The following is a 56,920-nucleotide window of genomic DNA, read 5'->3' as shown; positions in this document are numbered from 1 at the left end:
GCCCTCTGCCGTGCTCTCGAACACCGTGGCCGCCTGTTGCAGTTTTTCCTGCATGAACTGGCGCTCGGTAATGTCCCGGGCGATGGTCAGCATGCAGTCTTCATCGCCGATGGGCAGCGGGCGGCTGGACAGCTCGCACAGGCGAATCATGCCGTCGGCGCGACGGATATGGCAGACGAAATCCTGGACAAAGCCGTCGCGCTGCATCAGTTTCAGCAAGTGCTTGCGTTCGTTGAGGTCGACCCAAATGCCCAGGTCCAGAGTCGACTGATCGAGGGACGCTGCGCTGGTGAAACCGGTCAGGCGGCCGAACCCCTCGTTTACTTCAATCAATAGTCCATCGCGCTGGCGGCTCAACAGCAGGCCATCGGGAGAGGCGTGAAAGGCCTTGGCGAACTTCTCTTCGGAGGTTTGCAGCAGTTGCTGGGTTTCCTTGAGTTGAGTGATATCGCGCACAACCACCACCAGGGCTTCGGTGGTATCGAGTTGAAACGGCTCGGCGGAGATCAGCCCGGTAAAGGCTTGGCCATTGCTGCGCAGAAACGGCATCTCCAGGTTGCGGATGCTGGTGGTCTGCAACTGGTGCAGCAGGTCGGGGCCGACGCCCTGAACGCCCCAGATATTCAATTCGGTGGCCGTTTTGCCGACCACGTCCTCGGCGGTCAGGCCAATCTGGTCTTCAAAGGCTTTGTTGACCTCAAGCAAACAGCCATCGGACATCCGCGCGATCACCAGGATGTCCGGGCATTGCTGGAACACCGAGGCAAACTTCTGCTCGGACAGTTGCAGCGCTTCTTCGGTGCGCTTGGCTTCGCTGATGTCGATCATCAAACCGCGCAGCACCGGTTCATGGCCGTGCTCGATCAGGCTGACAATGTCGCGCACCCACAAACAGCGGCCGTCGGCAGTGATCACTCGGTAATCGAGGCTGTGGTCGCGGTTGGCGCGGGTTTCCCGGTAGCAGTAGGCCTCGGCGCGGGTCAGGTCGGCCGGGTGGATGATGTTGCGCCAGAAGCCCGGGATCAGCCAATGGGCGCGAGGGTAGCCGAGCAAATCCTCGGCATGCGGCGACACGTAGCTGTAAGTGAAGTCGGTGACGTTGGCTTCCCAGGCGATGGCGGACAGGCTCTCCACCAGGCCGCGGTAGTGGTATTCGCTGCTGCGCAGTTCTTGTTCGAGGGCGACGCGGCGGGAAATTTCCGAACTGAGCCGACGATTGATCCGAATGACGATGGCGAGCACGGTGCTCAGCAACAGCACAGCCGGCAGGCCGTACATCAACAAGTCGGCCCAGAACGTGCGGTGGTCGGTGAAGCTGCCAACCCAGTGTTGCTGGATGGCGTCGGTTTCGTCTGAGCTGAGGTCGGCGAGAACCTTGTCCAGAATGCCCATCAGGATTTTTTCATCGCGGGGTACGCCCATCGCCAATTGATAGCGGTAGGGTGTTTCGCCGCTGACGTACAAACCGTCGAGTTTGAGCTGGCGCAGGCTCCAGACGCTGGAAGCCAGGTCGCCGACGACGGCGTCCACTTCGTCCGTGGCCAAGGCTTGCAGGGTTGAGCTGACGTTGGGCATCGCCACCAGATTGAGGTCGGGGTGGTGAGTGCGCAGTAATTCGTGGGGCGCGTAGTTTTCCACCACGGCGATCTTCAGCCCGTAGAGGTCCTTGAGGTTGCGCGGTTTCGCGCCACCTTCATGGGCCAGGATGACGATGGGGAAGTCGAGGTACGGGCGCGTGAAGGCCAGGTAGTTCTGGCGCTCCGGGGTCGACATGATGCCGGGCAGCAGGTCGAGCTGGTTGTTTTTTGCCTGTTCAAGCACGGCGGTCCAGTTGACTGGCTCGATCAGCTTGACCCTCACGCCCAGGCGGTCCTGGATCAGGCGTACATAATCAGCGGCCAGACCTTGGTATCGGCCATCTTCATCACGGTATTCAAAGGGCGGCCAGGAAGCGTCCACCCCCAGCCGCAGCTCCTGATGGTCCGCCAGCCAGCCACGCTCATCATCAGTGAGAGTCAACGCGCCAGCCGTTGCGGTCCAGGTCAGCAGCGACAGCAATAATACGGTCGGCAGTCTGGGCATAACGGTCTCGTTATGGCACGGGGAATGTTTCGAGTGTAGACGGGCATTGCGGGGGAGGGGTGCTGCGCAGAATTTTATCTTGGGAAAGCAAAACCCCCGGCCTGGGCCGGGGGTTCTGGTATCACTCGTCGAGGAAGGAGCGCAGGTGCTCGCTTCGCGTCGGGTGGCGCAACTTGCGCAGCGCCTTGGCTTCGATCTGACGAATCCGCTCACGCGTTACGTCAAACTGCTTACCGACTTCCTCAAGGGTGTGGTCGGTATTCATGTCGATGCCGAAACGCATGCGCAGTACCTTGGCTTCACGGGCAGTGAGGCCGGACAGTACGTCGCGAGTCGCTTCTTTAAGGCTCTCAACAGTGGCGACATCGATTGGCGACTGCATGGTCGAGTCTTCGATGAAGTCACCCAGATGGGAGTCTTCGTCATCACCAATCGGCGTTTCCATGGAGATCGGCTCTTTAGCGATCTTCAATACCTTGCGGATTTTATCCTCAGGCATTTCCATGCGTTCGCCCAGCTCTTCCGGGGTCGGTTCGCGACCCATTTCCTGCAACATCTGCCGGGAAATACGGTTGAGCTTGTTGATCGTCTCGATCATGTGCACCGGAATACGGATGGTGCGGGCCTGGTCGGCGATCGAGCGAGTGATCGCCTGACGGATCCACCAGGTGGCATAAGTCGAGAACTTGTAACCGCGACGGTATTCGAACTTGTCCACAGCCTTCATCAAGCCGATGTTGCCTTCCTGGATCAGATCGAGGAATTGCAGGCCACGGTTGGTGTACTTCTTGGCGATGGAGATCACCAGACGCAAGTTCGCTTCAACCATCTCTTTCTTCGCGCGGCGGGCCTTGGCCTCACCGATCGACATGCGACGGTTGATGTCCTTGATCTCGGCAATCGTCAAACCGGTTTCGGTTTGCAGCGCGATCAGCTTTTGCTGGCAACGAATGATGTCCGGCTGCAGGCGACCAATGGCTTCGGCGTATTTGCCTTTGCCCTTGGCGAGGCTGTCGGACCAGCTTTCGTCTACTTCGTTGCCCGGGAACTGGCGCAGGAAGTCGGCGCGCGGCATGCGTGCATCACGCACACACAGCTGCATGATTGCGCGTTCTTGTGCACGCAGACGCTCAAGGGCACTGCGAACACGCTCAACCAGGCCTTCGAATTGCTTCGGCACCAGCTTGATCGGCATGAACAGCTCAGCCAGGGCAACCAGCTCGGCAATGACCAGCTTGTTGGCGCGACCGTGCTTTTTCAGAGCCTTGCGGGTGATTTCCATTTGATCGGAAACCGCACCGAAACGCTGGGCTGCGATGATCGGGTCCGGGCCGCTTTCAACTTCATCTTCGTCGTCGCTGCTGGCTTCAGCATCGTCGTCTTCGGAGTCGTCGTCAGCTTTCACGGCCTTCGGGTCAACAGGCGGTGGCACTTCGGCGGCAGGCGGCGCAATGCCGTCGTCCGGGTCGATGTAACCGCTCAGAACGTCGGACAGGCGACCACCTTCGGTGGTAACGCGGGTGTACTCGGAGAGAATGTGATCAACCGTGCCAGGGAAGTGCGCAATTGCGCCCATCACTTCACGGATGCCCTCTTCGATACGCTTGGCGATTTCGATTTCGCCTTCGCGTGTCAGCAGCTCGACGGTACCCATTTCACGCATATACATGCGCACAGGGTCGGTGGTACGACCGATATCGGTCTCCACAGCAGCCAGCGCGGCAGCAGCTTCTTCAGCGGCAGCCTCGTCGGTATCGGCGTCCGCCAGCATAAGGGAATCCTTATCTGGCGCAGCTTCGAATACGTTGATCCCCATGTCGTTAATCATGCGGATGATGTCTTCCACCTGCTCTGGATCTGAAATATCCTCAGGCAGGTGGTCGTTGACCTCCGCGTAAGTCAGGTAACCCTGCTCACGACCGAGAACGATCAACTCTTTGATACGAGACTGCTGTTGCGCTTTTCCGGACATAACACCCTATCCACTGAAGGTCTTGGCGGGCAAAAAACAAGCCGAGGATTATACCCGAGCTATGACCTCACACGCCAGCTGAGGTCGGGTTTGATACGCAAACGTTCTGTTTTAAGAGGTCGCGCATCTGTTTTGCTATCTGAATTTGTTCTTCAGCCGACAATCCCGGCTGTCTTGCTCTCTTTATGAGCTCGTCGAGGGTCTGCGTATGCTGGCCCGCGGATAACCTAGTAATGGTGTCTAAAAACTGTTGTTCAAGGTTATCGCCGTCAATTAGCCACTCCTTTTCCGCGAGTGCTTTCAATAGCCGGCCCTGTTCGGTGCCATGCCAGCGCGCCATCAACTGAATTGAGTTTAGCTTAGGATTTTTCTGAACCGCCTCGATCAAGGCGATCAGTACCTGGGCATATGTGTTGCTCGCGTTGGAAAAATGGTCGGCACTCTCAACCTTGCTCGCCAGTTGCGGGTGGTGGATGAGCGTACGCAACGCAATAAGGGTTGGAGCTTCCACGGCGACGGGAGTTCGCGGGGCATACGCCTCATCACGATCGCCACGCTTGCCGTCCTTGCTCCAGGGTTTCTTGTCCCATTTCTTGCCGCCGGCGCCGGGTTTCTTCGGTGTCCACTCCTGCTGGGGCGTGTAGGCGTCCTGCGGTTGGTGGAAGTCGGCGTAATCCGGCATGGCGTCGTAATCCATGCCCGGGTCGTAGGCGGGCGGCGCCCCTTGGGGTGCGCTGTGCACCAGCTGGCTGACCGCTTCGCCGCTCAATCCGGTGATTTCCAGCAGACGCTGACGCATCAGGGTGCGCAGGTTGGCGCCCGGGACCTTGTCGATCAGTGGCGCTGCGAGGGTGGCCATGTGGGCCTTGCCTTCGAGGGAGCGCGGGTCGGCTTCTTCGGTCAGTTGCTGAAAGAAATAATCTGCCAGCGGCTGTGCGTGTTGATTGATGCGCGCTCGGAACGCGTCGGTGCCTTCGGAGCGCACCAGGGTGTCCGGGTCTTCACCTTCCGGCAAAAACAGGAAGCGTGCGCGACGCCCGTCCTGCAGGCTCGACAGCGTAGCTTCGAGCGCACGCCAGGCCGCGTTGCGGCCCGCCTGGTCGCCGTCGAAACAGAACAGCACGCTGGGTACCACGCGAAACAGGCGCTTCAAATGCTCTTCGCTGGTGGCCGTGCCGAGGGTCGCGACCGCATTGCGCAAGCCTTGTTGCGCGAGGGCGATCACGTCCATATAGCCTTCAACCACGATGATTTCGTCGAGGTTGCGGTTGTTTTTGCGTGCTTCGAACAGGCCGTAGAGTTCCTGGCCTTTGTGGAACACTGCTGTTTCCGGGGAGTTCAGGTACTTGGGCTTGTCGTCCCCCAGCACCCGGCCGCCGAACGCAATGATGCGGCCACGGCTGTCGCGGATCGGGAACATCACGCGGTCACGGAAGCGGTCGTAGCGTTTACCGGTTTCGGCGTTCTCCACCAGCAGGCCGGCGTCGATCATGGCTTTTTGCTGGAGCGTGTCGCTGCTCAAATGCTTGTATAGATTGTCCCAGCCCGGCGGGGCAAAGCCGAGGCCGAAGTCGCGGGCGATTTCGCCGGTAAGGCCGCGGCCCTTCAAGTACTCGACGGCTGCCTTGCGCTGCGGATGGCTTTTAAGCGCCTGACGATAAAAGTCAGCAGCGGCCGTCAGCAGTGGGTACAGCGGCGAATCAGTGGGCTGGCGCGGTTTGTGCGGGCGGCCACTTTCTTCGCGGGGGATTTCCATGCCGGCGGCTTTTGCCAGGTCCTCGATTGCCTGGGGGAAATCCAGGTTGTCGTGGTCCATGAGAAAGCCGAGGGCGTTGCCGCCTGCGCCGCAGCCGAAGCAGTAATAGAACTGTTTGTCGGGGCTGACGCTGAACGACGGGGTTTTCTCTTTGTGAAACGGGCAGCAGGCGGTGTAGTTCTTGCCGGCTTTTTTCAGTTGCACGCGGGAGCTGACAACATCGACGATGTCGGTGCGGTTCAGAAGGTCGTCAATAAAGCTCTGGGGAATAAGCCCGGCCATGGCGTTCTCGTCATCACTGCGTGTAAATGAGGGCCCGTGAAGTGTTCAAGCGCACGTGTCGAGTGCTTGAGCATCTAGCGTCTGCATGGGTTGTTCAGGAAGTGTATCTGCCGAACGTTCGCTGACGTTAACTCAAGGTCAGTTTTCGACGTGGAAATGTTGCCCCAGGCGTCCGGTCTTGACCAGTGGTGGCCTCGGAAGCTCATCGGTGGGCACAGTCGACCTGTTGATCGCCTGTTTGAAGAATAAGTGTGCTCGTCAGTAGCCTTGTTAGGCTCGTCAGAAGAGACGTGCACCGCTGGCAAAAGAGCCAGTCCTGACGTGTGAAGCAGTTGTTTTCGTCGCGTGTGCGGCGTCAACAGTGAAGCATCAAGCGATTTCCGCAAATGCCAACAGCCCGGCTGAGGGCCGGGCTTGGCAGAAGCTTGCTACGAACGTCTGTGTATTAGTACAGACGAACGGCGCGGCGCTGCTCGCGCTGAACTTTCTTGGCGTGACGCTTAACAGCGGCTGCTGCTTTACGCTTACGCTCAGAAGTTGGCTTCTCGTAAAATTCGCGGCTACGAACTTCAGCCAGTACACCGGCTTTTTCGCAGGAGCGCTTGAAACGACGCAGAGCTACGTCGAAGGGTTCGTTCTCTTTAACTTTGACGGCTGGCATCCAGAGCTACCTTCTTTCATTACCGGGATCAACGTTCTCGTCGCAAAAAATTCGCGGCTGAGGTCGTCGGTTTTTAAGGGTTGCGGATGTTAACCCCTCATTGCCCGGAATGCAAAGCCTCTGATCGAAAACCGCTAGTCGGGAGGGGGAGGGGCGACTATTATGCGCGCCTTCGAATTCAGCCTCTACAAGGCGCAAACCCATGTTAGTACTGGGACTTGAAACCTCCTGCGACGAAACCGGTGTCGCACTTTACGACAGTGAACGCGGGCTTTTGGCCGATGCACTGTTCAGTCAGATCGACCTGCATCGCGCCTACGGCGGCGTCGTGCCGGAGCTGGCTAGCCGTGATCACGTCAAACGCATGCTGCCACTGATTCGCCAGGTGCTGGACGAGGCCGGTTGTGCGCCGACCGAGATCGATGCCATCGCCTACACCGCAGGGCCAGGATTGGTCGGGGCCCTGCTGGTTGGGGCCTCTTGCGCCCAGGCGCTGGCATTTGCCTGGGGTATCCCGGCCCTCGGTGTGCACCACATGGAAGGCCATTTACTGGCGCCCATGCTCGAAAAAACGCCGCCAGAGTTCCCGTTCGTCGCTTTGTTGGTTTCGGGCGGCCATACACAGCTGGTTCAGGTCGATGGCATCGGCCAATACACCCTGTTGGGTGAGTCTCTGGACGACGCCGCCGGCGAAGCCTTCGACAAGACCGCGAAGATGATGGGGCTCAATTATCCAGGCGGACCGGAAATCGCGCGCCTCGCCGAAAAGGGCGTTGCGGGCCGATACACCTTCCCGCGCCCGATGTGCGATCGCCCGGGCCTGATGTTCAGCTTCAGCGGTTTGAAAACCTCGGCGCTGAACACCTGGCAGCAGAGCGTCAGCGCCGGGGACGACAGTGAGCAAGCCCGTTGCGACATCGCACTGGCGTTCCAGCAGGCCGTGGTGGAGACTTTGACCATCAAGTGCAAGCGCGCCCTGAAACAGGCCGGCATGAAGCGTCTGGTGATCGCAGGCGGCGTCAGCGCCAACAAGGCGTTGCGCGTTTCGCTGGAAAAAATGCTCGGCGACATGAAGGGCGATGTGTTCTACGCGCGCCCTGAGTTCTGCACTGACAACGGCGCGATGATCGCCTATGCCGGCTGCCAGCGTTTGCAAGCGGGGCAGCACGAAAGCCTGGCGATCAGCGTGCAGGCGCGGTGGCCGATGGAGCAGTTGTCGCCGTTGTAAACCGAGCGGATTGACGGTATTTAAAAATGCCGTTCGCGCCCGGCAAACAGGTCGCGTAAATTGCCGCGGTGGCGCCAGACGATCAGCAGCGTCAGCACGCTCATCGGCAACAGCGCCGCCGGCTCCTGCCAGGCCAGCAATGGCAGGGTCAACGGGGTGGCGATGAGGGCGGCCAATGAGCTGGTGCGAGTCAGGTAGAACGTCAGCGCCCAGGCCAGCACGGCCAGCAGTGCGGCCGGTGGGTAAATCCCCAGCAACATGCCGGCGGCCGTGGCGACACCTTTACCGCCGCGAAAGCGGAAGTACAGTGGAAACAGATGGCCGAGGACGGCGCACACGCCCACCCAGGCCTGCTGTTGCAGGGAGAGGCCGACGAGGTTGGCGATCAGCACGGGCAACAGGCCCTTGCAAACATCGCCGAGCAAGGTCAATACGGCAAGTTTCTTGCCGGCCAGACGCAACATATTGGTGGCGCCGGCATTGCCTGAACCACTCATTCGCGGGTCGGGATTTCCCGTCAGGCGGCTGAGCAAAATGGCGAAGGACAGCGAGCCGAGCAGGTAGGCGAAAATCGCCAGTGACCAAAACATGCTAACTATTCCGGGCGAGGACGCCCTGATTCTAACGGGGCATCGCGCCCTTGTCGTGCTGCGGAGAAGAGTGCTTGGACAGAGTGTTTATCGAAGGCCTGGAAGTCGACACCGTGATCGGGGCCTACGACTGGGAGCGCGGCATCAAGCAATGCCTGCGCCTGGACCTGAGCTTCGCCTGGGATAACCGCCCGGCTGCGGCCGGTGACGACCTGACCCTGGCGCTGGATTACGCGAGCGTGTCCACACGTATTCAGGCCTTTGCCGAGCAGTCCCAGTACCAACTGGTGGAAACTTTCGCCGAGCGCCTGGCCGAAGTCCTTATGAGCGAGTTCCAGATTCCCTGGCTGCACCTCAAATTGACCAAGCCTGGGGCCGTGCCGGCCGCGAAAGGCGTGGGTGTGGAGATCGAGCGCGGATGCCGCTAACTCAGGTTTACCTTGGCCTTGGCAGCAATATCGAGCGCGAGACCCACTTGCGCGCCGGCCTGGATGCGCTGGCGAGCTTTTTGACTGATGTGCGCTGCTCGGCGGTGTTTGAAAGCCAGCCAGTGGGCATCAAGAGCGGGCCATTCTTCAACCTGGTGGTGTCGGCTTACACAGATCTGCCGTTGATGGAGCTGGATCGCCGTTTGAAATTCATTGAGGCCGACAACGGCCGCTACGCCCCGGACCGCAAAGGCTTGCCACTGGATATCGACGTGCTGCTGTATGGCGAGCTGGTGGGGAATTTCGACGGGTTGATCCTGCCGCGTGCTGAAATCCTGAAAAACGCGTTTGTGTTGTGGCCGCTGTCGCTGATGGCGCCGGACCGCGTGCATCCTGAAGCAGGCAAGACCCTGGCTGAGCTGTGGCGCGATGCGCAGATCGATCAAGTGCTGGCGCCTGTCGGCTTCGAGTGGCAGGGCCAGCAACTTACTCCAGATACACTCCTGTAAACACCAACCTTCCTGTGGCGAGCGGGCTTGCCCCGCGTTGGGCCGCGCAGCAGCCCCAGTAAAAACACTGAGGTTTTCCTGATAAACCTTAGCGTCTGTTTCAGGGCTGCTTCGCAACCCAACGCGGGGCAAGCCCGCTCGCCACAGAGTCTGTGCTCGCAGGGTTATTTCTTGTGTGAGCTGTTTTCCTTGTAAGCTTTCAGTGCCTTCAGCCGTTCGCGCTTGAGCGCTTCGCCCAGTTCCGGGCCTTTGAAACCCTTCTCCAGCAATGGCGCCACCGCCACTTCGCGCGCCACCGTGGCCGCTCCACGCAAATAATCCGCCTGTGGATAACTTCGCTGTTCAAAACCCTTGCGGCCCCGGGCGTCCATTTCGCACGCCACCACAAACTCCTCAAAGCGCTGCGGTCGACGGTACACATCAAAACTTTGCAGCAACTCCAGCAACGTCGACGCTTTCAGCTCCAGCGCGCGGTGGCCGTGGGTGTGATATTGGCCCACCAGCAGCGCCAGTTCCTGGCAGTCCTTCGGTACTTTGAAGCGTTCATTGACCGCCTTGATCAGCTTGAGCCCGGTGTGTTCGTGAGCGATATGCTGTGGCCACTTATCCACAGGCGTCAGGCCTTTGCCCAGATCATGCAGCAGGCAGGCCCAGCGCACGGTCAGCGGTTGTTGATGCAACGCCGCCTGCTCGAGCACGCTGAGGGTGTGCACGCCGGTGTCGATTTCCGGGTGGTGAGCCTCGGGTTGCGGCACGCCGAACAGCGCATTCACTTCCGGCATCAAGGTTTTCAGCGCGTCGCAGTCGCGCAGCACCTGGATAAAGACCTGGGGCTGATCTTCCATCAGCGCCCGGGAGATTTCTTTCCAGCTGCGCTCAGGGGTCAAGGCTTCCAGTTCGCCGGACTCGCTCAACTGGCGCATCAGTTCCAGGGTTTCGGGCGCGACGGTAAAACCGAGACCGGCATAACGCGCGGCAAAACGCGCAACGCGGAGTACCCGCAGGGGATCTTCGGCGAACGCGGGGGAAACATGGCGAAGAATGCGCGCATCAAGATCGCGCTGGCCGTGGTAAGGGTCGGTCAGAATGCCGTCATCGTCTTCCGCCATCGCGTTGATGGTCAGGTCACGCCGAATCAGGTCTTCTTCCAGTGTCACCTCGGGGCTGGCGTGAAACACAAAACCGCCATAGCCCCGGCCGCTCTTGCGTTCGGTGCGAGCGAGGGCGTATTCATCGCCGTTTTTCGGGTCCAGAAATACCGGAAAGTCAGAACCTACAGGCTTGTAGCCCCCGGCCAGCATTTCTTCGGCAGTCGCACCGACGACGACACGGTCGACATCGGTGACATCGATGCCCAGCAAGCGGTCACGCACCGCGCCACCGACTTTGTAGATTTTCATGAAAAAGCCTCCATTAGCGGCACAGGATACCGCCTGCGCCTGGCCAGTGGAGGCTTTGCTGTTTCAGAGATGCACGACGGCCAGGTCCAGGCGGCCGTAATCGTTGTCGTTGTGGTCGGTACGTGGCGGTACATGGTGAGTCTTCATCACCTGATCGCCTTGCAGGGTTTCCAGGTGAATATCAAAGCCCCACAGCCTATGCAGGTGCTTGAGCACTTCCTCGGTGGATTCACCCAGCGGTTTGCGGTCATGTTGCTGATGGCGCAAGGTCAGGGAGCGATCGCCGCGCACATCAATGCTGTAAATCTGCACGTTGGGCTCGCGGTTGCCCAGGTTGTACTGCGCTGCGAGGGTTTCGCGGATGGTGCGGTAACCGGGCTCATCGTGAATGGCCGGCACCACCAGATCGTCCTTGAGGTCGTCATCCATGATGCTGAACAGCTTGAGGTCGCGAATCACCTGGGGGGACAGGTACTGCAGGATGAAGCTCTCGTCCTTGAAACTGCTCATGGCGAACTTGATGGTCGACAGCCAATCGCTGCCGGCGATTTCCGGGAACCAGCGGCGGTCCTCTTCGGTGGGGTGTTCGCACATGCGCCGGATGTCGCGGTACATGGCAAAACCCAGGGCGTAGGGGTTGATACCGCTGTAATACGGGCTATCGAAGCCGGGCTGGAATACCACGCTGGTGTGGGACGTGAGGAATTCCATCATGAAGCCGTCGGTGACCAGGCCTTCGTCATACAGGTCATTCATCAAGGTGTAATGCCAGAACGTGGCCCAGCCTTCGTTCATCACCTGGGTCTGGCGCTGTGGATAAAAGTATTGGGCGATCTTGCGCACGATGCGCACGATTTCCCGCTGCCACGGCTCCAGCAGCGGCGCGTGTTTTTCCAGGAAATACAGGATGTTTTCCTGAGGTTCGGCGGGGAAGCGCGCATTGTCCTTGTCGCTGTTTTTGCCGGCTTTTTTCGGAATGGTGCGCCACAGGTCGTTGATCTGTTTCTGCAGGTGCTCCTCGCGTTCCTTTTGGCGCAGGCGTTCTTCCTCGGCGGAAATAGGATAGGGGCGTTTGTAGCGATCGACCCCGTAGTTCATCAATGCATGACAGGAGTCGAGCAAGTCCTCCACCGCGTCGATGCCGTGGCGCTCCTCGCATTGCATGATGTACTGCTTGGCGAACACCAGGTAATCGATGATCGAACTGGCATCGGTCCAGGTGCGGAACAGGTAATTACCCTTGAAGAAGCTGTTGTGCCCGTAGCACGCGTGCGCCACCACCAGCGCCTGCATGCAGATGGTGTTTTCTTCCATCAGGTAGGCGATGCACGGGTCGGAGTTGATGACGATCTCGTAGGCCAGGCCCATCTGGCCACGGGTGTAGGACTTCTCGGTGCTGAGGAAGTGTTTGCCGTAGGACCAATGGTGGTAGCCCAAGGGCATGCCGACCGAGGCGTAGGCGTCCATCATCTGCTCGGCGGTGATCACTTCGATCTGATTGGGGTAGGTGTCCAGGGCATAACCCGCCGCAATGCGGCTAATTTCCCGGTCATAGGCCTGGATCAGTTCGAAGGTCCATTCGGACCCGGTGGAAATGGGTTGGCGCTTATGCTCTTTTTTGGCGGTCATGACACTAACCTGCGCTGGAAGAGTTCACGGAAGACCGGGTAGATATCGCCGGCCGAGACCAGTTGCTGCTGGGCGAAGGTGTCGGCGAAGGCTTCGCCGATGCGCTCGTATTCAAACCACAGGGCCTGGTGCTCACGAGGGGTAATTTCGACGTAGGTGTAGTACTGCACAAACGGCATGATCTGGTTGATCAGGATGTCGCGGCAGATCGGCGAGTCGTCATTCCAGTTGTCGCCGTCAGAGGCTTGCGCTGCGTAGATGTTCCACTCGTTGGCCGGGTAGCGCTCGGCCATGATCTCCTGCATCAGCTTCAAGGCGCTGGAGACGATGGTGCCGCCGGTTTCCCGCGAATAGAAGAATTCCTCCTCGTCGACTTCCCGGGCACTGGTGTGATGGCGGATGAACACCACGTCGATCTTGTCGTAGTTCCGCTTCAGGAACAGGTACAGCAGGATGAAGAATCGCTTGGCAATGTCCTTGGTGGCCTGGGTCATTGAGCCGGACACGTCCATCAGGCAGAACATCACCGCCTTGGAGCTCGGGTTGGGCTGTTTGACCAGCAGGTTGTATTTCAGGTCGAAGGTGTCGAGGAACGGCACGCGGTGAATGCGTGCGCTGAGTTTCTCGATTTCGGCTTCGATTTCCTGGATATCACCGAAGTTGTCCGGCTCTTCGCGTTTCAAGCGCGCCAGTTCTTCCTTGGCGTCTCTGAGTTTGGCGCGGCTGCTGCCCGATAGGGCGATACGCCGGGCGTGGGCCGAGCGCAGGGTGCGGATGATGTTGATGCGCGACGGGTTGCCTTCGTTGCTGATCCCCGCGCGTACGGTCTTGAAGGTATCGGTGCCGGTCAGGTTGCGTTTGACCAGGTTGGGCAGTTCCAGGTCTTCGAACATGAATTCGAGGAATTCTTCCTGAGTGATCTGGAACACGAACTCATCCATGCCTTCGCCGGAATTGCCCGCCTTGCCTGGGCCCTTGCCGCCGCCACCGCCTTGGGGGCGCTGGATATGCTCGCCGGTGGTGAATTCCTTGTTGCCGGGGTGCACGACGGTCTGCTTGCCGCCCCGGCCGTGGTGCAGCACCGGTTCGTCAATGTCCCGTCCGGGAATGCTGATTTGCTCGCCATGTTCCATGTCGGTGATGGAACGGCGGCTGACGGCCTCTTCGACGGCCTTTTTGATGTGGTCACGGTAACGCCGCAGGAAACGCTGACGGTTTACCGTGCTCTTGTTCTTGCCATTGAGGCGTCGGTCGATCACATAGCTCATGGGGAGCCCTCCGGGCAGCTTCACGTTACAAGCTTCAAGCCGCGAGCTGGAAGCTTAGAGACAAGCGGTCAGCTGCCAGGCCCGGGGCCCGGCAGCTCACGCTTGCCGCTGCCTTACTGTGATTTACGAACCCGCAGGTACCACTCGGACAGCAGCCGTACCTGTTTGTCGGTGTAGCCACGCTCGACCATTCGTGTGACGAAGTCGTTGTGTTTTTGCTGGTCCTCCTTGCTGGCCTTGGCGTTGAAGCTGATAACCGGCAGCAGATCCTCGGTGTTGGAGAACATTTTCTTCTCGATGACCACCCGCAGCTTCTCGTAGCTGAGCCAGGTCGGGTTCTTGCCGTTGTTGTTGGCCCGGGCGCGCAGCACGAAGTTGACAATTTCGTTGCGGAAGTCCTTCGGATTGCTGATGCCGGCGGGTTTTTCGATCTTCTCCAGCTCCTCGTTGAGGGCCACGCGGTTGAGGATTTCGCCGGTTTCCGGGTCGCGGTATTCCTGGTCCTGAATCCAGAAGTCGGCGTACAACACGTAGCGGTCGAAGATGTTCTGGCCGTACTCGCTGTAGGACTCCAGGTACGCGGTCTGGATTTCCTTGCCGATAAACTCGATGTAGCGCGGTGCCAGGTATTCCTTGAGGAAACGCAGGTAGCGCTCGCGGGTTTCGGCCTGGAATTGCTCCTGTTCTATCTGCTGTTCCAGCACATACAGCAGGTGCACCGGGTTGGCGGCAATTTCGTGGGGGTCGAAGTTGAAGACTTTGGACAGAATCTTGAACGCAAACCGTGTCGACAGGCCGTTCATGCCCTCGTCCACACCCGCGGTGTCACGGTACTCCTGGATCGACTTGGCTTTCGGGTCGGTGTCCTTGAGGTTTTCGCCGTCGTACACGCGCATCTTCGAATAAATGTTCGAGTTTTCCGGCTCCTTGAGGCGCGACAGCACGGTGAACTGCGCCAGCATTTTCAGGGTGTCGGGTGCGCAATGTGCTTTGGCCAGCGAGCTGTTGAACAGCAGCTTGTCGTAAATCTTGATCTCATCGCTGACCCGCAGGCAGTACGGCACTTTGACGATATAGATCCGGTCGATGAAGGCTTCGTTATTCTTGTTGTTGCGGAAGGTGTGCCATTCCGATTCGTTGGAGTGGGCCAACAGGATCCCGGTGAACGGAATTGCGCCCAGACCTTCGGTACTGTTGTAGTTGCCTTCCTGGGTGGCAGTGAGCAGTGGGTGCAGCACCTTGATCGGCGCCTTGAACATCTCCACGAACTCCATCAGGCCCTGGTTGGCCCGGCACAGTGCGCCCGAGTAGCTGTAGGCGTCGGCGTCGTTCTGTGGGTATTCCTCCAGCTTGCGGATATCGACCTTGCCGACCAGCGCCGAAATATCCTGGTTGTTCTCGTCGCCGGGCTCGGTTTTGGCCACGCCGATCTGGTTGAGGATCGACGGGTAGAGTTTCACCACGCGGAACTGGCTGATGTCGCCGCCAAACTCGGACAGACGCTTGGTCGCCCAGGGCGACATGATGGTGTTGAGGTAGCGCCGTGGGATGCCGAAGTCTTCTTCGAGGATCGCGCCATCTTCCGTGGCGTTGAACAGGCCCAAGGGCGACTCGAAGACCGGCGAGCCCTTGATGGCGTAGAAGGGCACCTTCTCGATCAGCTGTTTGAGTTTTTCAGCCAGGGACGACTTGCCGCCGCCTACCGGGCCGAGCAGGTAGAGAATTTGTTTCTTCTCTTCCAGGCCCTGTGCGGCATGGCGGAAGTAGGAAACGATCTGGTCGATGCATTCTTCCATGCCATGGAAGTCTTCAAAGGCCGGGTAGCGCCGGATCACCTTGTTGGAGAATATTCGCGACAGGCGCGAGTTGTTCGAGGTGTCTACCAGCTCCGGCTCGCCGATGGCCAACAGCAGGCGCTCGGCGGCAGACGCGTAGGTGCTGCGGTCCTTTTTGCACAGGTCGAGATACTCTTGCAGCGTGAGTTCTTCCTGCTGGGTGGACTCGAAGCGGTTTTGGAAGTGGCTAAAGATACTCATGACGTCGTCACCTCGCTCGATACGTGGAGCCGACGCCGGATCAATCAGTCGATGCTGGCAGCCATGGGTGATTGCCCATGGCTGTTTTCCCCCCAGAACACCCTGAAACGCTACCGATGACCCGCACGCCGGTGTACCGGCTCTCCCCTGATTCGGATGGCCTGCGCTTAAGGATAGTTCGGAATCGGGGAGGTCAAGGCGGGATATGTAATTAGTTTGGCTGCGCCGTTCGTCAGAAACGGCGCGAGCCCAAGCGTCACGCGGGGTAGCGGGGTGTGAAAAAAATTATTGCGAATCGCCGGAGGCAATTTCCGCAGGATAGGTCGTACGCCACAGCTCAAAGCCGCCGTCCAGGCTGTAGACGTCGGAGAACCCTTGGCTGATCAGATAGGCCGCCGCGCTCTGGCTGGAATTGCCGTGGTAGCAGGCCACGATTACCGGCGCGTCGAGGTCGGCGGCGCGGATGAAATCGGCGATGTTGACGTTGTCCAGATGCTGGGCGCCGGTGATGTGGCCAGCCACATAGGTCGGTTGGTCCCGGATGTCGACAACCACGGCACCCTTCTCGCGCAGGGCTTGGGCTTGTTCGGGAGGGATACGTTTGAATTCGCTCATGGGAGGCTCCTAGGGCTTGGCGGCGGCCGGCAGTGTTACGGAAAGGGGCGATTCACACTGGCAGCTCAAGCGCTCGCCGGTGTCGATGTTCATCAAGGTCATGCTGCCCCCCCACACGCAACCGGTGTCGAGGGCGAACACGCCAGGTTCGTCGCATTTGCCTTCCAGGGCCGCCCAGTGGCCGAAGATGATCTTCGTGTCACGGGTCTTGCGCTCCTTATGGGCAAACCACGGCTTGTAGCCGGGCAGCGCGGTGTCGGCGCCTTCTTTGCTCTTGAGGTCCAGCTTGCCCTCGGCGGTGCAAAAGCGCATCCGCGTAAAGTAGTTGGTGATCACGCGCAAACGGGTCACGCCGCTGAGGTCGTTATCCCACTTCACCGGCTCGTTGCCGTACATGCCATCGAGGTAGGCGGTGTAGAGGTTATCGTCGGCCAGTGCGCTTTCGACTTCGGCGGCGCACTTGAGGGCTTTCTTGATAGTCCACTGGGGCGGGATGCCGGCATGCACCAAGGCCATGTTGCGGCCTTCGTCGTAATGCATGAGCTTTTGCCTACGCAGCCAGTCGAGCAGTGGGGCGCGGTCGGGCGCCTCAAGGATTTCGCGCAGGGTGTCGCCTTTCTTCAGGCGCTCAATATTATTGCCGGCCGCCAGCAAGTGCAGGTCATGGTTGCCCAGCACGCACACCAGGGAATCGCGCAAGCTATATAAGTAGCGCAGGGTTTCCAGGGACTCGGGGCCACGGTTGACCAGATCGCCGACCAACCACAGGCGATCTTTCGCCGGGTCGAAGGCCACGCGGTCCAGCAAGCACTTGAGGGGTTCCAGACAGCCTTGCAGGTCACCGACCGCATACGTCGCCATCAGTGCAGGGCTCCCGGCACTGCAAGGCGGAAGGGCGCGATGATGGCGTCGAACAGTTTCCCGTCGGTCGCCTTCATCTGATACGAGCCTTGCATGGTACCGACCTTGGAGGTCATGACCGTGCCGCTGCTGTAAGTGTGGCTGGCGCCGATGTCGATCAACGGTTGCTGACCCACCACGCCTGCGCCGCGTACTTCCTCGACCTGGCCGTCACCGTCGGTGATCACCCAGTGGCGCGACAGCAGCTTGGCCGGCACCTGGCCGTTGTTCTTCACCGTGATGGTGTAGGCAAAGGCAAAGCGGTTCTGGTCAGGTTGCGATTGGTCCGCGAGGAAGCGGGTGACGACGCTGACGTCGATCTGATAGCGAGGATCGGACATGCAAGAGGCCTTAAAAGCAAAGCGGAGGACAGCAGATGCGGATCAGTCTAGGCCATGAGCAGGGCACTAGGCCAGACATGCTGTCTGGCTCTTGGGCGCAATGGCCTAGCGAGCGCTTTCAGTATGACGCAGGACAAATGTGGGAGCGGGCTTGCCCGCGATGGCGGTGGGTCAGTCAATGGTATGTCGACTGATAGTCCGCTATCGCGGGCAAGCCCGCTCCCACATGGGTATCGAGTTGCCGTTTATTCGGCTGCTGGGGCAGGCTGGATGGCAAGCTGGTCAGCCAGTCGCACAAACGCGGCCAGGTCCAGTTGCTCGGGACGCAGGCTGCCATCGACGCCGGCGGCTTCGATTTCCGCGTTGCTCAGCAGGGCTTTGAGCGTGTTGCGCAGGGTCTTGCGGCGTTGGTTGAACGCTTCGCGTACCACGCGCTCCAGCAACTTGTGGTCCTTGGCCGGGTGCGGCAGCACCGCGTGCGGTACCAGGCGCACGATGGCCGAGTCGACCTTCGGCGGCGGGTTGAACGCGCCAGGGCCGACGTTGAACAGGTGTTCCACGCGGCAATGGTACTGAACCATGATCGACAGGCGACCCCAATCACCACCGCCAGGGCCCGCCGCCAAACGCTCAACCACTTCTTTTTGCAGCATGAAGTGCATGTCGCGGATGATCCCGGCGTTGTTCAGCAGGTGGAAAATCAGCGGCGTGGAGATGTTGTACGGCAGGTTGCCGACAACGCGCAGGCTGTTCGGCGCGGCATTCAGGCTGTTGAAGTCGAACTTCAGTGCATCGCCCTGGTGCAGATTGAAGTTGGGCTGGCCGGCGAACTGCTGGTTGAGGATCGGGATCAGGTCCTTGTCCAGTTCAACCACGTCCAGCTGGCCGCCACTGTTGAGCAGGCCCTTGGTCAGCGCGCCTTGGCCCGGGCCGATTTCCAGCAAGCGGTCTTCCGGCTTGGCGTGGATGGAGCGCAGGATGCGGTCGATTACGCCAGCGTCGTGCAGGAAGTTTTGCCCGAAGCGCTTGCGCGCTCGGTGTTGGTAATGCTCAGTCATATACGGGTCTCGGCCATCTGATAGGCGGTTTCCAGGGCCACGTGCAGGCTGCCGGTATCGATCTTGCCGCTACCTGCCAGGTCCAGGGCAGTGCCATGGTCGACGGAGGTGCGGATGATCGGCAGGCCCAGTGTCACGTTGACGGCGGCGCCGAAGCCTTTGTACTTCAGCACGGGCAGCCCCTGGTCATGGTACATCGCCAGCACTGCGTCGCAGTGCTCCAGATATTTGGGGGTAAACAGAGTGTCCGCAGGCAATGGGCCACGCAGGTCCATGCCTTCTTGGCGCAAACGCTCCAAGGTCGGTTCAATGATGTCGATTTCTTCACGGCCCAGGTGGCCGCCTTCACCGGCGTGCGGGTTGAGCCCGCAGACCAGGATGCGCGGTTGGGCGATGCCGAATTTCTGTTGCAGGTCGGCGTGCAGGATGCGCGTGACACGTTCCACACGTTCGGCGGTGATGGCGTCGGCGATATCACGCAGCGGCAGATGCGTTGTCACCAGGGCCACGCGCAGGCCGCGCGTCGCGAGCATCATCACTACTTGAGCGGTGTGGGTCAGTTCGGCAAGGAATTCGGTGTGGCCGGAAAAGGCGATCCCGGATTCGTTGATCACGCCCTTGTGCACCGGGGCAGTGATCATGCCGGCAAAATCGCCGTCGATACAGCCACGCCCTGCGCGGGTCAGGGTTTCCAGCACGAAAGCCGCATTGGCCTTGTCCAGCCTCCCGGCCACCACGTTGGCCGCAAGTGGGGTGTCCCACACATACAGGCTGCCTGCGGGTGCGGGAACATCGGGCCAGTTGCCCGGCGCCACATCCAGCAAGTTGACAGCCACACCCAGCTGCGCGGCCCGCTCAATGAGCAAGTCGCGGCTGGTAATGGCGATCAGGGGGTGTGGCTGAGGTTGCGAGGCGAGTAGCAGGCACAGGTCTGGACCAATGCCGGCCGGCTCGCCGGGTGTTACCGCGAAACGCTGGGGTTTCACTGAGTGGCCTGATCCGCGCCTGTTTGCTCGGCGGCGGGCAGCTTGTTTTCCACGTAGGCTTCGTCACGGATCTGACGCAACCAGGTTTGCAGCTCTTCGTCGTATTTGCGGTTACGCAATACGGTCAGTGCTTGTTGCTCGCGGGCTTGCGTGGTGTTGTCGGTGGCGCGACGGCCAAGGACTTCCAGCACATGCCAGCCGTATTGGGTCTTGAACGGCTTGGACAGAACGCCTTGCGGGGTCTTGGCCATGACGTCCTGGAACTCCGGCACCAACGCCTTCGGGTCGATCCAGTTCAGGTCGCCACCGTTGAGGGCAGAACCCGGGTCTTCCGAGAAGCTCTTGGCCAAGGTGGCGAAATCTTCACCGCCTTCGATACGGTCATAGATCTTCTGGGCCAATTCCTTGGTTTGCGCTTCAGTGCGGATTTCGCTTGGTTTGACCAGGATGTGACGAACATGAACTTCGTCTTTCAGCGAGGTCTCGCCGCCACGTTTGCCCAGCAACTTGAGGATGATGAAACCACCTGGAGTGCGGGCCGGCTGAGTAATACCGCCCACTTCCATGGCGCTCAACTCGCGGTCAAACGGAGGAGGCAGTTGAGCGGCTTTACGCCAGCCCATATCACCACCGTCGAGGGCGTTGTCACTGCCGGACACGGCAATGGCGGTCTGGGAGAAGTCGGCGCCGGCTTTCAGGCGGTCATAAACAGCCTGAGTTTTTGCGGCGGCGGCATTGAGCTGCTCGGCGTTGGCGCTGTCCGGAGTAGGGATCAGGATGTTGGCCAGGTGCAGTTCTTCAGAAAGCTGCTGCTTGCCAAGGTCCGACGCGAGGAAGTTCTTCACTTCCTGCTCCGACACCTGAACCCGCTCGGCCACACGGCGCTGACGCACACGGCTGATGATCATTTCACGCTTGATCTGGTCACGCGCGTCCTCATAGGACAGGCCGTCGTGAGCCAGAGCGGCGCGGAACTGGTCAATGCTCATGTTGTTACGCTGAGCGATGGTGCCAACGGCCTGGTTCAGTTCTTCGTCCGAAATACGGATGCCCGAGCGATCGCCGATCTGCAGTTGCAGGTTTTCGACGATCAGGCGTTCCAGCACCTGCGGCTCCAGCACGCTGGTAGGCGGCACGCCACCACCGCGCTTGGCGATGGATTGCTGAACTTCCTTGACCCGTTGGTCCAGTTGGCTCTGCATGATCACGTCGTTATCGACGATGGCGGCCACTTTATCCAGTTGCTGAACCGCAGCGTGTGCCGAAGCGGTCCCCAGGAACAGCGCGCCCAGTACGAGCGGGCGCAGACAATCAGAAAGCTTGATCTTCACGTTCACGATAACCTTCAATGCCTTTGTCGAGGAAGCTCTCTACCTTGGCGCCAGTCAGGCCGCCGAGTCCTTTAAGGACGATCTGGAAGAAGAGCCCGTGGTCACCCTTTTCGTTAAGGGGGGCGATCTGGGTATATTCGTCGTTGGAAACCCAGTAGCGGTTGATGACGCGCAATTTCCAGCAGCAGTTGTCGTACTCGAAGCCACCGAAGGCTTCCAGGGTACGGTTGCGGGCATAGTCATACTGCCAGCGGGTGATCAGGTTCCACTGCGGAACGATCGGCCACATCATCGAGAAGTCGTGTTGCTGGATTTTGTAGTAATCCTTGATGAAGGTGGACGGATCGGATGCGCTGCCATAGTCGCCGCCGAATTGCCATTTGCCGGTCAATTGGTTGTAAACAACCTGGTCGTTGCGATAGCGATAACCGAGGTTGATAACCTTGTTCGGGTTGTCTTCCGGCTGGTAGTGGAACATCGCACTGCCAGAGCGTGGGCTGTGGCTGGTAGGGTCCCAGTTGTAGTCCGCAGTGGCGCGCCAGTCACGGTTAAACCGGAACGAGTAGTCCAGAGCAATCGGCGAGACATCTTCGTGTGCGTCGTCGCGGGTTGCCGCGTCAATACCCGGCAGCTGTACTTCGCGATCCTTGAAGTACACCGCTTGACCGATGCTGACACGTTGGCGCTCGAAACCGTTGTCTTGAATCCAGCGGCTGGTCAGGCCCAGCGACAGTTTGTTTTCGTCACCAATACGGTCACCACCACTGAAGCGGTTATCGCGGAACAACGAATCGAAGCTGAACGGGGTCTCGCTGGTGTCGAAGACTGGAATGTCTTTCTGATCTTTATTTGGTACGTAGAGATAGAACAGACGTGGTTCCAGTGTTTGACGGTAATTGCTGCCGAACCAGTCAGTGTTGCGGTCGAAGTACAGGCCGCTGTCGATACTGGCAATTGGTACGGCGCGGTCTTGGGAGCTGTTGAACGACTCACCCAGCGCAGAGGCGCCGAATCGATTAATCAACAGGTCATTCTTGCCGGTATTGTCCAAATCAAGATCGTACTTGGTATAGACATATTTAAGCTTTGGCGTGATGAACCCGTAGGTCCAGTTCAACGGCAGAGATACGCTTGGTGCTGCAGTCAAGCGCGTGCCATTGGCGCGGTTCAAGCCCAAAACGTTGTTATCGAGACGCGAGGTCACATTCCCGTCTTCGTCGGTAAAATCACCTTTCTCAAGGTCTCGATCAAACCGCACTGCTTCGGTTTGATAGTCGAAGTTCAGCCCGCCCGGATGATAAGGCAGTGCACCGTTGAAGGTGATCTGCGGCAAACGGTCGTATGGAGTGATCTGCGAAACGGTCGCCAGTTGATACGCCTGGAGGTTCAAGCGCGCCTGATACGAGTCGCCGCTATAGGTCACGGAACCTTGCTGGTTCACGTAATCCTGGGATTTAACACCTTCTTCGAACGTCTTCAGATCCTGGAAAAAGTAAGGATCGCTGATGTTGGTGTAGTCAACCTGCGTCGTCAGCCGCGAATCCAGCCCGCCTTTATGCTGCCAATTGATCATGTAGCGGGTTTTTTCGTAATCGGTCTGGTTCTTCCGCTCGTCGTTATCGTCATTCAGGTACGCGCCGCCGAACTGACCTTCGCTGGATTTGGTGAGGTAGCGGAATTCGCCCTCAACCATCATGCCGCGCTTGGTCATGTACTGCGGATACAACGTGGCGTCGTAGTTCGGTGCCAGGTTGAAGTAGTACGGCGTAACCAGTGTGAAGCCGGTTTCGCTGCCAGTGCTGAAGCTTGGCGGCAGGAAGCCGGACTGACGACGGTCGTCGATCGGGAAATAGATATACGGGGTGTACAGGATCGGAATGTTCTTGATCCGCAACGTCGCGTTGGTCGCCGTACCGAAACCGGTGGCCGGGTTCAACGTGATGTTGTTGCCTTTGAGCTGCCAGGCGTTGCTGTCCGGCTCACAGGTGGTGTACGTACCGTCCTTGAGACGGATGATCGCGTTCTCGGCACGCTTGGCGTACAGCGCGTTACCGCGGACACGCGATTTGTGCAGCACGTATTCGGCATTGTCGATCTGGGCCGCGCCGGTATCGAGCTGAACCTGGGCGTGGTCGCCGACGATCAGGGCGCCGTTGTCGCGCAGACGGACATCACCGTTCAGCTCGCCACGGTTTTCGGCCTGATACAGGCTGGCTTCCTGAGCCTCCAGCTGCATGCTGCCCTGGCGCATGACGACGTCACCGGCCAGGGTCGCGACTTGTTGTTCCTGCTCGTAACGAGAGACCTTGGCACCGATGAAGGTCGGCGCATCGCTCTTGTTCGTCTTGTCGTTCATGCCAGGACGCATCGGCTCGATGTACGCGCCGGAGCAATAAGGGCCGGTTTCAGCCAGTTGGGCTGCGGTCAGCTTATCGCGGGGCACCCAGTCCAGGTGGCTGTAGTCGGCACTGCGCGAACGCAGGCCACGGCCCTTGGCTTCGGTAACGAGCGCGGTCTTCGGCTCGGCCGCGGCAGTGCCGCCAGCGGCGGCCTGGGCCGTGTCGCCGGCAGCACTGACGGCTGCACCGTCATGCACCGGGCGCGGTGGTAATGGGGCTGCGGCGGTTTTCGGCGCGCAATCCCAGGCACCCGAAGCAGAGACTGAGCAGTCATACTGTTCCGCGGCGACCACGAATGAGGTGGCGAAAGGTTGCATGGCCAGCAGACTGCCGGTTACCAGCAACGGAAATTTTCTACGAAACGCGGGGGATTTCAATGCCATCTTATTAGTCCGGGCTTCCTGCGTGCCATCTGCCCGCGGTGTGGGCCGCACGCCTCTCGATGGTCTGAAAAAGATGCGTGATAATAAAGCATGACCCGCTTGACGGCTAGCGCCGTCGGAGACCCTTGTAATGCCCGAGCAAGATCTACGTTTACAACAGCTGGAAGTCTGGCTGGAAGAGCAGTTGCCGATCCTTTTCAACGCTCAAGACTGGGGTGCCGTACCCCCGGCCACATTGACCGCGGCCAGCAGCGACGCGAGTTTCAGGCGTTACTTCCGGTGGGAGGGTGGCGATCATTCTTTCGTCGTCATGGACGCGCCACCCCCCCAGGAAAACTGCAAACCTTTCGTCGATATCGCTGATTTACTCGCGAAATCCGGAATTAATGTGCCAAAAATTTATGCAGAAGATTTGCCGCGCGGCTTTCTTTTGCTGAATGACCTGGGCAGAAAGACCTATCTGGACGTCATTGACGAGCAAAATGCCGATCAATTGTTCGCCGATGCCATCGATGCACTGCTGGCATTTCAGCAATTGCCGATGGACGCGCCATTGCCCAGCTATGACGTCGCCTTGTTGCGCCGTGAGCTGGAATTGTTTCCGGAGTGGTACGTGCGCCGGCACTTGGGTATCGACTTCGATACCCGGCAGCAGGCCCTCTGGCAGCGCGTCAGCGATCACCTGATCGACAGCGCCCTGGCTCAGCCCAAAGTGCTGGTGCATCGCGACTATATGCCGCGCAACCTGATGATCAGCGAACCGAACCCCGGCGTGCTGGATTTCCAGGACGCGGTCTACGGCCCGGTGACCTATGACATCACCTGCCTGTTCAAGGATGCGTTTCTCAGCTGGCCCCAGGCCCGTGTGCGCGAGTGGCAGCGCGGTTATTGGGAACGTGCCGGCAAGCTGGGCATTCCGGTGCAGGCAGATTTCGACGAGTTCCTGCGGGCCAGCGACCTGATGGGCGTGCAGCGTCACCTGAAGGTGATCGGCATTTTTGCGCGCATCTGCCACCGCGACGGCAAGCCCCGCTACCTGGCGGACGTGCCGCGCTTCTTTGCTTATATAGAAGCAGTACTGGCCGACCGGCCTGAGTTGAATGAATTGGGCGAGCTGCTGGCCAGCCTGCGCCAGCCTGCCGAGGCGATCCGATGAAAGCGATGATCCTGGCGGCCGGAAAAGGCGAGCGCATGCGCCCGCTGACCTTGCACACGCCCAAGCCGCTGGTGCAGGCCGGCGGCAAGCGGTTGATCGAGTATCACCTGGAAGCGCTGGCCAGGGCTGGCTTCAACGATATCGTGATCAACCATGCCTGGCTCGGTCAGCAGATTGAAAGTTACCTGGGTGACGGCGCGCAGTTTGGCTTGCGCATCCAGTATTCCGCCGAAGGGGAGCCGCTGGAAACCGGTGGCGGGATTTTCAAGGCATTGCCGCTGCTGGGTGACGAACCCTTCCTGCTGGTCAATGGCGACATCTGGACCGATTACGACTTCGCCCAACTGCGCCAGCCGCTTCAGGGGCTGGCGCACCTGGTCATGGTCGATAACCCGGCGCATCACCCTTCCGGCGGGGATTTCTACCTCGATCAGGGTTTGCTTCATGATGCCGCGCCCTGTGCCGATAACCTGACCTTCAGTGGCATTTCAGTGCTCGACCCGCAATTGTTCGCGGGTTGCAGTGCCGGTGCCTTCAAGCTGGCGCCGCTGCTGCGCGCGGCGATGGCCAAAGGTCTGGTAACGGGGGAGCACATGACGGGACGCTGGGTTGACGTAGGCACGCTGGAACGCCTGGCGCAGGTTGAAACCCTGCTGACTGCGGGGCAATAGGATGTTGTGGCCAGGGACGCTGATCGGCGCCGGGGCTGGCTTTGCCGTTGCCAGTATTCCGGGGGCTTTGTTGGGTGCACTGCTGGGGCAGGCGCTGGACCGCCGCCTGCAATTGCAAAGCTGGGCGCAGTTGCGCGAGCGTTTGGGCGGTCGCCCGGCGTTGCGCAATGACGAATTACTGTTTGTGCTGTTGGGGCGCCTGGCCAAAAGTAATGGCCGGGTCGTGGATGGGCATATCCAGCAGGCGCGCCTGGAGATGCGCTCGCTGGACATGACCGAGCCGGCCCGGCGTCGGGCTATTTCGGCATTTAATCGCGGCAAGTCTGGCTCGGATCGGGTGCGCACTTATTTGCGCGTACTCAAGGCCCAGCCCCATGCCGCCGAAGGGGTGCTGCGCGCGTGCTGGCGCATGGCCTGGGCGGATGGCCGGGCAGATGACGCCGAGCGCGACTTGATCGAGCTGTGGGGCAAATGGCTGGGCTGGACACCGCAACAGCTCAAGGCGTTGGCGTCTGACTATGTTCAGGAGCGCAAGCCGCTGGCTAACCGTGCCGGGGCTTATCAGGACGCGTTGCGAATGCTGGGGGTGACGTCCACCACCGAGCCATCAGTGATCAAGCGGGCGTATCGCCGCCTGCTCAGCCGTCACCATCCGGACAAAATTGCCGGCAGTGGTGCCAGCCCTGCGCAGGTGCACGAGGCGACCGAACGGACGCGTGAATTGCATAACGCCTATACGTTGATTCGCGAGCGGCGGGATTTTCGGTAGTTACCTCGGTTCGACCTGATAACCCAATACCCTGTGGGAGCTGGCTTGCCTGCGATGCAAGCACCTCGGTGTGTCAGTTGCACCGCAGTGATGCTATCGCAGGCAAGCCAGCTCCCACAGTTGATCGGGTTATCACCTTTAAATCAGTCGGCAGCAGCCTGCGGACTCAACCACCCACGAACCCGCCGATACAACTGTTCCTGCTCGGCCGAACTGTCGCCGGGCACGGCCTTGAGTGACACCTGTTTATAGCCCGTATTCTTCGCACGCTTGGCCGCCTGAACCCGCGCCAATGCATTTTTGCGATCCTGCTCGCCATCCTGATAAAACACATCCGCCGTCGGTACTTTCAGCGCCGGGGCCAGTTGTTGCAGATCCGGCTGACGGCCCGCAGGCGTTTTACCCGCCACCATCACCAGCTTTTGCACCTGGGCCGGTTGCTTCTCGCTCAAGTAACGCGCGGCCCACCAGGCACCGGTGCCATGGCCGAGCAACACTACGCTGCGCGCGCTCTGGGTCTGGGCGAAGGCCACGGCGGCATCGATGCGGTCGAAAATGCGCTTGGCGTCGGTGTTGTCTTGCTCATCGGCGCCCGGCACCACGGCCGGGTCAGTGCCTTCAGCTTCAGCGCTGGCGGCTTGCTCGATAGGTTTGGCGGCGGTGCTGCCGTCTTTGCTGCTGGTATCGACGGCAGCCTTGGGAGGTTCCATGACCCGTGGCGGGAGGGTGTCCATGTTCACATCCGGTAACGAAAGACTGAGGGTGCCCCAGCTGGCGTCCGGCAATTTGTTGCGCAGTGGCGCGATTGCTTGCGGCCAGTCAGCACTTTCGCCTGCGCCCGGCACGATAATCACCACACCTTCGGGCTCGGCGCTGTTGGCCGGTTTCCACAGGGCGAGGAATGAGTCACTGCCCGCCTGCAATTGTTGCTGCTCGTGTTGCGGGATCTGCCGCTCGAGGGCGCTGGCTTCTTGCGCGCTACGGTCGGGCAGGGGCTGGCGCTCAGCCGGTTTTTCAGCGGCGGGCGCAGGTGCGTCGGCGGCCTGAACAGAAAAGGCGCTGGTAAATAGCAGCGACAGGCACAATGCTGGCAGTGCCGAACGGTGGAAAAAGGGCATCGTTAATTCCCGGCCAGAAGTGATTCCAGCAGCCTAATGGGTTGGTCAGTATTTGTCAGTGATGTGAGACGTGGATCATGGGTTTTCGCTGTCTGCTGGTTATCGGCTGCATGTGCTTTGCCTTGATGGCAACGGCTGCGCCTGCGCCTGCCGCACCCCAGGCGCAATTGAGTGCGCAGCAGCGTGAATGGCTGGCGCAGCGCCCGGAGCTGCGGGTGGGCGTGGTGCTGCAGGCGCCGTACGCGCAATACGACCGACGCCTGCAGCGGTTATCCGGCGCGAATGTGGAATTGATACAGATGTTGGCCAAGGCGCTGAACATCGAGCTGTTGTGGCGCAATTTCCCGACCCAGGAACAACTGGAAGCCGCCGTGCGTGACGGCGAGGTGGACATCGCCCCCGGCCTGCAGCAAACCCCGGCCGGCTTGCGCCTGTGGTTATTTACCGATCCCTATATGCGCGTGCCTCAGCACATCATTGGCATTCGCGACGGCGGCGGCGCGGTGGAGCTGGAAAAGCTCGACGAGCAATCCCGTGTTGCCGTACGCATGCCCAGCGCCGTGGCCGATTACCTGCGCAGCACCTACCCCAATCTGAACCTGCAAGGCGTGCCCATGGAGCGCCAGGCCTTGCAATTACTGGTCAGCCAGCAGGCGCGCTACGCCGTGGTCGACGAGGCGCAATTGAGCCGGCTGTCGGGCGAGGCGGAATTCGCCGGGCTGGCCGTGGTGGGCGACATCGGCCTGCCTCAACTACTGCGGGTGGCCACGCGCCGCGAGTGGCCGGAACTGGCGACCATCATGCAAAGCGCCTTGCGCGCGATACCGGCCCGCGACCTCGACCAATTGCACAGCCGCTGGCTGCAACCCAAATACCCTCGCCTGACCGAGTCCCCCGGCCTGTGGCAAAACCTTTGCCTGCTATTAAGCCTGTTCCTGCTCGCCAGCCTGGCGGTGGTGGTCTGGCAGCGTCGCCAGCAACGTGTGCTCGAACACAGCCTGCTGGCGGCCCGCGAAGAAAGTGCCGCGCGCGCCGCCGGGGCTGAAGCGCTACGACTGACGCAATTTTCCATCGACCAAAGCACCGTTGGCATTCTCTGGGTCAATTGGGACAGCCACGTGCGCTACGCCAATCGCGCCGCCGAAAGCATGCTGGGTTACTCGCCCGGCGCCTTGATCGAGCGGCCGCTGATCGATTTCGACCCGACGCTGAACATGGACCGCTGGCTCAACCTGTGGAAGCGCGCCCGCGCCAGCGAAGAGGGTCCGCAAAACTTCGCCACCGATTGCCTGCGCGCCGACGGCAGCATCCTGCCCGCCGATGTGTCGCTGAGCTTTCTGCGTTTCGCCGACGGGGAATACCTGGTGGTCTACCTCAATGACGTCACCGAGCGGCGTCGCTACGTGGCCGCGTTGCTGCAAAGCGAGGCGCAGCTGCGTGAGTTGTCGGCCCACCTGGAAACCGTGCGCGAGGAAGAAAAAGCGCGTATCGCCCGTGAAGTCCACGACGAGCTGGGGCAAATGCTCACGGTGCTGAAGCTGGAAACCTCGATGTGCGAGCTGGCCTACGCGCAACTCGATCCCGGCCTCAACGAACGGCTGAACAGCATGAAGCGCCTGATCGCCCAATTGTTCCAGCTGGTGCGCGATGTGGCGACGGCACTGCGCCCGCCGATTCTCGATGCCGGCATCTCCTCGGCCATCGAATGGCAAGCCCGGCGTTTCGAAGCCCGCACGCAACTGCCGTGTCTGGTGCAGGTACCGGACAACCTGCCGGCCCTGAGCGACGCCAAGGCCATCGGCCTGTTCCGGATCTTGCAGGAGGCGCTGACCAATGTGATGCGCCATGCCCAGGCGCATACTGTCGAGCTGACCTTGAGCGTGGAAGGCCAGGACCTGCGGATGACCATCAGCGATGACGGCGTCGGTTTTGTCCAGGGCCAAGGGCGGCCGGTATCGTTCGGTGTGGTCGGCATGCGCGAGCGCGTATTGATGATGGGCGGGCAGATGAGCCTGCACAGCGAACCGGGGGAGGGCACCACCCTGAGCGTCACGGTGCCGCTGGATGCGTGACTATAAAAAGAGGAAACCCCTGTGATCCGTGTACTGGTAGCCGAAGACCACACCATCGTGCGTGAAGGCATCAAGCAATTGATCGGCCTGGCCAAAGACCTGCTGGTGGTCGGCGAGGCGAGCAATGGCGAACAGTTGCTGGAAACCTTGCGCCATGTGCCGTGCGAAGTGGTGTTGCTGGACATTTCGATGCCTGGCGTGAATGGCCTGGAAGCCATCGCGCGCATCCGCGCGCTGAGCAACCCGCCGGCGATTCTGGTGCTGTCGATGCACGACGAAGCGCAAATGGCGGCGCGCGCCTTGAAAGTCGGCGCGGCGGGGTACGCCACCAAGGACAGCGACCCGGCGCTGTTGCTCACGGCGATTCGCAAGGTCGCGGCAGGCGGGCGTTACATCGACCCGGACCTGGCTGACCGCATGGTGTTTGAAGTGGGCCTGACCGATAACCGGCCGTTGCATTCGCTGCTGTCGGAGCGCGAGTTCTCGGTGTTCGAGCGCTTGGCTCAGGGCGCCAACGTCAACGACATCGCCGGGCAACTGGCGCTGAGCAGCAAGACCATCAGCACGCACAAGGCGCGCTTGATGCAGAAGCTCAACATCACGTCATTGGCCGAGTTGGTGAAGTACGCCATGGAGCACAAGCTCCTCTAGGATCGTTCCCACGCAGAGCGTGGGAACGATCATGCCTGTTTGCGACTTGTTTTACAGGCGCTGAACCCATTTCAGGCGCCCGCTGTTGGCACACTGTTCCATCCCCGCCAACGCTGTAGGGCAATCCCTACCCCAAACCTTCCATCCGGCTGATGCAATTCTCTCCCGGCCCCCGATTTCCGGGGGCTCGCGCCTGGACTACGCTTGTCTCACAGCAGTCCAAAACACAAAGGTGCGGGTATGAGCGAGGTGGATTCAAATGATGTGCTGGTCAGCTTTCGTGGCGTGCAGAAGAGCTACGACGGCGAGAACCTGATCGTCAAAGACCTCAACCTGGAGATTCGCAAGGGCGAGTTCCTCACCCTGCTCGGGCCGTCCGGTTCGGGCAAGACCACCAGCCTGATGATGCTTGCCGGTTTTGAGACGCCCACCGCCGGGGAAATCCTGCTGGCCGGGCGCTCGATCAACAACGTGCCGCCGCACAAGCGCGACATCGGCATGGTGTTTCAGAACTACGCGTTGTTCCCGCACATGACCGTCGCCGAAAACCTCGCGTTCCCGCTGTCGGTGCGTGGGTTGAGCAAGACCGATATCAGTGAACGGGTCAAACGCGTGCTGAGCATGGTCCAGCTCGACGCCTTCGCCCAGCGCTACCCGGCGCAGCTGTCTGGCGGCCAGCAACAGCGTGTGGCGTTGGCCCGCGCGTTGGTGTTCGAGCCGCAGCTGGTGCTGATGGACGAACCCCTCGGCGCCCTCGACAAGCAACTGCGCGAACACATGCAGATGGAGATCAAGCACCTGCACCAGCGCCTCGGCGTCACCGTGGTGTACGTGACCCACGACCAGGGCGAAGCCTTGACCATGTCCGACCGCGTGGCGGTGTTCCATCAGGGCGAGATCCAGCAGATCGCTGCGCCGCGCACCTTGTACGAAGAGCCGAAAAATACCTTTGTCGCCAACTTTATCGGCGAGAACAACCGCCTCAATGGCCGCCTGCATAGCCACACCGGCGAGCGTTGCGTGGTCGAGCTGGCGCGTGGCGAGAAGGTCGAGGCGCTGGCGGTAAACGTCGGCCAGATCGGCGGCCCGGTGACGCTCTCGGTCCGCCCGGAGCGCGTCAGCCTCAATGGCTCCAGCGAGTCTTGCGTCAACCGCTTCTCGGGGCGCGTGGCCGAATTTATCTACCTGGGCGACCACGTGCGTGTGCGCCTGGAAGTCTGCGGCAAGGCCGATTTTTTTGTGAAACAACCGATTGCCGAGCTGGACCCGGCCCTGGCGGTCGGCGACGTGGTACCGATTGGCTGGCAAGTCGAGCACGTTCGCGCACTCGACCCACTTCTAGAGGCGAATTGATCGCCCCATGGCTTCACCAACCCTGCACGTGGAGAGAACAACAATGTTGAGATCCCTTAAATATTCCGCCCTGGCTATCAGCTTGATGGGCGCGACACAGGCCATGGCAGGCCCGGACCTGACGGTCGTGTCCTTTGGTGGCGCGAACAAGGCGGCTCAGGTCAAAGCCTTTTACGCACCGTGGGAAAGCGCGGGTAACGGCAAGATCGTCGCCGGTGAATACAACGGTGAAATGGCCAAGGTCAAAGCCATGGTCGACACCAAAAGCGTGTCGTGGGACCTGGTGGAAGTGGAGTCCCCGGAATTGTCCCGTGGCTGTGACGAAGACATGTTCGAACCGCTGGACCCGAAACTGTTTGGCGACAACGCGAACTACGTGAAAGGCGCAATCCAGCCGTGTGGCGTGGGCTTCTTTGTGTGGTCCACCGTGCTCGCCTACAACGCCGACAAGTTGGCCAGCGCGCCGACCAGTTGGGCGGATTTCTGGGACACCAAGAAATTCCCGGGCAAGCGCGGCCTGCGTAAAGGCGCCAAGTACACCCTGGAATTCGCACTGATGGCTGACGGCGTTGCGCCGAAGGACGTTTACAAAGTGCTGGCCGGCAAAGATGGCCAGGATCGCGCGTTCAAGAAACTCGACGAGCTCAAGTCATCGATTCAGTGGTGGGAGGCGGGCGCCCAACCGCCTCAGTATCTCGCCTCCGGTGACGTGGTCATGAGCTCGGCCTACAACGGCCGCATCGCTGCCGTGCAAAAGGAAAGCAACCTGAAAGTGGTGTGGAACGGCGGCATCTACGACTTCGACGCCTGGGCCATTCCTAAAGGCCTGGCGAAAGACCGCGCCGAAGCAGCGAAGAAATTCATCGCTTTCTCGGTACAGCCGCAGCAGCAAAAGATCTACTCGGAAAACATCGCCTACGGCCCGGCCAACATCCAGGCGGTTCCGTTGCTGGCCAAGGATATCCTCAAGGACATGCCGACCACCCCGGAAAACATCGCCAACCAGGTGCAGATCGATGTGAGTTTCTGGGCGGATAACGGCGAGCAACTGGAGCAGCGCTTCAATTCGTGGGCTGCCAAGTAAGCAGCAACACCGCATAACCCACTGTGTGAACAGGCTCATGTGGGAGCTGGCTTGCCTGCGATGGCATCAACCGGGTATGTCAGATACCCCGAGGTGTCTGCATCGCAGGCAAGCCAGCTCCCGCAGAAAGCCCCCACCACAGGGGATTAACTGAAGATTTACCGGAGTCAGCCATGGCCATCGCCGTTCCCTCAACCGAGGTCAACAGCCCCACCCTCAAGCAGCGCCTGGCGCGTGCCGAGCGGCTCAACCGCTGGAAGGCCCAGGCCTTGATTGCGCCGCTGGTGCTGTTTTTGCTGCTGGTGTTTCTGGTGCCGATCGTCGCGCTGCTCTACAAAAGCGTCGGCAACCCGGAAGTGGTGGGCGGTTTGCCGCGCACCGTGGTGGCGGTCAAGGCCTGGGACGGCCGTGGCTTGCCGGGCGAGCCCGTGTATCTGGCCTTGAGTGAAGACCTGGGCGAGGCGCGCAAAAACCAGACCCTGGGCGATTTGTCCAAACGCTTGAACATGGAACTGGCCGGCTACCGCAGCCTGCTGACCAAAACCGCGCGGGCGCTGCCGTTTACCGAAGCGCCGGCCTCTTATAAAGAAGCGTTGGAAAGCCTCGACGAACGCTGGGGCGACCCGGCGTACTGGCAGGCGATCCGGCGTAATACCAGTACCCTCACGCCGTACTACCTGCTGGCGGCCGTCGATCACCGCATCGATGACCTCGGCGAAGTGGCCCCGGCCACCCCGGATCAGGCGATCTACCTGGATATTTTCGCCCGCACCTTCTGGATGGGGCTGGTGATCACGTTCATCTGCCTGCTGCTGGCGTACCCGCTGGCGTATCTGTTGGCCAACCTGCCCGCGCGCAAAAGCAACCTGCTGATGATTCTGGTGCTGCTGCCGTTCTGGACCTCGATTCTGGTGCGGGTGGCGGCGTGGATTGTGTTGCTGCAATCCGGCGGCCTGATCAACAGCGCGATGATGAGCCTGGGCCTGATCGATAAGCCCATGGAGCTGGTGTTCAACCGCACCGGGGTCTACATCTCGATGGTGCACATTTTGTTGCCGTTCATGATTCTGCCGATCTACAGCGTGATGAAAGGCATCTCGCCGACCTATATGCGTGCGGCGATTTCCCTGGGCTGTCACCCGTTCGCCAGTTTCTGGCGCGTGTACTTCCCGCAAACCTATGCCGGTGTCGGCGCCGGGTGTCTGTTGGTGTTCATTCTGGCAATTGGTTACTACATCACCCCAGCACTGCTGGGCAGCCCGAACGATCAGATGGTCAGCTATTTCGTGGCGTTCTACACCAACACCAGCATCAATTGGGGCATGGCCACGGCACTGGGCGGCTTGCTGCTGCTGGCAACCGTGGTGCTCTACTTGATCTACAACCGGCTGGTGGGCGCCAGCCGCCTGCGCCTGAGCTGAGGAGACCTTGCGATGCTGAGCCCTTATTTGTCGCCCGTAGAACGGGTGTGGTTCTACAGCTTGCGGATTCTCTGCGGCTTGATCCTGCTGTTCCTGATATTGCCGGTGCTGGTGATCATCCCGTTGTCGTTCAACAGCGGCAGCTTTCTGGTTTACCCGCTGCAAGGCTTCTCGCTGCACTGGTATCAGGACTTCTTCGCCTCCGCCGAATGGATGCGCGCGCTGAAGAACAGCATCATCGTCGCCCCGGCGGCCACGGTGCTGGCGATGGTGTTCGGCACGCTCGCGGCGATTGGCCTGACGCGCGGCAACTTCCCCGGCAAGGCGCTGGTGATGGCGCTGGTGATTTCGCCGATGGTGGTGCCGGTGGTGATTATCGGCGTGGCGAGTTATCTGTTCTTTGCGCCGTTGGGGCTGGGCAACAGTTTCTTCTCGCTGATCGTGGTGCATGCGGTGCTGGGCGTGCCGTTTGTGATCATCACCGTGTCGGCGACGTTGCAGGGTTTCAACCATAACCTGGTGCGCGCGGCGGCCAGTTTGGGCGCTTCGCCATTGACCGCGTTTCGCCGGGTGACCTTGCCGCTGATTGCGCCGGGGGTAATTTCCGGGGCGTTGTTTGCGTTTGCGACCTCGTTCGATGAAGTGGTGGTGACACTGTTTCTCGCCGGGCCCGAGCAGGCGACTCTGCCACGGCAGATGTTCAGCGGTATTCGCGAGAACCTCAGCCCGACGATTGCGGCGGCGGCAACCTTGCTGATTGCCTTCTCGGTGGTGCTGCTGCTGACCCTGGAATGGTTGCGTGGGCGCAGCGAAAAACTGCGTACGGCGCAGATCTAAAGCCAACCCGGGATCAAAATGTGGGAGCTGGCTTGCCTGCGATAGCCTCAACTCGGTGTAACTGAATAACCGAGTTGCCTGCATCGCAGCGATGCGGCGACCCGACAAGCCAGCTCCCACAGAAAGCGTGCCATTCAGTCGGTGAATGGTAGGCAACCCCAAATCCCGAGCTAATCTTGTGCCAGCCCATTTCTTAACAAGAGGCCGCGCACATGAGTACTTCCTCATTCAAGATCGCCCACAAACTGCTCACCGGCGCCGGCGCCATCGAACAACTGGCCGCCGAGCTTACGCGCCTGGATGTGGATAACCCGCTGATCGTCACCGACGCGGCGCTGGTCAAGTCCGGCACCGTGGCGCTGGCGCTCGAACACCTTGGCGACCGGCCCTATGAAATCTTCGACCGCGTGCTGCCCGACCCGGAAATCGCCATCGTCGAAGACTGCATGCGCGTGTACCGCGAGGGCGGGCACGACGGGCTGATAGGGCTGGGCGGCGGCAGTGCCATCGACATCGCCAAAAGTGTCGCAGCCTATGCCGGTTATCACGGCGCGCTGGCGGACTTGTTCGGCGTCGACCAGGTGCCGCGCAAAGGCCCGCCGCTGATCGCTATCCCGACCACGGCCGGCACCGGCTCGGAGGTGACCAATGTGGCGATCCTCTCCGACAAGGCCGCGCAACTGAAAAAAGGCATCGTCAGCGATTACTTGCTGCCCGACGTAGCGCTGATCAGCCCGCAAATGACCCTGACGTGCCCGCGAGGCGTCACCGCCGCCAGCGGCGTGGATGCGTTGGTGCATGCCATCGAGTCCTACCTGTCGCTGAATGCCTCGCCGATCACCGACGCCCTGGCCATCGGCGCGATCAAGCTGATTGCCAGTGCGCTGCCCAAGGCCTACGCCAACCCGGCCAATCTGCAAGCCCGCGACGACATGGCCACCGCCAGCCTGATGGCCGGTATGGCGTTCGGTAATGCCGGGGTGGGCGCGGTGCATGCCCTGGCCTACCCGCTGGGCGGGCGTTTCAACATCGCCCATGGCGTAAGTAACGCGCTGCTGCTGCCTTACGTGATGCACTGGAACAAGCTGGCGTGCGTGGAGCGCATGCAGGACATTGCCCAGGCCATGGGCGTGAATACCGCGGGGTTGAGCGTCAACGATGCCGCCGACAGGGCCGTCGAGGCGATGACGCGACTGTGTGCCGCAGTGGAGATCCCGGCAGGCCTGCGCAGCTTCGGGGTTCCGGAGGACGCGATCCCGGCCATGGCCACGGAAGCCGCGGGTATCGAGCGCCTGATGCGCAACAACCCGCGCAAGCTCAGCGCGGCGGATATCGAGAAAATCTACCGGGCGGCTTACTAACCGTTGAATCAGGTCACGGTGCGCGCGGCAAAGCATGAGGTATACAATGCGCGCCATCGTGATTTAGCTCAAAAAAGGTGCGTCATGCAGCCCTTCGTCATTGCTCCATCGATTCTCTCCGCCGACTTCGCCCGCTTGGGTGAGGAAGTGGACAAGGTTTTGGCCGCCGGTGCCGACTTCGTGCACTTCGACGTCATGGACAACCACTACGTGCCCAACCTGACCATCGGCCCGATGGTTTGCGCGGCGCTGCGCAAGTACGGCATTACCGCGCCGATCGATGCGCACCTGATGGTCAGCCCAGTGGACCGCATCGTCGGTGACTTCATCGAGGCCGGCGCGACCTATATCACCTTCCACCCGGAAGCCACGCTGCACGTCGATCGCACGCTGCAACTGATCCGCGAAGGCGGCTGCAAGGCGGGCCTGGTGTTCAACCCGGCCACCCCGCTGAGCGTGCTTGAGTACGTGATGGACAAGGTCGACATGGTCTTGCTGATGAGCGTCAACCCGGGCTTCGGCGGGCAGAAGTTCATCCCCGGCACGCTGAACAAGCTGCGCGAAGCGCGTGCGCTGATTGACGCTTCGGGCCGTGATATCCGCCTCGAGATCGACGGTGGGGTCAACGTCAACAACATCCGCGAAATCGCTGCGGCGGGCGCCGACACCTTTGTAGCCGGCTCGGCGATTTTCAACGCTCCGGATTACCAGGAAGTCATCGACAAGATGCGTGCCGAACTGGCGCTGGCGCGTCCATGAGCGGCTTTGAGCAGCTGTTCCCCGGCAAACTGCCACGGTTGGTGATGTTCGATCTGGACGGTACCTTGATCGACTCGGTGCCTGACCTGGCGGCCGCGGTGGACCAGATGCTGCTCAAGCTGGGGCGCAAGCCTGCAGGGATCGAGTCGGTACGCATGTGGGTCGGCAACGGCGTGCAGATGCTGGTGCGCCGTGCCTTGGCAGACAACATTGATGCCGAAGGTGTTGATGAGGTGGAGGCTGAGCACGCCCTGGAATTGTTCAACACTGCCTATGAAGACGGCCACGAGCTGACCGTGGTTTACCCCGGGGTACGCGACACGCTCAAGTGGCTGCACAAGCAGGGCGTGGAAATGGCCTTGATCACCAACAAGCCGGAGCGCTTCGTTGCGCCTTTGTTGGATCAAATGAAAATCGGCCGGTATTTCCGCTGGATCATCGGCGGCGATACCTTGCCGCAGAAAAAACCCGACCCGGCGGCGCTGTTTTTCGTGATGAAAATGGCAAATATTCCGGCCTCGCAGTCGTTGTTTGTTGGTGATTCGCGCAGTGACGTGCTGGCGGCCAAAGCCGCGGGCGTGCAGTGCGTGGCCTTGAGTTATGGCTATAACCATGGCCGGCCGATCGCCGAAGAGTTGCCGGCGCTGGTGATTGATGACCTGCGCCTGCTAATCCCCGGTTGCTTGGGAGCGGGCGCTGAGATAACGTTGCCCGACATCGAATCAACCCCTTCTGGAAATTCCATCGTGGTGGTCACTCGCAAACTCTGGATGAAAGTCATCAAGGCCCTGGCCCGCTGGCGTTGGCGCGCCTGACTGATTCTGGCCGCGCATTGCGGCACGTTTGCACACCTGACTGTTAGACCCTCAAGCCACGAGGCACCTCATGATCCGCGAAGAATTCCTGCGTTTGGCCGCTGCCGGCTACAACCGTATTCCCATGGCCTGCGAAACCCTGGCCGACTTCGACACGCCGCTGTCGATCTACCTGAAACTGGCCGACGAGCCCAACTCCTATCTGTTGGAATCGGTACAGGGCGGCGAGAAGTGGGGCCGTTACTCGATCATCGGCCTGCCGTGCCGCACCGTCATGCGGGTTCACGACCACCACGTGAGCATCACCCACGACGGCGTCGAGATCGAAAGCCATGACGTGGAAGACCCGCTGGCGTTCGTCGAAGCCTTTAAGGCGCGTTATAACGTGCCGACCATTGCTGGCCTGCCGCGTTTTAACGGTGGCCTGGTCGGTTACTTCGGCTACGACTGCGTGCGTTACGTGGAAAAGCGCTTGGGCAAATGCCCGAACCCGGACCCGCTGGGCGTGCCGGACATTTTGCTGATGGTCTCCGACGCGGTGGTGGTGTTCGACAACCTTGCCGGCAAGATGCATGCGATTGTGCTCGCCGACCCGTCCCAGGCGGATGCGTTCGAACAAGGCCAGGCCAGCCTCGAAGCCTTGCTGGAAAAACTGCGCCAGCCGATCACCCCGCGTCGCGGCCTGGACCTCAGCCGTCCGCCGGCCGCCGACCCGATCTTTCGTTCCAGCTTTACCCAGAATGACTACGAGCGCGCGGTTGATACCATCAAGGAATACATCCTCGCCGGTGACTGCATGCAGGTCGTGCCGTCGCAACGGATGTCCATCGACTTCAAAGCCGCGCCGATCGACCTGTACCGTGCGCTGCGCTGCTTCAACCCGACGCCTTATATGTACTTCTTCAACTTCGGCGACTTCCACGTCGTCGGCAGTTCGCCGGAAGTGCTGGTGCGGGTCGAAGACAATCTGATTACCGTGCGCCCGATCGCCGGGACTCGCCCGCGGGGCGCGACCGAAGAAGAGGATGTGGCGCTGGAAGAAGACCTGCTCAGCGACGACAAGGAAATCGCCGAGCACCTGATGCTGATTGACCTGGGTCGTAATGACACCGGGCGTGTGTCGGAAATCGGTTCGGTGAAGCTCACCGAGAAGATGGTGATCGAGCGTTATTCCAACGTGATGCACATTGTGTCCAACGTGACCGGCGAGCTGAAGGCCGGGTTGACCGCGATGGACGCACTGCGCGCGATTCTGCCGGCGGGCACCTTGTCGGGCGCGCCGAAGATCCGTGCGATGGAAATCATCGACGAACTGGAGCCGGTCAAACGTGGCGTGTACGGCGGCGCCGTGGGGTATTTCGCCTGGAACGGCAATATGGACACCGCGATTGCGATCCGTACCGCGGTGATCAAGGACGGTGAACTGCACGTGCAGGCGGGCGGCGGGATTGTGGCGGATTCGGTGCCGGCGCTTGAGTGGGAAGAAACCCTGAACAAACGCCGCGCGATGTTTCGTGCGGTGGCGTTGGCTGAGCAGACTCCGCAAAGCTAACTGTCGATCCGCATTCAACTGTGGGAGCTGGCTTGCCTGCGATAGCATCCCCTCGGTATTACTGATACACCGAGGTGTCTGCATCGCAGGCAAGCCAGCTCCCACACAAGCCAGCTTCCACAGTTGTTTTGTGGTGTGTCAGAAATCTAGGCTAACCCCCACATTGACCCCTTGCTGGGTCAGGTTGTCATCCTTCCTCACGTTATACGCCGCCCGCAGCGCCAGCTCCTGCGTGAGCTTGTGGCTCACGCCCAGGCTCAAGCGATCCGAATTGCTGCGCGGCGTGTAGCCGTCCAGTTTGAAATCGATCCCCGCCACGCTGTTGAGTGAAATCCTCACCTTCTGCGTGTCATTTTCGAACTCATGCTCGTGGGCCACTTCGCCGAACACCTGGGTTTGCGGCGTGATGCGGTAACTGCCCTGCAAGCCCGCGCCAAGGCGTTTGGAGTCGCGTTGCTGGTCGTCGAACGTCAGCGCCGTGGAGCGGCTGTCTTTTTCCGAATAGCCATCGACCTCAACCCGCGCGTAGTCGGCGCTGATGAACGGCGACAGGTGCCAATCGCTGCCGGCCCCGGCAATGTCATAGCCCAACCGTGCGCTCAAGGCCCACAGCCAGCCGTCGGTGTCGCCTTTTTCCGAACCCTCGCTGACGCCCAGGGCGAATTTGCGCTTGAGGCTGTCGAAGTCAAGCTTGCCGGCAGTCAGCGCGGCATCGGCCCACAGGTGGTTTTCTTGATACTGCGCGAATGCAGTGCCCATGTAGCTGTTGAGCTTGTAGTCCGAATCGCTGGCACCGGCCTCAAGGGTCTGGCGATAGAGCCCGGCGGCCACACCCACGCGCCAGTTTTCATCGAGCCGGTAGCTGCCGCCGACATTCACGTTGTAACCGTTACCGTCACCGCTGGCCGAGCTGCTTTGGTCATCGAAGTCCAGATGCTGGCCGCCGCCGGCGACGATGGCGCGCCATTGCCCGACGGCTTGCCAGGCGCCGTTGTCGGCCTGCCATTGGTTGCGCAGTTCGTCCTGGTGCGCGCGCAAGGTGCCTTGGGCCATTTCCGGCAGCAAGGTCAGCTCCCAAGGCGCGGCCAGCAGCGAATAGGCGTAGTCGGCGATCAAGCGTTGCCCGGCGATGGTGGGGTGCACCGAGTCGTTGTAGATCAGCTTGGTCGGGTCGGGGTTGGTGCCGCCAATCCCGTAGGTTGCGTTGGCGGTGCAGCCGTTGCCGCTGAAGCAGGTACCGGTAAGGTTCTGGCCGGTGGCCAAGCCAAAGCGCGCGGGGTCGGCGAAGGTTTCTTTCAGCAACAGCGGAATATTCAGCGGGATGACCTGGGCGTCGATCTGCGACAGGCGCTGTACCAGCGACTGGTTAAAAATGTTGCTCAGGGCCGAACTCGATGCCTGCAACGGCGTGCCGTTGATGGCCGGGGTCAGGCCCAGGTCGGGCAGCATCCACACCATGATGTAGCGTGCGCCGGCCTGTTGCAGGGCTTGGGCGCTGTCGGCCAGGCGCCCACCGGCGGCGACGGCCTGGCCCGGGCTGAGCACGCGGCCCTGGAGGAAATCATTGCCGCCGCCGGAGAGGAAATACAGCGCATTGGGGTCGGCAAGGCCGCCGTTCGCCGGCAGGTAACCCTGACGACTGCGCAATACGGTGCCGCCGCCGGGGTTGCCGGGTGGGATCGCCGCGTTGGAGACCGAGGTGATGGAGTCCAGAATGTTGTCGGTGCGGTAGCCACCGACCGCCCAGTTATTCCCGTCCGGCAAGCCTTGTGCTGCGCGGACCGGCGAGGTGGAGGCGTTCAAGTCGTTGGGCGCGACGCCCAGCTTTGCGCCCAGCAAGGTTGAGGAAACCAGGCCGTAATCGCCCTGAAACGTTGGGCCGGTGCGGTTGGTAAAGCGCAAGGTGGCCCCATTCGAACCATCGGGGAACTGGCCAGCATCCGCCAGGCTGTCGCCGAACACCACCATGGTTGAGTACGGCGAGGAGGCTGCAAAAGCCTGTGCGCAAGCCAATGACAGAAGGCAGCCGGCGAGGGGCGCGAACAACGGTGCTCTGAGCATGCAAAAATTCCATTTAGTTGTTTTTGTATCGGAAGCGAAACACTGACAATGTATTCAGGCTTTTCCGTTAAGAAAACAGTTTTTTCCTATAAAGACTCTGTAGCGATTCCCCCGTATTCGCTGCTCCATATTGCACCGCTGGCGAGGCTACGTTACTGTGCCCCAACGTATGAATGAGACCCTCCCCGTGTTGATCATCAGCAAACTCTTGATGCGAGTAGTCAAGGCACACGCCCGTTGGCGTTGGCGCGCCTGACATTTTCTCTGCCGGCCCGGCCGGACCTGTACCGATTTGCCTTCTTCACCCTGTGTTCGACGCCCCTTGCTGCTAACCCCGGCAACCGGAACGTGCGTCTGGCAGCGGGTCACTCTTCTGGAAGGCGGTCATTCGAAATCAGTGAATTCAAGAGGTTTGAACCCACATGTTGCTGATGATTGATAACTACGATTCCTTTACCTACAACGTTGTGCAGTACTTGGGCGAGCTCGGTGCCGAGGTTAAAGTCGTGCGCAACGATGAACTGACGGTCGCCGAAATCGCCGCGTTGAACCCCGAACGCATTGTGGTTTCGCCCGGCCCCTGCACGCCGACCGAGGCGGGCATCTCCCTCGAAGCCATCCAGTATTTCGCCGGCAAATTGCCGATCCTCGGCGTGTGCCTGGGCCACCAGTCCATCGGCCAGGCCTTTGGTGGTGATGTGGTGCGTGCGCGCCAGGTGATGCACGGCAAGACCAGCCCGGTGTTTCATAGAGACCTGGGCGTTTTCCACGGCCTGAACCTGCCGGTCACCGTGACGCGTTACCACTCGCTGGTGGTCAAGCGTGAAACCTTGCCGGAATGCCTGGAGCTGACCGCCTGGACCCAGTTGGAAGACGGCTCGATCGACGAGATCATGGGCCTGCGCCACAAGACACTGAATATCGAAGGGGTGCAATTTCACCCTGAATCGATCCTGACCGAGCAGGGCTACGAGCTGTTCGCCAACTTTCTCAAGCAAAGCGGCGGCACGCGCTAAGGACTTTCCATGGATATCAAGACTGCCCTGAGCCGTATCGTCGGCCACCTCGACCTGAGCACCGCCGAAATGAGCGATGTGATGCGCGAGATCATGACCGGCCAATGCACTGACGCGCAGATCGGCGCGTTCATGATGGCCATGCGCATGAAGAGCGAGAGCATCGACGAAATCGTCGGTGCCGTTTCCGTCATGCGCGAGCTGGCGGACAAGGTCGAACTCAACACCCTCGACGGCGTGGTCGATGTGGTCGGCACCGGCGGTGACGGTGCGAATATTTTCAACGTGTCGACCGCCGCATCCTTTGTGGTCGCGGCGGCCGGTTGCACCGTGGCCAAGCACGGTAACCGTGCGGTTTCCGGCAAAAGCGGCAGCGCCGACTTGCTGGAAGCGGCTGGGATCTACCTGAACCTCACGCCAGTACAAGTGGCGCGCTGCATCGACAGCGTCGGCATTGGCTTCATGTTTGCCCAGTCCCACCACGGCGCGATGAAATATGCCGCCGGCCCGCGCAAGGACCTCGGTCTGCGCACCCTGTTCAACATGCTCGGCCCGCTTACGAATCCGGCCGGTGTAAAACATCAAGTCGTCGGTGTGTTCAGCCAGGCACTGTGCCGGCCATTGGCCGAAGTCTTGCAGCGCCTGGGGAGCAAGCATGTGTTGGTGGTGCATTCCAAAGATGGCCTGGACGAATTCAGCCTGGCAGCACCGACCTTTGTGGCAGAACTGAAGAATGACCAGGTCACTGAGTATTGGGTCGAACCTGAAGACCTCGGCATGAAAAGCCAGAGTTTGCATGGCCTGTCGGTTGAAAGCCCGGCGGCCTCGCTGGAGCTGATTCGCGACGCCTTGGGGCGTCGCAAGACTGAAAACGGCCAGAAAGCCGCCGAGATGATTGTGCTTAACGCGGGTGCGGCGCTGTATGCCGCCGATCACGCCTACAGTCTTAAAGAGGGCGTGGCCCTCGCACACGATGCATTGCACACCGGGCTCGCTCGCGAGAAGCTCGAAGAACTGGGTGCCTTTACTGCGGTGTTCAAGATGGAGAATGAAGGATGAGTGTTCCGACCGTTCTGGAAAAGATCCTGGCCCGCAAAGCCGAAGAAGTCGCTGAGCGCCGTGCGCGTGTCAGCCTGGCCGAGCTGGAAGCTCAGGCGAAACTGGCCGACGCTCCGCGCGGCTTCGCCAATGCCTTGATCGCCCAGGCCAAGCTCAAGCAGCCGGCCGTGATCGCCGAGGTCAAGAAGGCCTCGCCGAGCAAAGGTGTGATCCGCGAGCACTTTGTGCCGGCCGAGATTGCTGCCAGTTATGAGAAGGGCGGCGCGACGTGCCTGTCGGTGCTGACCGATATTGACTATTTCCAGGGTTCCGATCTGTTCCTGCAACAGGCGCGCGCGGCGTGCAAGTTGCCGGTGATCCGCAAGGATTTCATGGTCGACCCGTACCAGATCGTCGAAGCCCGTGCCTTGGGCGCCGACTGCGTGCTGCTGATCGTCTCCGCCCTGGATGACGTAAAGATGGCCGAGTTGGCGGCCGTGGCCAAAAGCGTTGGCCTGGATGTGCTGGTGGAAGTGCACGACGGTGATGAGCTGGAACGCGCCCTGAAAACCCTCGACACACCGCTGGTGGGGGTCAACAACCGTAACCTGCACACGTTTGAAGTCAGCCTGGAAAACACCCTCGACCTGCTGCCGCGCATTCCGCGCGACCGCCTGGTAATTACCGAGAGTGGCATCGTCAACCGTGCCGACGTGGAACTGATGGAAATCAGTGGGGTGTACTCGTTCCTGGTGGGCGAGACGTTCATGCGTGCCGAGAACCCGGGGGCGGAATTGCAGCGACTGTTCTTCCCGGAGCGTGGTGGTGCGGTGAGCGGTTCGACCCTGGATTAACCTGAAACACGGTCAAAAATGTGGGAGCTGGCTTGCCTGCGATAGCATCACCTCGGTATTACTGATACACCGAGGTGTCTGCATCGCAGGCAAGCCAGCTCCCACATTTGTTTTGTGTTTATCCAGATAGATAGGTGTTCGATGACTCAGCCAGTAAGAATGACGGTTGAAGCTGGGCTTGCCGCCGAGCAAACCTTGCTGGCGGCCGTTAGCGCCGGTGAGCAGCCATACGGCCTGCTGTTCTGGCAACCGAGCGATCAAGCCTTGGTCATGCCGCGCCGTCTAAGTCGGTTGCCGGCCTTTGAAACCGCCAGCAAAATCTCTGCCGACGCCGGTTGGCCGGTACTGCTGCGCGAAACCGGTGGTGAGCCGGTGCCGCAGTCGGCCGCGACCGTCAATATCGCCCTGGTTTATGCGCCACCGCGCAGCGAAGGTGATCAGGGACGCATCGAAATGGGCTACCTGCGTTTGTGCCAGCCGATCTGCGATTTACTGATCGAACTGGGCGGCGATGCTTCTGTGGGTGAAATCGACGGCGCGTTCTGCGACGGTCGCTACAACGTCAACCTCAATGGCCGCAAGATGGTCGGCACTGCCCAGCGCTGGCGGCAAAGCGGCGGCCGCCCGGTAGGGTTGGTGCACGGTGCCATGCTGCTGGATAACGACCGCGACGAACTGATTGCGGCGGTCAATCGCTTCAATGAAGCCTGTGGCCTCGACCAGCGCGTGCGCGCTGACAGCCATATTGCGCTGCACGAAGCCTTCCCCGCGCCGGATGCGATCACCCGGCTGGATGCCTCGTACCGTCGGATGCTGGCCAATTTCCTGCCGGCTTAACGCGTACCAAACACCACCATCGTCTTGCCTTTGACGTGCACCAGGTTGCGCTCTTCCAGGTCTTTGAGCACGCGGCCGACCATCTCCCGTGAGCAGCCGACAATGCGCCCGATTTCCTGGCGCGTGACCTTGATTTGCATGCCATCGGGGTGAGTCATGGCGTCGGGCTGCTTGCACAGTTCCAGCAAGCACCGGGCAACGCGGCCGGTGACGTCAAAGAAGGCCAGGTCGCCGACTTTACGGGTGGTATCGCGCAGGCGCTGGGCGATCTGGCCGCTCAATGCATAGAGAATGTCCGGGTCGTGCTGGGCGAGTTCGCGAAATTTCGTATAGCTGATCTCGGCGACTTCGCATTCGACCTTGGCGCGCACCCAGGCACTGCGTTCCTGTTCTTTGCCGGCCTGTTCGAATAACCCAAGCTCTCCAAAGAAATCCCCGGTGTTGAGGTAGGCGATGATCATCTCGCGGCCGTCTTCATCCTCGATCAGGATGGTGACGGAGCCCTTGATGATGAAGAACAGTGTTTCGGAACGTTCGCCTGCACAAATGATGTTGTGCTTGACCGGGTAGCGCCGGCGTTGGCAGTGCATCAACAGCTTGTCGAGATTCTTGATTTTGGGTGTGGGAGTAAGAGCAACCATGGTTGTATCCCGAAAAGACTGCGCAGTGTAATTGGAGTTATTTTTTATCCAGCGGTATCAGCATTGATACACGCCGTACAAAGGATGGCAATGCGCCATTGAATTGGCGCCAGCTTACCAGACACATTCTGACTCGATCAGCGAATTTACTGACTAAACGCTGTCATTGATCGCTTTCATGAGAGGCGCTGCGGGTTCGAGGGCCTGTGCTAAGCTGGCGACCCTTTTTTAGCAGTGGAGTCTGGGCGATGAAGGCACGCATCCAATGGGCGGGCGAGGCCATGTTCCTCGGTGAGTCGGGCAGTGGCCATGTTGTGGTGATGGACGGCCCGCCGGAAGCCGGTGGCCGTAACCTGGGTGTACGCCCGATGGAAATGCTCCTGCTGGGTGTCGGCGGTTGCAGCAATTTCGACGTGGTCAGCATCCTGAAGAAGTCCCGCCAGGCGGTGGAGAGCTGCGAAGCTTTTCTGGAAGCTGAACGCGCCACAGAAGATCCCAAAGTGTTTACCAGGATCCACATGCATTTTGTGGTGAAGGGGCGGGCGTTGAAGGAAGCTCAGGTCAAGCGTGCCATCGAGCTGTCGGCAGAGAAGTATTGCTCGGCCTCGATCATGCTCGGCGCGGCCGGTGTGGCGATCACCCATGATTACGAGATTATTGAGCTGGGCTGATTGCGGATCGGCCAATGAAAAGGGCGCCTGATGGCGCCCTTTTTTGCTTTTTAGATTCGGTACGTGCTTTTGGTCATGACCTTGGCCAACAAACTCATGCCAAACCGCACCGGCGCCGGGAAGCGGAAACCGCCGGCATCCAGCGCGCTGTCTGCGTGATGTGCTTCATCAATGCGCATCTGCTCAAGAATCGCCCGAGACTTTTCGTCTTCGGCCGGCAGTTGCTCCAGGTGTTCATCCAGGTGCTTGCACACTTGATGCTCGGTGGCCGCGACGAAACCCAGGCTGACCTTGTCGCTGATCAGGCCGGCGGCGGCGCCGATGCCGAACGACAGGCCGTAAAACAGCGGGTTCAGTACGCTGGGGTGGCTGCCCAGCTGGCGAATGCGTTGTTCGCACCAGGCCAGGTGATCGATTTCTTCTTCGGCCGCGTGCTCCATGGCTGCACGTACCTGTGGCAGCTTGGCGGTCAGCGCCTGGCCCTGGTACAGCGCCTGGGCGCAGACTTCGCCGGTATGGTTGATGCGCATCAGGCCGGCGACGTGGCGGGTGTCGGTCTCGCTCAGTTGTGCGTCCGGCTGCACGATGGCGGGCGATGGGCGGTACGGTTGGCCGCTGAACGGCAACAGCGTGCGCATGGCCATGTCGGCTTGCAGCAACAGACGATCAATCGGCGAGTAGTGACGTTGGGTAGTCATGCTGACCTCCGGGAAGAATCTCGGCGGCCAGTTTACCGCAAGAGAGGGTGAAGCGTTTGCGCTGAGTCAAGGGCATGGCGTCGCAGCCTGCGGCCGCGACCCAATGTGGCGGCTGTATCAGCCCGGCGGCCAGTTCATCTGGCGCTGACCCAACACGTGCATATGAATGTGATAAACGGTCTGCCCGCCGTCTTCGTTGCAATTCATGACCACGCGAAAACCTTTCTCGCAGCCTTGTTCCACGGCCAGACGCTGGGCAGTGAACAGGATGTGGCCTGCCAGGGCTTTGTCTTCTTCCGTCAGGTCATTGAGGGTGCGGATCGGTTTTTTCGGAATGACCAGAAAATGCACGGGTGCCATCGGGGCGATGTCGTGGAAGGCGAGGACCTGGTCATCTTCATAGATGATCTTCGCCGGTATTTCCCGGTTGATGATCTTGGTGAACAGAGTATCCACAGCTGTTTCTCCATGGTGAAAGTGCAGGGGAGTTTACCCACGCGGTCAGCGCGGGAGATAGGCTTTGTTGATGGCGCCGGCGATCTTGCGGGTCAGCCAGCGTGGGCTGAAACGCGGGCTAAAGGCCAGCCAGCGGTTACGTCGACCGGGAATGATGATGGCTTTGTTTTTTTCCAGCGCGCGCACGGTATAGAGCGCGACTTCTTCCGGGCGCATCAGTTGTGCGCTGCGGTCGAGCTTGGCAGTGTCCATCTGTGCGGTGCCGAAAAACGCGGTGCGCGTCGGGCCTGGGCACAGGACCGAAACCTTGATGCCACTGGTTTTCAATTCTTCGCGCAAGCCTTCGGAGAAGTGCAGCACATACGCCTTGCTGGCGTAGTAGCTGCTCATCCAGGGGCCAGGCTGAAAGGCTGCAACCGAGGCCACGTTGAGTATCTGCCCGCCGCCATGCAGGGCCATCGCGTTGCCAAGGGCGTGGCACATACGCGTGAGGGCCAGTACGTTGACTTCGATCAGGTCCTGCTCGGTCATCCAGTCCTGGGCCAGGAATGGCCCGCTGGTGCCCATGCCGGCGCAGTTGACCAGCAGGTCGATCTGCCGCTCGCCTTCCTCAAGTTCCAGCAAGAACCCGGACAAACGCAGCGGCTCGCCCAGGTCGCAGGCACGAAACAGCACCTCGACGCCGAAGCGCTGAGTCAATTCGATTGCGATGCTTTCCAACTGATCACGCTGGCGGGCCACCAGAATCAAGCTGCGGCCGCGACGGGCGAGGGCTTCGGCCAAGGCCAGGCCGATGCCGCTGGAGGCGCCGGTGATCAGAGCGTAACGGGTCATGCCTTTCTCCATCGCAACGCCGCCGGGCCTGTGACACAGGCGTCACAGGCGGGCGGGCGTTTCTTTACTGTTCCGGAGAGTCTACAGGTTCGGCCGTGTCGTCAGCACTCTGCGCTGCTTCTTCATCAACGATCACGCTCTGGTCGGTGTCGTCATCCGCGTTGATGGAGCTGCTTTCGTAGCTGCTGTCCATGTTGGCTTCGAGCTGGTTCAGGTAGCCGTTCATGCCCAGTGTGACCACGATGGCAAGCAGCACCGGAATGAACGCCAGCCACAGGGTAGCCAGCACTTTCACTGCTGTGGAGTTGCGTGGCGGAGGAGGACCGTATTGGTTGGCGCCTGAATTGCCCGGAAGTACCAGCAGCAAGATCGGGAAAACGCTGTTGACCAGCGGCACCAGGTTCAGCAGGTACAACCAGCCGGACCACCCCAGGTCGTGCAGGCGTTGCACGCCGATTTGCACGCTGACCCAGACAATCGCAACAAACAACGCCAGACCCGTCAGCACGCCGAAAATAGTAGCCAGCGTGGGCGAAGCAGTCGCGATGGCGAAGCCTGCGGTGGAAAGAATGCCGCCTGCGACCAGCATCGCAATGGTCAGCACCAGTGTCCATGCCAGATAACGCAGGCGACCGATACGCCCGTGGATGGTGAACACTTTGAGGGTTGAGAACTCGTCTTGATACTCACCCACCGCGGCACGTGGCGGCGCATAGGGCGAAGCGGCGGGACGCGAGAAGTCGGAAGCGCCGGCATCGGTCTCGTGAGTTTCAGCCAGGCTGAAGGCCACCGGCTGCTCTTCTTCGATACGTGCATCAACCCCGGCATTTTTCAGCGCAGTGAGGTAGGTTTCGGCATCGCTGCGCGACAGGTCGCGCTTGAGCGCAACCGGGCGGCCGGTGAAGAGCTTTTCGATGGCGGCGACATCGCTTTTGAACAGCTCGGCGAGGTTGAGCTTGGCGGTGGTGCTTTCGACACCCGGGAGCAAGGTCCCATCAAACACAATCTTGAAACGGTTGTCGCTCATGCGGGCATCCTTGTCACTTGATCAGGAAGGAGAAATGCAGGCCGGCTCTTTGGCGGGCCTGTCGGTGTCAGCGTGGCCAGTGTAACTGCGCAGCGTGCTCACGTGCCTTGCGATATTCGGCATCCAGGCGTGCAACGAGTTCATCGACGCCTGGAAGGTCATCAATCTCACCGACGCCCTGGCCAGCGGACCATACCGTTTTCCAGGCCTTGGCCTCGTCGCTTAACGGTTTGAGCTTGGAACCGAAGTTGACTTCGCCTTTACCTTGCAGGGCGGCGAGGTCGAAACCGGCGTTTTCCAGGCTCTGGCGCATAAAGCTGGCGGGCACGCCGGAGACAGCGGGAGTGTGCACGATGTCGGCGGCGCGCGATGTGAGCAGCATCTCCTTATAGGCATCCGGGGCGTGGCTTTCAGTGGTGCCGATAAACCGCGTGCCGAAATAGGCGAGGTCTGCGCCGAGCAATTGGGCGGCGAGAACTTCGTGGCCGTGGTTGAGGCAACCCGCTAAAAGCAGGGTTTTGTCGAAGAACTGGCGAATCTCGGCAATCAGCGCGAACGGGCTCCAGGTGCCGGCATGCCCACCGGCGCCCGCAGCCACAGCGATCAGCCCATCCACACCAGCTTCAGCCGCTTTCTCGGCATGGCGTCGGGTGGTGACGTCATGAAAGACCAGGCCGCCGTAACTGTGCACGGCGTCCACCAGCTCTTTAACGGCACCCAGGCTGGTGATGACGATCGGCACTTTGTGCTCGACGCAGATCGCCAGGTCAGCTTCCAGCCGTGGGTTGCTGTTGTGCACGATCAGGTTCACGGCATACGGCGCGGGGTTATCCAGTTGCGCCAGGCCTGCTTCGATTTCTTCCAGCCAGGCCTTGAAACCACTGCTTTCGCGTTGGTTGAGCGCCGGGAAGCTCCCGACCACCCCATTGCGACAGCACGCGAGGACCAGTTGCGGGTTGGAAATCAAAAACATCGGCGCCACCACGACAGGCAGGCGCAGACGTTGTTCAAGCAGAGCGGGCAGCGACATTGGAGGTACCCCGTGTGATTGAAATTAGAACGGTTTGACCACGACCAAAATTACGATAGCCAGCAATATCAGAACCGGCACTTCATTGAACCAGCGATAAAAGACATGGCTGCGGGTGTTTTCGCCACGGGCAAAGCGTTTTACCTGTGCGCCGCACATGTGGTGGTAGCCGATCAGCACGACCACGAGGGTCAGCTTGGCGTGGATCCAGGCGCCGGTTTGGAAAATGCTCGGGTTCAGGTAGATCAACCAGATGCCGAAGACCAGGCTGGCGATCATCGCCGGGCCCATGATGCCCCGGTACAACTTGCGCTCCATGAGGCTGAAGCGTTCCTTGCTGACGGTGTCCTCGCTTTGCGCGTGGTAGACGAACAGGCGCGGCAGGTAAAACAGCGCGGCAAACCAGCAGACAATGCTGACGATATGAAAGGCTTTGACCCATAGATAAAGCATTTTTAGTTATTCCCAGGTTCACGGTAACTGAAGATAGTAGTGGCTCATGCGCCCGCACGTCACGTTGACGGTTGTCGCAGGACGATACGGCCCCTATTATCGACGGCTTTCCAGTGGGTTCGTTGAGGGCAGGTTTATGGTCAAGGTCGGTATCGTCGGCGGCACGGGTTACACCGGTGTCGAATTGCTGCGTCTGTTGGCTCAGCATCCGCAAGCTGAGGTAGTGGTTATCACCTCCCGATCCGAGGCCGGACTGGCCGTGGCCGATATGTACCCGAACCTGCGAGGCCACTATGACGGCCTGGCGTTCAGCGTGCCGGACATCAAGACCCTGGGTGCCTGTGATGTGGTGTTCTTCGCCACGCCGCACGGTGTTGCTCATGCGTTGGCTGGCGAACTGCTGGCTGCGGGCACCAAGGTCATCGACTTGTCCGCCGACTTCCGCCTGCAGGATGCTGATGAGTGGGCCAAGTGGTACGGCCAGCCGCATGGTGCGCCTGAGTTGTTGGAGGAGGCGGTTTACGGCCTGCCGGAAGTCAACCGTGAGCAGATCCAGCAAGCGCGCCTGATCGCCGTGCCGGGTTGCTATCCAACCGCCACCCAGCTGGGCTTTTTGCCATTGCTCGAAGCCGGTCTGGCGGATACCTCGCGTTTGATTGCTGACTGCAAGTCGGGCGTGAGCGGTGCCGGTCGTGGCGCGGCTGTAGGTTCGTTGTACTCCGAGACGTCGGAAAGCATGAAGGCCTACGCAGTAAAAGGGCATCGTCACTTGCCGGAAATCCGCCAGGGCTTGCGTCGCGCCGCCGGTAAGGACGTGGGGCTGACCTTCGTGCCGCACCTGACGCCGATGATCCGTGGCATTCACTCCACGCTCTACGCCACCGTGGTTGATCGCTCGGTTGATCTGCAGGCGCTGTTTGAAAAGCGTTATGCCAACGAGCCGTTCGTCGACGTAATGCCGGCCGGCAGCCACCCGGAAACCCGCAGCGTACGCGGTGCCAACGTGTGCCGGATTGCCGTGCACCGTCCGCAGGATGGCGACCTGGTGGTGGTACTGTCCGTCATCGATAATTTGGTCAAGGGCGCGTCGGGCCAGGCGGTGCAGAACATGAACATTCTGTTCGGCCTGGACGAGAAGCTGGGCCTGTCCCACGCGGGCATGCTGCCTTAAGCGTTCTGTGTTGATGCGCAAAAGGCCCGTTGATCGGGCCTTTTGTGTTTTTAATGGCGGCAACGCAGATTGATATACCGTAACAATAGTTGACCGCTTTTCTAGGAGAAGCGGATAATGCCCGCCATTACGCATATGGCGGCGGTACGCCGGGAGATTATCAGCATGAGCGTTGAGTCCTTCACCCCCACGGCTTTGCAATTCACCCACGGTGCTGCGCACAAGGTGAAGAGCCTGGTCGATGAAGAGGGTAATGATCGCTTGAAGCTGCGCGTATTTGTTACGGGCGGCGGTTGTTCAGGATTTCAGTACGGTTTTACCTTCGATGAAGACGTGGCCGACGACGACACTATTGTCGAGCGCGAGGGCGTAAGCCTGGTTGTGGATCCGATGAGCTTCCAATACCTGGCAGGTGCCGAGGTGGATTACCAGGAAGGTCTGGAAGGTTCGCGCTTCGTGATCAAGAACCCGAATGCCACCACTACTTGTGGTTGCGGGTCTTCGTTCTCGATCTGATCGATAGCCTGATTCACAAGGCATAAAAAAACGCCGCTTGGCTGTGAGGCCAAGCGGCGTTTTGCCGTCTGTGATTCAGGCGGGGTAGATCGCGCCCAGTACTCGAAGCCCGCGTGCGCCAGTGACGCTGGGGCGGTTGGCGGCGATGCCTTCGAGGCAGCAATGGGCCAGCCAGGCGAAGGCCATGGCTTCGACCCAATCCGGGTCTACGCCGTAGCTGGCAGTGCTGTTGACTTGGGTGGACGGCAGCAGCGCGGCCAAGCGGTTCATCAGCGTGGCGTTATGCGCGCCGCCGCCGCAGATCAGCAAGGTTTCAGTCTCCGATTGCGCAGATTGCAGAGACTCAACGATGGTCAGCGCAGTCAGTTCCAGCAGGGTTGCCTGTACATCCTGGGGCTGAAACGATGGCAGTCTGCCGAGGTGCTGTTGCAACCAGCTCAAGTTGAACACTTCACGCCCGGTGCTCTTAGGGCCCGTGGTCTGGAAGAACGGGTCGCTGAGCAGGGCGCTGAGTAGCTGAGGTTCGATCCTGCCGCTGGCCGCCCATTGGCCGTCACGATCAAAGTGCTCGCCACGCTGATGATGGATCCAGGCATCCAGCAGGACATTACCTGGGCCGCAATCGAAGCCGGCGACAGGTTTGCCGGTCTCGATCAGGCTGAGGTTGCTGAAGCCGCCAACATTAAGTACGGCGCGGTTGCCGGTGCGCTCGCCAAATAACGCTTCATGGAAGGCTGGTACCAAAGGCGCGCCTTGGCCGCCGGCGGCCACGTCGCGACTGCGGAAGTCGCTGACCACGGTGATGCCGGTCAGCTCGGTGAGCAGCGCCGGGTTGCCGATCTGCACGGTGAAACCGCGTGCCGGTTCATGACGAATGGTCTGCCCATGGCTGCCAATCGCGCGAATGTCTTGTGGCTTGAGGTTCTGCTGCTCCAGCAAGGCGCCGATGCCTTGCGCTGCGAGTGTCACCCAGTGTTGCTGGGCAACCGCCGAGCGGGCGATCTCGTCCGGGCCGCTGGCGCACAGGCCAAGCAGCTCGGCGCGCAGGCTCTCCGGCATGGGAATGTAGTGGGTGGCGATCAGATTGATCGCCGGGTCTTGTTCGATCAGGGCGATATCCAGGCCATCAAGGCTGGTCCCGGACATCACACCTATATAGCGCGGCATGGCTCAGCGCTTCGCCGAAGCCAGCAGGGTGGAACGCTCCTGGTCCATGCGTGCCATCAACGGTTGGCTCTGCTGGAGGAAGCGCGCGCGTTCAGCCTTGGCGATCGGGTCAGCCATTGGCAGTTTCTGGCCCAGCGGGTCGACATGGACGCCGTTGACCTGGAACTCATAGTGCAAGTGAGGACCGGTGGAGAGGCCAGTGGTGCCGATATAGCCAATCACCTGGCCTTGCTTCACGTTACTGCCGGTCGACACGCCCTTGGCGAAGCCTTGCATGTGGCCATACAGCGTGCGGTAAGTGTTGCCGTGCTGGATGATCACGGTATTGCCATAGCCGCCACGACGGCCAGCCAACAGCACCTTGCCATCACCTGCCGCCTTGATTGGCGTGCCACGCGGGGCAGCATAGTCGACGCCTTTGTGGGCACGGATTTTGTTCAGGATGGGATGCTTGCGCCCCATGGAGAAACGCGAGCTGATGCGGGCGAAGTCCACCGGCGTACGAATGAATGCCTTGCGCATGCTGTTGCCGTCGGCGGTGTAGTAGCTGCTGTTGCCTTGTTTGTTGGTGTAGCGAACGGCGGTGTAGGTCTTGCCACGGTTGGTGAAGCGCGCGGAAAGAATGGCGCCGGTGCCGACCACTTTGCCGTTGGCGACTTTCTGCTCGTAGATCACGTCGAATTCGTCACCCTGGCGGATGTCCTGGGCGAAGTCGATGTCGTAGCCAAACACGCTGGCCATGTCCATGGTCATGCTGTGGGACAAGCCGGCGCGGGCAGCAGACTGCGACAGCGAGCTGTTGATTACGCCGTGCACGTAGGCGGAGCGCATCACCGGTTTGGTGGTGACGCGGTTGAAGGCAAACCCTTTGGTGCCTTTGGTCAGGGTGATGCTTTCAAGGTCGCTGACGCTGCTGTGCAGGTTGTTCAGCTGGCCGTCGGGTGTCAGTTCAAATTCAAGCTTCTGGCCATGTTTGAGTTGAGTGAACTGCTTGGCTTGTTTATCGCTGGCCAGCACCTCATTAACAGTAGCGGCGGGCAGGCCGACCTTCTCGAACAGCGTTGAGAGTGTGTCGCCTTTGGCCACGATCACTTCGCGGTGCTGAGGGTTTTTGGCGACGGCCGGTGCAGGCTGTTCCTCAGCGGCCTGTTTAGTGTCTTCGGGCGTGCTTTCTATCTGTGCAAACGGGGATTCTGCTGGTGCGTTTGTGGCTTGTTGCGCGTCGGAAGCGTCTTGATCTTGTGTCAGTTGTTCAACTGGACTTTCCAGGTCAAGGCTCAGGGATGTTCGTTTGGCTTCTACGTCACTGGAAGGGAATACCAGGAGTGCCAGGCTGAGAAGAGCGGCGATACCACTTGCAGCGAGCAGGTGGGTCTTCGGGTAAAGCGGCGGCGCTTTAGACGGTTCTGTGGTCATAAGTAATTTTGACTTTGAAGATGAAATGGAAAAGATGAATGACATGATGAAGATGAAATAACTGTATAAAATATAACCAAATCATCTGTGGTGCAAGCTCGCGAACGCTGGGCTTGCTGAACGGTGTCCGTGCGCAGGGCAAAACTTGTAATTAGTCCCTGATCTTGTATGGTTGGTTCCCTTTTGAATCTGAGCCTTGCGGGTCTGTTATGAAGTCGGTTGAAGAGCAGCTAGCGCTGATAAAACGTGGTGCGGAAGAACTGTTGGTCGAAGCTGAGCTGATCGAAAAGCTCAAGCGTGGCCAACCCCTGCGTATCAAGGCCGGCTTTGATCCGACGGCGCCGGATCTGCACCTGGGTCATACCGTGCTTATTAATAAGCTGCGTCAGTTCCAGGAGCTGGGGCATCAGGTCATCTTCCTTATAGGTGACTTCACCGGGATGATCGGTGATCCGAGTGGCAAGAGCGCAACGCGTCCGCCGCTGACCCGTGAGCAGGTTCTCGACAATGCCGAGACCTACAAGACCCAGGTATTCAAGATTCTTGATCCGGCCAAGACCGAGGTGGCGTTCAACTCCACCTGGATGGACCAGATGGGGCCGGCTGACTTCATTCGCCTGACTTCCCAGTACACCGTTGCGCGCATGCTTGAGCGTGATGACTTCGATAAGCGCTACTCCACCAATCAGCCAATCGCTATTCACGAGTTCCTTTACCCGCTGGTTCAGGGGTATGACTCGGTCGCATTGCGCGCGGACGTTGAGCTGGGCGGTACCGATCAGAAGTTCAACCTGCTGATGGGGCGCGAGCTGCAGCGTGCGTATGGGCAAGAGGCCCAGTGCATTCTGACCATGCCGTTGCTGGAAGGGTTGGATGGCGTCAAGAAGATGTCCAAGTCTTTGGGTAACTATGTCGGTATCCAGGAAGCGCCGGGCGTAATGTACGGCAAGCTTGTCTCGATTCCGGATGCGCTGATGTGGCGTTACTTCGAGCTGTTGAGCTTCCGCTCGATGGATGAGATTGATGCGCTGCGTGCTGATGTAGAGGCGGGTGCCAATCCGCGTGACGTGAAGATCAAGCTGGCTGAAGAGATCGTAGCGCGCTTCCATGGTGAAGAGGCTGCGGCGAACGCTCACCGTGCTGCGGGTAACCGTATGAAGGATGGCGAGCTGCCGGACGATCTGCCGGAGATCGAGCTGAGCGCTGCGGAAGCAATGCCGATTGCTGCTGTCCTTAATAAGGCAGGCCTGGTGAAGAACTCGGCGGTTGCACGTGACCTGTTGAGTTCCGGTGGTGTGCGTATAGATGGTGAGGTTGTGGATCGCACCTTTATATACGAGCTGGGCGCGACTCACGTTTGCCAGGCCGGCAAGAAGGCATTTGCGCGTATTACGCTCAAATCCGAATAAAACTGAAATTAGGTGTTGACGGCGTTTTATATCTGTCTATAATTCGCCCCACTTCCGGCGCAGTCGAAACGGAAAACTCCTTGGTAAACAAAGAGTTACGCAAGATTCGACAGCGAGTTGCTTCAGTTCATCGAAGCCCAGAAGGAGTTGGT

At 60.2% G+C, this 56,920-nt stretch carries 51 protein-coding genes (1 of these 51 cut by a window edge); 24 read left to right on the top strand and 27 right to left on the bottom strand.

Features of this window, described 5'->3' with window-relative positions; all coding sequences use genetic code 11:
• From BFW87_RS08435 to rpsU, 4 genes are all read right to left on the bottom strand, one after another.
• Positions 1-2,082: the 5' portion of an EAL domain-containing protein gene (locus tag BFW87_RS08435; RefSeq protein WP_078739424.1), read on the bottom strand. 1,662 nt of this gene lie to the left of the window's left edge; the window shows 2,082 of its 3,744 coding nt (coding positions 1-2,082); its start codon is at positions 2,080-2,082; the stop codon falls past the left edge of the window.
• Positions 2,083-2,203: 121 nt separating this feature from the next.
• Positions 2,204-4,054: an RNA polymerase sigma factor RpoD gene (rpoD, locus tag BFW87_RS08430; protein ID WP_078739423.1), complete on the bottom strand. Its 1,851-nt coding sequence runs from the start codon at positions 4,052-4,054 to the stop codon at positions 2,204-2,206.
• Positions 4,055-4,121: 67 nt separating this feature from the next.
• Entirely contained in the window at positions 4,122-6,092 is a 1,971-nt protein-coding gene (gene dnaG, locus BFW87_RS08425) for a DNA primase (protein WP_078739422.1), read from the bottom strand.
• Positions 6,093-6,537: 445 nt separating this feature from the next.
• Entirely contained in the window at positions 6,538-6,753 is a 216-nt protein-coding gene (gene rpsU / locus BFW87_RS08420; RefSeq protein ID WP_002551877.1) for a 30S ribosomal protein S21, read from the bottom strand.
• A gap of 202 nt (positions 6,754-6,955) precedes the next feature.
• Here rpsU and tsaD point away from each other — a divergent pair, with 202 nt between their 5' ends.
• Complete coding sequence (gene tsaD, locus BFW87_RS08415; RefSeq protein WP_078739421.1) at positions 6,956-7,981, top strand: tRNA (adenosine(37)-N6)-threonylcarbamoyltransferase complex transferase subunit TsaD; 1,026 nt, start codon at positions 6,956-6,958, stop codon at positions 7,979-7,981.
• 20 nt (positions 7,982-8,001) lie between these two features.
• Here the strand turns inward: tsaD and plsY are convergent, their stop codons facing one another.
• Positions 8,002-8,571, bottom strand: coding sequence for a glycerol-3-phosphate 1-O-acyltransferase PlsY (plsY, locus tag BFW87_RS08410; protein WP_078739420.1), 570 nt, complete (start codon positions 8,569-8,571; stop codon positions 8,002-8,004).
• A gap of 74 nt (positions 8,572-8,645) precedes the next feature.
• Here plsY and folB point away from each other — a divergent pair, with 74 nt between their 5' ends.
• Positions 8,646-8,999 carry a dihydroneopterin aldolase gene (folB, locus tag BFW87_RS08405; RefSeq protein WP_078739419.1) on the top strand — a complete coding sequence of 118 codons (354 nt, stop codon included), beginning with the start codon at positions 8,646-8,648 and terminating at the stop codon, positions 8,997-8,999.
• Positions 8,990-9,508, top strand: coding sequence for a 2-amino-4-hydroxy-6-hydroxymethyldihydropteridine diphosphokinase (gene folK, locus BFW87_RS08400; RefSeq protein WP_078739417.1), 519 nt, complete (start codon positions 8,990-8,992; stop codon positions 9,506-9,508). Before folB ends, folK begins: the two co-directional genes overlap by 10 nt.
• Positions 9,509-9,672: 164 nt before the next feature.
• Here the strand turns inward: folK and BFW87_RS08395 are convergent, their stop codons facing one another.
• From BFW87_RS08395 to BFW87_RS08345, 11 genes are all read right to left on the bottom strand, one after another.
• A complete protein-coding gene (locus tag BFW87_RS08395) occupies positions 9,673-10,908 on the bottom strand; it encodes a multifunctional CCA addition/repair protein (RefSeq protein WP_078739416.1) in 1,236 nt (411 codons plus the stop codon).
• A gap of 63 nt (positions 10,909-10,971) precedes the next feature.
• Positions 10,972-12,537 (bottom strand): SpoVR family protein, encoded by a 1,566-nt coding sequence (locus BFW87_RS08390; protein WP_078739415.1) that lies wholly within the window; start codon positions 12,535-12,537, stop codon positions 10,972-10,974.
• Entirely contained in the window at positions 12,534-13,805 is a 1,272-nt protein-coding gene (locus tag BFW87_RS08385) for a YeaH/YhbH family protein (protein ID WP_078739413.1), read from the bottom strand. Before BFW87_RS08385 ends, BFW87_RS08390 begins: the two co-directional genes overlap by 4 nt.
• A gap of 113 nt (positions 13,806-13,918) precedes the next feature.
• The gene (locus tag BFW87_RS08380) at positions 13,919-15,841 is read right to left on the bottom strand and encodes a PrkA family serine protein kinase (protein WP_078739412.1); all 1,923 of its coding nucleotides are present in this window, start codon (positions 15,839-15,841) and stop codon (positions 13,919-13,921) included.
• Positions 15,842-16,126: 285 nt separating this feature from the next.
• A complete protein-coding gene (gene glpE / locus BFW87_RS08375) occupies positions 16,127-16,456 on the bottom strand; it encodes a thiosulfate sulfurtransferase GlpE (RefSeq protein ID WP_078739411.1) in 330 nt (109 codons plus the stop codon).
• Between the two features lie 9 nt (positions 16,457-16,465).
• Complete coding sequence (locus BFW87_RS08370; RefSeq protein WP_078739410.1) at positions 16,466-17,317, bottom strand: symmetrical bis(5'-nucleosyl)-tetraphosphatase; 852 nt, start codon at positions 17,315-17,317, stop codon at positions 16,466-16,468.
• Positions 17,317-17,697 carry a Co2+/Mg2+ efflux protein ApaG gene (gene apaG, locus BFW87_RS08365; protein ID WP_078739409.1) on the bottom strand — a complete coding sequence of 127 codons (381 nt, stop codon included), beginning with the start codon at positions 17,695-17,697 and terminating at the stop codon, positions 17,317-17,319. Before apaG ends, BFW87_RS08370 begins: the two co-directional genes overlap by 1 nt.
• A 245-nt stretch (positions 17,698-17,942) precedes the next feature.
• The gene (gene rsmA, locus BFW87_RS08360) at positions 17,943-18,755 is read right to left on the bottom strand and encodes a 16S rRNA (adenine(1518)-N(6)/adenine(1519)-N(6))-dimethyltransferase RsmA (RefSeq protein WP_078739408.1); all 813 of its coding nucleotides are present in this window, start codon (positions 18,753-18,755) and stop codon (positions 17,943-17,945) included.
• On the bottom strand, positions 18,752-19,741 hold the full coding sequence (gene pdxA, locus BFW87_RS08355) for a 4-hydroxythreonine-4-phosphate dehydrogenase PdxA (RefSeq protein WP_078739407.1): 990 nt from the start codon (positions 19,739-19,741) through the stop codon (positions 18,752-18,754). Before pdxA ends, rsmA begins: the two co-directional genes overlap by 4 nt.
• A complete protein-coding gene (locus BFW87_RS08350; RefSeq protein ID WP_078739406.1) occupies positions 19,738-21,078 on the bottom strand; it encodes a peptidylprolyl isomerase in 1,341 nt (446 codons plus the stop codon). Before BFW87_RS08350 ends, pdxA begins: the two co-directional genes overlap by 4 nt.
• Complete coding sequence (locus BFW87_RS08345; RefSeq protein ID WP_078739404.1) at positions 21,053-23,854, bottom strand: LPS-assembly protein LptD; 2,802 nt, start codon at positions 23,852-23,854, stop codon at positions 21,053-21,055. Before BFW87_RS08345 ends, BFW87_RS08350 begins: the two co-directional genes overlap by 26 nt.
• A gap of 130 nt (positions 23,855-23,984) precedes the next feature.
• Between BFW87_RS08345 and BFW87_RS08340 the strand changes: the two genes are divergently transcribed.
• The 3 genes from BFW87_RS08340 to BFW87_RS08330 are packed head-to-tail and all read left to right on the top strand — an operon-like array spanning position 23,985 to position 26,450.
• Positions 23,985-25,010 carry an aminoglycoside phosphotransferase family protein gene (locus tag BFW87_RS08340; RefSeq protein WP_078739403.1) on the top strand — a complete coding sequence of 342 codons (1,026 nt, stop codon included), beginning with the start codon at positions 23,985-23,987 and terminating at the stop codon, positions 25,008-25,010.
• Positions 25,007-25,681: an N-acetylmuramate alpha-1-phosphate uridylyltransferase MurU gene (gene murU, locus BFW87_RS08335; protein WP_078739402.1), complete on the top strand. Its 675-nt coding sequence runs from the start codon at positions 25,007-25,009 to the stop codon at positions 25,679-25,681. Before BFW87_RS08340 ends, murU begins: the two co-directional genes overlap by 4 nt.
• Before the next feature lies 1 nt (position 25,682).
• A complete protein-coding gene (locus BFW87_RS08330) occupies positions 25,683-26,450 on the top strand; it encodes a TerB family tellurite resistance protein (protein WP_078739400.1) in 768 nt (255 codons plus the stop codon).
• Positions 26,451-26,593: 143 nt separating this feature from the next.
• Here the strand turns inward: BFW87_RS08330 and BFW87_RS08325 are convergent, their stop codons facing one another.
• On the bottom strand, positions 26,594-27,568 hold the full coding sequence (locus BFW87_RS08325) for an alpha/beta hydrolase family protein (RefSeq protein WP_078739399.1): 975 nt from the start codon (positions 27,566-27,568) through the stop codon (positions 26,594-26,596).
• Positions 27,569-27,645: 77 nt separating this feature from the next.
• On the opposite strand from BFW87_RS08325, the gene BFW87_RS08320 reads away from it, so the two are divergent.
• The 10 genes from BFW87_RS08320 to trpE all read left to right on the top strand — a co-directional run bounded on the left by BFW87_RS08320 (position 27,646) and on the right by trpE (position 39,473).
• Positions 27,646-29,640 (top strand): PAS domain-containing sensor histidine kinase, encoded by a 1,995-nt coding sequence (locus BFW87_RS08320; RefSeq protein WP_078739398.1) that lies wholly within the window; start codon positions 27,646-27,648, stop codon positions 29,638-29,640.
• 21 nt (positions 29,641-29,661) lie between these two features.
• Positions 29,662-30,291: a response regulator gene (locus tag BFW87_RS08315; protein WP_078739397.1), complete on the top strand. Its 630-nt coding sequence runs from the start codon at positions 29,662-29,664 to the stop codon at positions 30,289-30,291.
• 240 nt (positions 30,292-30,531) lie between these two features.
• Positions 30,532-31,644 carry an ABC transporter ATP-binding protein gene (locus BFW87_RS08310; protein ID WP_078739396.1) on the top strand — a complete coding sequence of 371 codons (1,113 nt, stop codon included), beginning with the start codon at positions 30,532-30,534 and terminating at the stop codon, positions 31,642-31,644.
• A gap of 43 nt (positions 31,645-31,687) precedes the next feature.
• Positions 31,688-32,728, top strand: a complete 1,041-nt coding sequence (locus BFW87_RS08305) for an ABC transporter substrate-binding protein (protein WP_078739395.1) — start codon at positions 31,688-31,690, stop codon at positions 32,726-32,728.
• A gap of 173 nt (positions 32,729-32,901) precedes the next feature.
• A complete protein-coding gene (locus BFW87_RS08300; protein WP_078739394.1) occupies positions 32,902-34,149 on the top strand; it encodes an ABC transporter permease in 1,248 nt (415 codons plus the stop codon).
• Between the two features lie 12 nt (positions 34,150-34,161).
• Positions 34,162-34,986, top strand: a complete 825-nt coding sequence (locus tag BFW87_RS08295) for an ABC transporter permease (protein WP_078739393.1) — start codon at positions 34,162-34,164, stop codon at positions 34,984-34,986.
• 212 nt (positions 34,987-35,198) lie between these two features.
• The gene (locus BFW87_RS08290; RefSeq protein WP_078739392.1) at positions 35,199-36,347 is read left to right on the top strand and encodes an iron-containing alcohol dehydrogenase; all 1,149 of its coding nucleotides are present in this window, start codon (positions 35,199-35,201) and stop codon (positions 36,345-36,347) included.
• An 84-nt stretch (positions 36,348-36,431) separates the two neighbouring features.
• On the top strand, positions 36,432-37,106 hold the full coding sequence (rpe, locus tag BFW87_RS08285; RefSeq protein WP_034116070.1) for a ribulose-phosphate 3-epimerase: 675 nt from the start codon (positions 36,432-36,434) through the stop codon (positions 37,104-37,106).
• Complete coding sequence (locus tag BFW87_RS08280; RefSeq protein ID WP_078739391.1) at positions 37,103-37,921, top strand: phosphoglycolate phosphatase; 819 nt, start codon at positions 37,103-37,105, stop codon at positions 37,919-37,921. Before rpe ends, BFW87_RS08280 begins: the two co-directional genes overlap by 4 nt.
• Positions 37,922-37,991: 70 nt before the next feature.
• The gene (trpE, locus tag BFW87_RS08275; protein WP_078739390.1) at positions 37,992-39,473 is read left to right on the top strand and encodes an anthranilate synthase component I; all 1,482 of its coding nucleotides are present in this window, start codon (positions 37,992-37,994) and stop codon (positions 39,471-39,473) included.
• Between the two features lie 138 nt (positions 39,474-39,611).
• Here trpE and estP read toward each other — a convergent pair whose 3' ends face one another.
• On the bottom strand, positions 39,612-41,534 hold the full coding sequence (gene estP, locus BFW87_RS08270; RefSeq protein WP_078739389.1) for an esterase EstP: 1,923 nt from the start codon (positions 41,532-41,534) through the stop codon (positions 39,612-39,614).
• A 422-nt stretch (positions 41,535-41,956) separates the two neighbouring features.
• Here estP and BFW87_RS08265 point away from each other — a divergent pair, with 422 nt between their 5' ends.
• The 4 genes from BFW87_RS08265 (at position 41,957) to BFW87_RS08250 (ending at position 45,279) form a co-directional block, all read left to right on the top strand.
• Positions 41,957-42,550 (top strand): aminodeoxychorismate/anthranilate synthase component II, encoded by a 594-nt coding sequence (locus BFW87_RS08265; RefSeq protein ID WP_078739388.1) that lies wholly within the window; start codon positions 41,957-41,959, stop codon positions 42,548-42,550.
• A gap of 9 nt (positions 42,551-42,559) precedes the next feature.
• On the top strand, positions 42,560-43,609 hold the full coding sequence (gene trpD / locus BFW87_RS08260; protein ID WP_078739387.1) for an anthranilate phosphoribosyltransferase: 1,050 nt from the start codon (positions 42,560-42,562) through the stop codon (positions 43,607-43,609).
• On the top strand, positions 43,606-44,442 hold the full coding sequence (gene trpC / locus BFW87_RS08255) for an indole-3-glycerol phosphate synthase TrpC (protein ID WP_078739386.1): 837 nt from the start codon (positions 43,606-43,608) through the stop codon (positions 44,440-44,442). The genes trpD and trpC overlap by 4 nt, the downstream gene beginning before the upstream one ends.
• 141 nt (positions 44,443-44,583) lie before the next feature.
• Complete coding sequence (locus BFW87_RS08250) at positions 44,584-45,279, top strand: lipoate--protein ligase family protein (protein WP_078739385.1); 696 nt, start codon at positions 44,584-44,586, stop codon at positions 45,277-45,279.
• Here BFW87_RS08250 and crp read toward each other — a convergent pair.
• A complete protein-coding gene (gene crp / locus BFW87_RS08245; RefSeq protein ID WP_078739384.1) occupies positions 45,276-45,920 on the bottom strand; it encodes a cAMP-activated global transcriptional regulator CRP in 645 nt (214 codons plus the stop codon). The two genes, BFW87_RS08250 and crp, sit on opposite strands and share 4 nt — an antisense overlap.
• Before the next feature lie 248 nt (positions 45,921-46,168).
• Here crp and BFW87_RS08240 point away from each other — a divergent pair, with 248 nt between their 5' ends.
• Positions 46,169-46,591 carry an OsmC family protein gene (locus tag BFW87_RS08240; RefSeq protein WP_003210947.1) on the top strand — a complete coding sequence of 141 codons (423 nt, stop codon included), beginning with the start codon at positions 46,169-46,171 and terminating at the stop codon, positions 46,589-46,591.
• 50 nt (positions 46,592-46,641) lie between these two features.
• Here BFW87_RS08240 and coq7 read toward each other — a convergent pair whose 3' ends face one another.
• From coq7 to hemJ, 6 genes are all read right to left on the bottom strand, one after another.
• Complete coding sequence (coq7, locus tag BFW87_RS08235) at positions 46,642-47,289, bottom strand: 2-polyprenyl-3-methyl-6-methoxy-1,4-benzoquinone monooxygenase (protein WP_078739383.1); 648 nt, start codon at positions 47,287-47,289, stop codon at positions 46,642-46,644.
• Between the two features lie 117 nt (positions 47,290-47,406).
• Entirely contained in the window at positions 47,407-47,745 is a 339-nt protein-coding gene (locus BFW87_RS08230; RefSeq protein WP_003210943.1) for a histidine triad nucleotide-binding protein, read from the bottom strand.
• Positions 47,746-47,790: 45 nt separating this feature from the next.
• Positions 47,791-48,579, bottom strand: coding sequence for an SDR family NAD(P)-dependent oxidoreductase (locus BFW87_RS08225; RefSeq protein WP_078739382.1), 789 nt, complete (start codon positions 48,577-48,579; stop codon positions 47,791-47,793).
• Positions 48,580-48,643: 64 nt separating this feature from the next.
• On the bottom strand, positions 48,644-49,606 hold the full coding sequence (locus BFW87_RS08220; RefSeq protein ID WP_078739381.1) for a DUF805 domain-containing protein: 963 nt from the start codon (positions 49,604-49,606) through the stop codon (positions 48,644-48,646).
• 67 nt (positions 49,607-49,673) lie between these two features.
• Positions 49,674-50,636, bottom strand: a complete 963-nt coding sequence (locus tag BFW87_RS08215; RefSeq protein WP_078739380.1) for an NAD(P)H-dependent flavin oxidoreductase — start codon at positions 50,634-50,636, stop codon at positions 49,674-49,676.
• 24 nt (positions 50,637-50,660) lie between these two features.
• Positions 50,661-51,089 carry a protoporphyrinogen oxidase HemJ gene (gene hemJ / locus BFW87_RS08210; protein WP_078739379.1) on the bottom strand — a complete coding sequence of 143 codons (429 nt, stop codon included), beginning with the start codon at positions 51,087-51,089 and terminating at the stop codon, positions 50,661-50,663.
• A 136-nt stretch (positions 51,090-51,225) separates the two neighbouring features.
• Here hemJ and argC point away from each other — a divergent pair, with 136 nt between their 5' ends.
• Both argC and erpA read left to right on the top strand, forming a co-directional pair.
• Positions 51,226-52,260, top strand: coding sequence for an N-acetyl-gamma-glutamyl-phosphate reductase (argC, locus tag BFW87_RS08205; RefSeq protein ID WP_078739378.1), 1,035 nt, complete (start codon positions 51,226-51,228; stop codon positions 52,258-52,260).
• 165 nt (positions 52,261-52,425) lie between these two features.
• Positions 52,426-52,776, top strand: coding sequence for an iron-sulfur cluster insertion protein ErpA (erpA, locus tag BFW87_RS08200; protein WP_003176443.1), 351 nt, complete (start codon positions 52,426-52,428; stop codon positions 52,774-52,776).
• Between the two features lie 75 nt (positions 52,777-52,851).
• Here erpA and BFW87_RS08195 read toward each other — a convergent pair whose 3' ends face one another.
• Positions 52,852-53,943, bottom strand: a complete 1,092-nt coding sequence (locus BFW87_RS08195) for an anhydro-N-acetylmuramic acid kinase (protein WP_078739377.1) — start codon at positions 53,941-53,943, stop codon at positions 52,852-52,854.
• Positions 53,944-53,946: 3 nt separating this feature from the next.
• Positions 53,947-55,359, bottom strand: a complete 1,413-nt coding sequence (locus BFW87_RS08190; protein ID WP_078739376.1) for a peptidoglycan DD-metalloendopeptidase family protein — start codon at positions 55,357-55,359, stop codon at positions 53,947-53,949.
• Positions 55,360-55,568: 209 nt separating this feature from the next.
• Between BFW87_RS08190 and tyrS the strand changes: the two genes are divergently transcribed.
• Positions 55,569-56,768: a tyrosine--tRNA ligase gene (gene tyrS, locus BFW87_RS08185; RefSeq protein WP_078739375.1), complete on the top strand. Its 1,200-nt coding sequence runs from the start codon at positions 55,569-55,571 to the stop codon at positions 56,766-56,768.
• Positions 56,769-56,920 lie beyond the last annotated feature (152 nt).

Origin of the sequence: Pseudomonas fluorescens (assembly GCF_002022275.1) — a bacterium.
In the GTDB taxonomy this organism is placed as follows: domain Bacteria; phylum Pseudomonadota; class Gammaproteobacteria; order Pseudomonadales; family Pseudomonadaceae; genus Aquipseudomonas; species Aquipseudomonas fluorescens_AJ.
This window is presented reverse-complemented; position numbering and strand designations above follow the sequence as displayed.

What these genes read in the sequence shown, in the direction of transcription:
- rpoD (WP_078739423.1), bottom strand. Translation starts at nt 4,054, where the DNA reads ATGTCCGGAAAAGCGCAACAGCAGTCTCGTATCAAAGAGTTGATCGTT.
- dnaG (WP_078739422.1), bottom strand. Translation starts at nt 6,092, where the DNA reads ATGGCCGGGCTTATTCCCCAGAGCTTTATTGACGACCTTCTGAACCGC.
- rpsU (WP_002551877.1), bottom strand. Translation starts at nt 6,753, where the DNA reads ATGCCAGCCGTCAAAGTTAAAGAGAACGAACCCTTCGACGTAGCTCTG.
- tsaD (WP_078739421.1), top strand. Translation starts at nt 6,956, where the DNA reads ATGTTAGTACTGGGACTTGAAACCTCCTGCGACGAAACCGGTGTCGCA.
- plsY (WP_078739420.1), bottom strand. Translation starts at nt 8,571, where the DNA reads ATGTTTTGGTCACTGGCGATTTTCGCCTACCTGCTCGGCTCGCTGTCC.
- folK (WP_078739417.1), top strand. Translation starts at nt 8,990, where the DNA reads ATGCCGCTAACTCAGGTTTACCTTGGCCTTGGCAGCAATATCGAGCGC.
- BFW87_RS08395 (WP_078739416.1), bottom strand. Translation starts at nt 10,908, where the DNA reads ATGAAAATCTACAAAGTCGGTGGCGCGGTGCGTGACCGCTTGCTGGGC.
- BFW87_RS08390 (WP_078739415.1), bottom strand. Translation starts at nt 12,537, where the DNA reads ATGACCGCCAAAAAAGAGCATAAGCGCCAACCCATTTCCACCGGGTCC.
- BFW87_RS08385 (WP_078739413.1), bottom strand. Translation starts at nt 13,805, where the DNA reads ATGAGCTATGTGATCGACCGACGCCTCAATGGCAAGAACAAGAGCACG.
- BFW87_RS08380 (WP_078739412.1), bottom strand. Translation starts at nt 15,841, where the DNA reads ATGAGTATCTTTAGCCACTTCCAAAACCGCTTCGAGTCCACCCAGCAG.
- glpE (WP_078739411.1), bottom strand. Translation starts at nt 16,456, where the DNA reads ATGAGCGAATTCAAACGTATCCCTCCCGAACAAGCCCAAGCCCTGCGC.
- BFW87_RS08370 (WP_078739410.1), bottom strand. Translation starts at nt 17,317, where the DNA reads ATGGCGACGTATGCGGTCGGTGACCTGCAAGGCTGTCTGGAACCCCTC.
- apaG (WP_078739409.1), bottom strand. Translation starts at nt 17,697, where the DNA reads ATGTCCGATCCTCGCTATCAGATCGACGTCAGCGTCGTCACCCGCTTC.
- rsmA (WP_078739408.1), bottom strand. Translation starts at nt 18,755, where the DNA reads ATGACTGAGCATTACCAACACCGAGCGCGCAAGCGCTTCGGGCAAAAC.
- BFW87_RS08345 (WP_078739404.1), bottom strand. Translation starts at nt 23,854, where the DNA reads ATGGCATTGAAATCCCCCGCGTTTCGTAGAAAATTTCCGTTGCTGGTA.
- BFW87_RS08340 (WP_078739403.1), top strand. Translation starts at nt 23,985, where the DNA reads ATGCCCGAGCAAGATCTACGTTTACAACAGCTGGAAGTCTGGCTGGAA.
- murU (WP_078739402.1), top strand. Translation starts at nt 25,007, where the DNA reads ATGAAAGCGATGATCCTGGCGGCCGGAAAAGGCGAGCGCATGCGCCCG.
- BFW87_RS08330 (WP_078739400.1), top strand. Translation starts at nt 25,683, where the DNA reads ATGTTGTGGCCAGGGACGCTGATCGGCGCCGGGGCTGGCTTTGCCGTT.
- BFW87_RS08325 (WP_078739399.1), bottom strand. Translation starts at nt 27,568, where the DNA reads ATGCCCTTTTTCCACCGTTCGGCACTGCCAGCATTGTGCCTGTCGCTG.
- BFW87_RS08320 (WP_078739398.1), top strand. Translation starts at nt 27,646, where the DNA reads ATGGGTTTTCGCTGTCTGCTGGTTATCGGCTGCATGTGCTTTGCCTTG.
- BFW87_RS08310 (WP_078739396.1), top strand. Translation starts at nt 30,532, where the DNA reads ATGAGCGAGGTGGATTCAAATGATGTGCTGGTCAGCTTTCGTGGCGTG.
- BFW87_RS08305 (WP_078739395.1), top strand. Translation starts at nt 31,688, where the DNA reads ATGTTGAGATCCCTTAAATATTCCGCCCTGGCTATCAGCTTGATGGGC.
- BFW87_RS08300 (WP_078739394.1), top strand. Translation starts at nt 32,902, where the DNA reads ATGGCCATCGCCGTTCCCTCAACCGAGGTCAACAGCCCCACCCTCAAG.
- BFW87_RS08295 (WP_078739393.1), top strand. Translation starts at nt 34,162, where the DNA reads ATGCTGAGCCCTTATTTGTCGCCCGTAGAACGGGTGTGGTTCTACAGC.
- BFW87_RS08290 (WP_078739392.1), top strand. Translation starts at nt 35,199, where the DNA reads ATGAGTACTTCCTCATTCAAGATCGCCCACAAACTGCTCACCGGCGCC.
- rpe (WP_034116070.1), top strand. Translation starts at nt 36,432, where the DNA reads ATGCAGCCCTTCGTCATTGCTCCATCGATTCTCTCCGCCGACTTCGCC.
- BFW87_RS08280 (WP_078739391.1), top strand. Translation starts at nt 37,103, where the DNA reads ATGAGCGGCTTTGAGCAGCTGTTCCCCGGCAAACTGCCACGGTTGGTG.
- trpE (WP_078739390.1), top strand. Translation starts at nt 37,992, where the DNA reads ATGATCCGCGAAGAATTCCTGCGTTTGGCCGCTGCCGGCTACAACCGT.
- estP (WP_078739389.1), bottom strand. Translation starts at nt 41,534, where the DNA reads ATGCTCAGAGCACCGTTGTTCGCGCCCCTCGCCGGCTGCCTTCTGTCA.
- BFW87_RS08265 (WP_078739388.1), top strand. Translation starts at nt 41,957, where the DNA reads ATGTTGCTGATGATTGATAACTACGATTCCTTTACCTACAACGTTGTG.
- trpD (WP_078739387.1), top strand. Translation starts at nt 42,560, where the DNA reads ATGGATATCAAGACTGCCCTGAGCCGTATCGTCGGCCACCTCGACCTG.
- trpC (WP_078739386.1), top strand. Translation starts at nt 43,606, where the DNA reads ATGAGTGTTCCGACCGTTCTGGAAAAGATCCTGGCCCGCAAAGCCGAA.
- BFW87_RS08250 (WP_078739385.1), top strand. Translation starts at nt 44,584, where the DNA reads ATGACTCAGCCAGTAAGAATGACGGTTGAAGCTGGGCTTGCCGCCGAG.
- crp (WP_078739384.1), bottom strand. Translation starts at nt 45,920, where the DNA reads ATGGTTGCTCTTACTCCCACACCCAAAATCAAGAATCTCGACAAGCTG.
- BFW87_RS08240 (WP_003210947.1), top strand. Translation starts at nt 46,169, where the DNA reads ATGAAGGCACGCATCCAATGGGCGGGCGAGGCCATGTTCCTCGGTGAG.
- coq7 (WP_078739383.1), bottom strand. Translation starts at nt 47,289, where the DNA reads ATGACTACCCAACGTCACTACTCGCCGATTGATCGTCTGTTGCTGCAA.
- BFW87_RS08225 (WP_078739382.1), bottom strand. Translation starts at nt 48,579, where the DNA reads ATGACCCGTTACGCTCTGATCACCGGCGCCTCCAGCGGCATCGGCCTG.
- BFW87_RS08220 (WP_078739381.1), bottom strand. Translation starts at nt 49,606, where the DNA reads ATGAGCGACAACCGTTTCAAGATTGTGTTTGATGGGACCTTGCTCCCG.
- BFW87_RS08215 (WP_078739380.1), bottom strand. Translation starts at nt 50,636, where the DNA reads ATGTCGCTGCCCGCTCTGCTTGAACAACGTCTGCGCCTGCCTGTCGTG.
- hemJ (WP_078739379.1), bottom strand. Translation starts at nt 51,089, where the DNA reads ATGCTTTATCTATGGGTCAAAGCCTTTCATATCGTCAGCATTGTCTGC.
- argC (WP_078739378.1), top strand. Translation starts at nt 51,226, where the DNA reads ATGGTCAAGGTCGGTATCGTCGGCGGCACGGGTTACACCGGTGTCGAA.
- erpA (WP_003176443.1), top strand. Translation starts at nt 52,426, where the DNA reads ATGAGCGTTGAGTCCTTCACCCCCACGGCTTTGCAATTCACCCACGGT.
- BFW87_RS08195 (WP_078739377.1), bottom strand. Translation starts at nt 53,943, where the DNA reads ATGCCGCGCTATATAGGTGTGATGTCCGGGACCAGCCTTGATGGCCTG.
- BFW87_RS08190 (WP_078739376.1), bottom strand. Translation starts at nt 55,359, where the DNA reads ATGACCACAGAACCGTCTAAAGCGCCGCCGCTTTACCCGAAGACCCAC.
- tyrS (WP_078739375.1), top strand. Translation starts at nt 55,569, where the DNA reads ATGAAGTCGGTTGAAGAGCAGCTAGCGCTGATAAAACGTGGTGCGGAA.